The following is a 57,671-nucleotide window of genomic DNA, read 5'->3' as shown; positions in this document are numbered from 1 at the left end:
TCGACATCGAAAGGTGTGCCGAACCAGTCGCTGTAATAGGCCAGAGGCTCAGCTGCGCCATAGAACATGAAGCCGATACCGACGCCGGCGGCAAACAGCATGGCAATCCAGGAGGGGATGCTGAATTCGGGCCTCGCCTCAGCGCCGCCTAGCCGGATGCGGCCGAGGGGAGAGAGGGCAAGCCCGATGCAGAAAAGAAGGATAAGGGGCGGCGTGAGCGCGAACAGCCAGTCAAAGGTTTCCAGCGTCCAGGTCCGCGAGGACTCGAGGCCGAAACCGGTGGCTTGCGGGAAGATGAGCGATACGACGGCGAAGACGATGACAAGGCCGGCGCTGAGGAAGAAGACGGGATTGTGGATGTCGAGTCCCAGCATTTCGACATTGTCCTGGCCCACCTCGTAATCGGTCGTGTACTCGGCCGGCAACTCAGCATCTATGTCAGCCTCTACCTCGGGCTCGCTCATCTTCGAAATCTCCCATCCAGCGAATACCGCTGATTCTTTGCCGACCGAATGAATCGGCTGCCTCTGATCATAATATTCAGGGGAATGTTTCAACCCACCTTTAGATTCGCAGACATGTTGCAAACCTGCAACCACGATATGACACGCTGAAAAATAAAGATTTTTTTGTTATTGGCTTTTGTCATGTGGTCAGAACATGACAAAATGTTGGCGAATTTATTTTCTTTGAAGAACTATGACACTATGTCCGGTCAGCGCTCTGGCGCGGAGGGGTCCGAAGTGAGGGTCTGCCGCGCGGGGAGCCGATTGCAAAAATCACAGCGTTGAATCCAGACGCTTAATCTGATGGGGAATAATATGAAGAAGCTATTCGGTGGCGCGTCCTTGCTCGCCATTGGCGCCATTGTGTCTGCCAGCCCGGTTATGGCGCAGACACAGGAAACGACCGCCAAGAATAATCGCCGTCTGTCCACTGTAACGGTGACAGCAACCAAACGTTCCGAAAGCGCGCAGGACATTCCTGTGACTGTGAGCGCCATTGGTGAAACCGAGCTGCAACAGCTCGGCGTCAAGAATTTCAACGATTATCTGGTGCAGCTTCCGGGCGTGACGGCAGGCGGCTCCGGCCCCGGCCAGAACACGATCTATATCCGTGGCCTCGCCTCCACCACGCCGAACCTGACGGTTGCTGGTGTGGCCGGTCTGGCGCCCAACGTCGCCTTCTATCTCGACGAACAGCCGCTGGCACAGCCGGGCCGTAACCTCGATGTCTATGCCGCCGACCTTGAGCGGGTTGAGGTCCTCTCCGGCCCGCAGGGCACGCTGTTCGGCGCCAGCTCGCAGGCGGGTACGGTGCGTCTCATCACCAACAAGCCGTCGCTGGCCGGTTTCGATGCAGGCTTCGATGCGGAAACCTCGTTCACCGAGGGCGGTGAGATGAGCAACAGCGTCGAAGCGATGATCAACATTCCGGTCACCGACAAGTTCGCGCTGCGCGGCGTTGTCTATAATGACAGCCAGGGTGGCTATATCGACAATGTCGGCGGCACGCTGACGGTCGAGGAATCGGCCCGCTTCCGCCCGGCCGGCACGGTCCGCTCGAACGGTACCGTGGTCCAGCCGCGCCGCGCAGGCTTCCAGGCCGACGACGACCTGTCGAACGTCAACTTCATCGCCGCCAACAATGGCACGATCGCCGAAAACGACATCAACGACACCAATTATCAGGGCTTCCGCCTCAGCGGCCTCTACGAGTTCAACCAGAACTGGGAGCTGCTGATCCAGCACTCGCAGCAGAAGATCGACGCCGATGGCGTGTTCTCCGCTGACCCGGACCTGGACGACTATGACACGGTGCGTTTCACGCCGGAAAGCCTGGAAGACAAGTTCCACAACACCGCCTGGACGCTGGAAGGCCGTCTCGGCATGCTGGAAGCTGTCTATACCGGCGCCTATACCGAGCGGACCACAGACCAGACCATCGACTATTCGGACTATCTGTTCGTCGGCCAGTACCTGCCCTATTATATCTGCGACGCCTCGGTCTCCTATCCGGGCGCGGGCGGTCCTGAAGGCACCTGCTACGCTCCGAACCTGTCGGTCAATTCGCACACCGAAACCGAAGTCCAGACCCATGAGCTGCGCTTCAACACGCCGGACGAGTACCGCGTGCGGGCCACGGTTGGCGCGTTCTATAGCGATCTCGAACTGGCCGAGCGCAACGACTATATCTATCCGGGCACCGCTGTCGTTGAAGGCTTCAATGGACAGACCGGTTTTGCGCCGAACTATCCGCTGACCTACACGGACGTCACCGGCCAGATCAATTCGGCCTATCCCGGCTACTATAGCGAGGCTGGCCCCTTCCCGACCGGCGTCGGCTTCCGGAATGACGTGCTGCGGACCGATGAGAAACTCGGCCTCTTCGGTGAGACCACTTTCGACATTACCGATCAGTTCGCCCTTACGGTTGGCGCACGCTGGTATGATATCGAGGTCGACCTGGAAGGCAGTGCGAACTCCTCCTTCGGCAATATCGGTTCGGACACCGACTCCCAGCAGTTCGGCACGAACATCTCCTTCCTCTACGGCCCGAACGGCCCGGCGGCGGCCCCGCAAAAGGCGGCAACCGACGGCGTGATCTACAAGGCCACGGGTGAATGGACGCCGACCGATAACCTTCTCTTCTATGCCACCTATTCGGAAGGCTTCCGCGCAGGCCTGCTGAACCGTCCGGGCGGCACGCAAGGGCCGGGCGACTACACAGTTCCGTACGAAGTCGATACCGATGATGTGCAGAACTATGAGATCGGCTGGAAAACCGAGCTCTTCAATAATTCGCTGCGCTTCAACGGCTCGGCTTTCTTCGTCGAGGTCGATGGCCTGCAGACGACGATCTTCGATCCGTCGATTGTGAACCTGTTCTATTCGGACAATGCCGCGAATGCAGAGCTCAAGGGCGTCGAAGGCGACTTCCAGTGGGCCCCGAACAGCATTGACGGCCTGACCATTGCCGGTGCGTTCTCCTTCCTCGACACGGAGATCACCGAGGTTCTGGTGCCGACCGACGATGTGGTCGAAGGCTCCGACCTTGCTTTCGCACCTGACTATCAGGGCAATCTGCGTGTACGCTATGAGTGGGATCTCGATCAGCAGATCGGTGGTCAGCTCCTGCGTGCCCACGTCATGCCGCAGGTGGTCTTCTCCGGAAGTTCGTTCACAGATGTGATCGAGATCAACAAGATGGAGCTCGACAGCTATGCGACGCTTGGCGCAACGCTGGGTGTGTCGGCTGATAAATGGACGGCTGAACTGTTCGGCACGAACCTCACCAATGAGTATGCCGAACTCAGCGGCAGCTTCATCTTCGACCGCAAGCGTGTGCAGCCGATCCGTCCGCGCACGATCGGCCTGCGTGTGAGCTACGACTACTAGGCTCACAGCCGAAGACTTGAACCCAGACGCAGCGCCCCGTTTAATCGGGGCGCTGCATTTTTATGAGCCTTCCCATGACGACAGACGCCCCAGCTATCGAGACCCAGCTTGACGCCATCAAGGCCGCCATGAAGGCAGGCCGCTTCGATGAGGCAGAACACCTGGCAGACGCTGTCCTTGAGACCGCGCCCGACAATACCGACGCGCTCTATATGGCTGCGGCCACGGCGCGCTATCTGGACAGGACGGACAAGGCCTTCGCCCTGCTGGACCGGCTGAAGCGGGCCGCCCCGGACTATGGACGCGCCTTTCAGGAGGAAGGCCATCTCTATCGCAAGCTCGCCCGGCCCGAGGAGGCGATTGCGGCCTATATGCTGGCCGTGCGCTGGAACCCGGCCCTGGTCGCTAGCTGGAACGCGCTCAGCGACCTCAACACCCAGCTTGGCCGTACGATTGAGGCGCAGGAGGCGGCGGCGCAGGCCCAGCGGCTGCAGCAATTGCCGCGCGAGCTTCTGGCCGTCACCAATCATATCCATGAGGGCCGCGTGCTGCATGCCGAGCGGATCGCCCGCGCCTTCATGCAGAAGAATCCGCGCCATACCGAAGGCATGCGGCTGCTGGCCGATATCGGCACGCGGCTTGGCGTGCATGAGGATGCCGATTTCCTGCTGGAGACCGCCATCGAACTGGAGCCGGACAATCTGCAGCTGCGGATCGACCATATCCAGGTGCTGCGCAAACGCCAGAAATACGAAGCGGCGCTGGAGCAGGCGAAGGCGCTGCTCGCCCGCGGGCCGGACAATCCGATGTTCAAATCCCTCTATGCCATCGAGAGCATGCAAGCCGGCCAATATGACGAAGCCCTGAAAGTTTTCGATGAGGTCCTGGCGGCGTTGCCCGACGATCTGCCGACCCTCACCTCTCGCGGCCATGCCCTGAAGACGGCGGGCCGCACGCAGGATGCGATCTCCTCCTATAGCCGGGCCGTGGAGGTGGAGCCCCTGCATGGCGATGCCTGGTATGCGCTCGCTAACCTCAAGACCTACCGGTTCACCGATGCGCAGATCGAGGCCATGAAACAGGCCGCGCGCAATCCGAACCTGTCGCATATGGGCCGCGTCCACATCTCATTCGCGCTGGGCAAGGCGCTGGAAGACCGGAGCGAGTTTGATGAAGCCTTCGCCCATTACAGCGAAGGCAACCGTCTGAAGAAGATGCAGGTGCGCTACACGACCGAACACATGCATGAAGAGTTCGAGAGCCAGAAACGCCACTGCACGGCCGAACTGTTTGAGGCGCGCAGCAATACCGGATGTGAGGACCCTGCCCCGATCTTCATCGTCGGCCTGCCACGCGCCGGTTCAACACTGATCGAGCAGATCCTCGCCTCGCACAGCCAGGTCGACGGGACGCTGGAGCTGCCCAATATCCTGTCGCTGGCGCACCGCCTGCGCGGGCGCAAACAGGTGAGCGACCGCGAACGCTATCCGCGCATCCTGCACGACCTGCCGGATGACGAGCTGAAAGCGCTGGGCGAGGACTATATCACCAACACCGCCATCCACCGGCAGGGCGCGCCCTTTTTCACCGACAAGATGCCCAACAATTTCCGGCATATCGGCCTCATCAGCCTGATCCTGCCCAATGCGAAGATCATCGATGCGCGGCGCGAGCCGATGGCGTGCTGTTTTTCCGGCTACAAGCAGCTTTTCGCCGAGGGACAGGAGTTCAGCTACAGCCTGGACGATATCGGCCAGTATTATCGCGGCTATATCGACCTGATGGCGCACTGGGACGAGGTGCTGCCCGGCAAGGTATTGCGCGTCCAGCATGAGGATGTGATCGAGGATCTGGAAGGCCAGGTGCGGCGGATCCTGGACTATTGCGGCCTGCCGTTCGAACAGGCCTGTGTCGACTTTCACAAGACCGAACGGGCCGTGCGCACGGCGAGCTCTGAACAGGTGCGTCAGCCGATCAGCCGGTCAGGCGTCGATCAGTGGCGCAATTTCGAGCCCCATCTCGGGCCATTGAAAGACGCGCTCGGTCCGGCGCTCACGGATTATCGCTAGGCGGCCTGCCCTGCCCGGTCAGGCAAAGTGAAGGCGGCGATACTTGCCCTTGTAATAGAGCAGCGGGTCGCGGCGCGGCTCATATTTCGCGCGCTCCACCTTGCCGACCAGAATGACATGGTCGCCGCCATCATGCATGTCGAAACGCACGCATTCGAAATTGGCGAGAGCGCCGGAAATAAGCGGCGAGCCATGCTGGCCTTCCTGCCAGGGCGTTTCTGCGAAACGGTCCTCACCGGGCTTGGCGAAGAGATTGGAGACAGGCTGCTGGCCGATATGAAGGACGTTGACGGCGAAGCGGCCGGCGCTTTCCAGCGCCTTGAGGCTGCTTGAACTTTTGGCGATGCAGACGAGCAGAAGCGGCGGGTCCAGCGAGACAGAGGTGAAGGAATTTGCCGTGAGGCCGACGGGCTGACCATCCGGTCTCATGGTCGTGACCACGGTGACACCGGTGGCGAAACATCCCAGCGCATCGCGCAGGGTACGCGCGTCAGAGCCCTGCTTATAGTCTGGCAGGAAGCGGGGCACGCGGCGTTCAAGGAAGTCGAGAAGCACGGCGCTGAAGGCATCGGCCCGGTCGAAGACGGCGAGATGACCGGCATCCTCAATCTCTGCAAACTCTGCCGAGGCCACCTTCTTGACGAACCGGCTGGCTGCATCGCGGTCGCCAAGGCCGCTAAGGGCGCCGCGCACGAAAAGGACGGGGACTTTCAGCTCTGTGGCGGCGGCCGAAATGCGGTCGCTGGCGGTTTCAAGGTCAATGGCCGCAGGGAAAGCGGGGTCGAAATCCTCCGGCTTTTGCTGCGCAGCCTTCAGCGTCCCGGCAAGGGCGCGCGCGGTCTCTATGTCGATCTCGGGCGGGGCGTCCGCGAGGACAAGGCCGGCGGCGAGATGGGCCCCGTCCTCACCCACCGCGGCGACAGCGACCCAGCCGCCAAGACCTGCACCGATGACAACGGGGCGCGAGGCGAGCTGGGCGAGAACCGCTCTCAGATCCTCCACGCAAGCGGCGAATTCATAACGGGAATCTTCGGAGCGGTCGCTGCGGCCATGACCGCGCAGATCAAGATTGATGACATAGCGTCCGGCCTTGACCAGGGCATCGGCAATCTCGCTCCAGACAGAACGCGTCTGACCGCCGCCATGGACCAGAAGGACAGACGGGTCGTCCGGTGAGCCGCGCACATCAGCGCGCAGGGTGAGCCCCCCAAACCCCTTGAATTCGCGTTCCGCCATGCCTGGGTACCCGCCCTGTTCGTTCACCGGTTCAAGTGTTGCACTTAATACGCTTTGAAGCCTTGCGAAGGGGCGAACTGATCGCGGGCAGGACTTTGCGCGTGGAAGAATGCCCGGCTGGTCTCTCACTCTCCTGCAGCGGGAATCGACCTGCTTTCATAGTTTGGGTAAGGTAAACAAAGGCCGCGCTGTCTCCGCGCGCCACAGAAAAAGGACATGTCGATGAGCGATCAGTCAGCTTCCAGAGGGCGCAAGCCAATGGGTCTCTTCCGCCGGATCGAAACGATTACGCCGCTCCTTTTCATTCCTTTCATCATCTATGTGGTGATCGCGGTTCTGGCCGGCGGCAGCCATATGGACGAGACGCCCGCCATTGCGGGGAGCCTGAATTCGACGCTGTTTTCGGTGCCGATGGTCTCAGGCGTCAGCTGGCGGATGAGTGTGGGAGACTCCCTGCTCCTGCTCTCGCTGATCCTGCTGTCGGTGGAGATCATCAAGTCGACCAGTTCGCGCTCCAGCGCCATGATCAATCATATGGCGTCCATGGGCGTTCTGCTGGCGTGCATCATCCTGTTTATCCTGTTTGCCAATTTCGCGACGGCGACCTTCTTCCTGCTGACCGTGATGGCGCTGATGGATGTCATGGTCGGCGTGATCGTCAGCATCGTCTCAGCCCGCCGCGACTTTGGCGTGGGCGACGGGTTCGCCAGCAATTAGACGACCGGGGCGCGCGGCGGCTCAGCCGGATGCTGGCTGGGCCCCGCTTTCGCTCTCCTGCGCCTTCGTGGCGGTCGTGCCGAAGATCTTCAGATGGATCATCAGCAGCGCCGGCAGGATGAAGATCAGCATGATCGTACCGAAGAGGATGCCGAAGCCGAGAGAGATGGCGGTCGGGATGAGGAATTGCGCCTGAAGGCTCGTCTCCATGATGATCGGCGTCACACCGAGGAAGGTGGTGAGCGTGGTCAGGAGGATGGCGCGGAAGCGGTCCAGCATGGAATCGATCACGGCCTCGGTCGGGTCCTGCCCGTTTTCCAGGCGCTCATTCAGGAAGTCGGTCACCATCAGTGAGGTGTTGATGATGACGCCTGAGAGGCCGATGATCCCGAAGAAGGACAGAAGCGTGAGGTCCGCGCCCATGAGGCCATGGCCGATCAGCGCGCCGACATAGCCGAACGGGATGGCGCCCATGATGACGAGCGGCTGGCTGTAGGAGCGGAAATTGAGCGCCAGCAGGCTGTAGATCACGATCATGGCGAGCATGAAGTTACGGGCGAGGACGGGGGTCGCCTCGGCCTGTTCTTCCTGATCGCCGGAGACCTGCATGGTTAGGCCCTCATACTCCTGCTGCAGGCGCGGCAGGGCCTCCTCGAACATATGGTTCGAGACGAGGTCGGCGGTGGTGACATCCTCATCCACGAAGGCGTTCAGGGAATAGATGCGCCGACCGTTCACCCGGTTGATCGACGCTGGCGCCGGGGCGATGGAGAGGTCTGCGAGATTATGCATGGGCACGAAGCCCTCTCCCACCTTGACCCGCAGGCGTTTGAGCGTCTCGAGCGAGGCCCGCTCGCTTTCGGGCAGGCGCACGCGGACGGGAATTTCCTCGCGGTCGCGCTGGATACGGACCGCCTCGGCGCCGAAGAAGGCGGCACGGACTTCGCGGGCAAGGTCGTTCTGGGTGAGGCCGTAATTGCGGGCCAGCGGTTTGAGCTGGATGCGCACTTCTTCTGTGGTGCGGAAGCGGTCATCGCGCACATCATAGACACCTGGCTGGCTCTCAAGCTCCTGGCGCAGCTTCAGCACGGCTTCGCGGGTAAGCTCGTCGGTGCGCGCGGAGATCTGGAGCTGGATGGGGGCGCCGGGGCTGACAAGGTCGGAGGTGAAGGTGAGCTTTTCGGCCCCGGGTATCCGGCCGACCTCCTCGCGCCAGGCGCGCTGGAAGTCCTTGGCCTCAAAGTCCCGCGCGCTCGATTGCTTGAGCTGCGCCACGACATAGGCCCGGTTGGCCGAAGCCGCGCTGGTGGTGCTGCCTGTGGCGTTGGCTTCATTGCCGCCCAGGGGTTCGGCAAGCTGCCAGAGGACACCGGCAAGACCATCCTCTGCGTCGGTTACATCGCCGATCGCCCGGCCGGCGGCGGCCTCAAGGTCACGGGCGAAGCGGCGGGTCTGTTCTTCTGACGTGCCTTCAGCGAGCTCCAGTTCGGCGGTGACATAATCGCCTTCCACCGCCGGGAAGAAGATGAACTTCACATAGCCGCTGGCGGTCAGGGCCTGCGCCGCGAACAGGATCCCAAACGCGCAGAGAAGGACCATGATTGGCCGGACCACGACGAATTCCATGGCGCGCTTCAGCGGCCCGCCGGAAAAGCGGCGCAGGCTGGCGGCCACCCTGTCGCGGACGGGGTCGGCAAGGCGGCGCGGCGAGAACCGGCCAGGTTTACTGTCGCTGAGATGAGAGAGGTGGCGCGGCAGGACGAACATACTCTCAACCAGCGACAGGAAGAGAAGGATGATCACGACCGCCGAGACCTGACCGAGGAACTGACCGAAGAGGCCGGGCACAAGAAGGATCGGCACGAAGGCCGTCATGGTCGTGGACACGGAGAAGAGAACGGGCCGGGCCACACGGATCACGCCGAGACGCGCAGCCTCCATCGGCTCTGCGCCCTTTCGCCAGTTGGCATGGATATTCTCACCGACGACGATGGCGTCATCCACGATGATACCGATGGCAAGAATGAAGCCGAAGAGCGAAAGCTGGTTCAGTGTGATGCCGAAGATGAGCATCGGGAAGAAGGCGCCGATAAAGCTGACCCCGACCCCGAGCGCCACCCAGAAGGCGATCCTGATATCCAGGAAGAGAAGCAGAAGAAGCGTAACAAGAACAAGGCCGAGGATGGCATTTCGCACAAGCAGGTCGATGCGCGAGCGAAGGTTCACGGCCTCATCGCGCCAGAGCGTGTATTGCACAGAGCCCGGCAGGGCGTTCTGGATTTCGGTATCGAGATATTCGCGCACGATTTCCGCATTATCGAGCGTCTTTTCACGCCCCACCCGGAAGACCGAGACGTTGACGGCGGGCTTGCCTTCGAAGTTTGCCTCGACAGGAGCCTCCGACAGACCATCGCTGATCTCTGCAATGTCACCCAGGAAGATCGGCGACCCATTGCGCCCTGCCCCGATGACGATGTTCTCAAACTCCGCGCCTGAACGGCGTTCCCCAACGGCGCGGACACGCAGGAGCTGGCGGTCATTCTCGATCTCGCCGGCCGAAAGGTCGAGGCTCTGCTGGGAGATGATCTGCGCGACCTGCGACAGGCTGAGATCGCGGGCACGCAGCTCCTCTTCGGGGATGGCGATATCGATGAGATAGTCCGGCACGCCGCCGATTTCGACGAGGGAGAGGCCTTCCTTGGCCGCGAGTTCGCGCCGGACCCTTTCGGCCGCCTGTTTGAGAACGCGCCGGTCGACATCGCCATAGATGGCAATCTGCGCGACCAGCTCATCGGCTTCGACTTCCGAGATCTGCGGGGCTTCTGCGGCCTGGGGGAAGACAGTGATCCGGCCGATCTCGTTCTTCACCTCATCCAGCATTTCCGACATGGTCTCGCTTTCGGGAATGTCGACAATGACATTCCCGACGCCGGAAGCCGCGAGGCTGGTAATCTTCTCGACGCCTTCCAGGCCCTCAAGCCGCTCCTCGATAGGGCGGACGATAGAGGTTTCGACATCCTCGGGCGTGGCGCCGGGGTAAGGCACGGTGATGGAAATCTTGTAGGTCTCGATCGGCGGGAAGACGCGGACATTGAGCGCCGATAGCGAGGCGATCCCAGAGACGACGAGGAACACCATCAGCAGGTTGGCCGCCACGCGGTTGGCCAGGACCCCTTCGATCATCCGGTTCAAGGCGAAGGCTCCTGCACATGAACGCGCATGCCGTCGATTTCCTCGGCCAGGACGGTCAGCAGCAGCCTGTCGCTGGAAGACAGGTCTGCCGCGCGGATGAGCGCCCCTTCCTCACTGCGATCCACCGGATCGACATCGACCTGGTGGATCTGCTCATCGGGACCGACGACCCAGACATAGCCGTCCTGGCGCACAGCCCCTTCCGGCACGCGCCACATCGGCGTCTCGGACCGGCCCTCTATCAGCAAGTCCATATAATCCCCGGCAAAAACATTGCCCTGGTTCTCTGCCAGAAAGGCATCCGGAAAGACCGAGATGATCGTTGCTGTGCGAGACTGCGGATCGATTTCAGGGGAGAATTCGGAGAGATAGCCGTCCAGCTCCATGTCGCCGAGCGAGCTTGAATTGGGGATGGCCCGCACCGGCAGGCGCCCATCCTCCCGCGCGCGGATGGCGTTGCGGACGGCGTTCACATCCTCAGCCGGCAGACTGGCCTGAATTTCGCCCTCCCCGGCGCTGATCAGCTGGGCCAGCGGCTGGCCGGGCGAGACAAAGGTGCCGGGCGCGACCGATTCAGAGGTCACAATCGCATCGAAGGGCGCGGTGATGGAGGACTTCTCAAGATTACGGCGGGCGATTGTGACCTGGGACTGTGCCTGACGCACGCCAGCCTGCGCATCCTCAAAGGCGGCAATCGCCTGTTCGGCCGCCTTTTCGGGCGAGGCGCCGATGTCAGCGAGATTGATCTGACGGTCACGCTCGGCCTCAGCCTGGCTGAGGCGGGCTTCTGCCGTTGCGAGCTGCGCCCGCGCACGCTCCAGGTCGGCCAGCAGGTCACCGTCGTCGATCTGGAGGATCGTCTCCCCCCGGCCGATGCGCCCGCCAGGCTGGAGGCCCGGACTGACATTGGTCACCTTGCCGGAGACCTCGCCGACAAGCTCAAGGCGTTCACGTGGCTGTAAGCGGCCGGGCGCACGGACATCGAAACTGGAGCCGGCAGGCTCTGGCTGAACCGTCTCGACATAGGGAATGCTGTCTTCCTGCTGTTCGGCGTCCTCTTGCGGCCCACCGCCGGCGCCTGCCAGCGTCATGATCAGGAGGCCGATCCCCAGAACCACGACGCCGAGGATCAACCATAACCAGCTGGGGCGGCTCCCCCCATCGGAGTCGCGGTGTTGGGTTGAATTCTCGTCGGACATAGCGCAACCGATCTGCTAGACAGAAATGTCTTGTTCCCTCTGGTTATCGATCAACATGAGACAATCAAGTCGGGAAGCGAGCCGGACAGGTCAGTGATTATGAAATTTTGTTTTCAGTGTGCGTTCACAGCCTTAGCTGCCGGGCTATTCCTCACCGGCTGCATGACCGCTGGCCCGGACTATGAGGCACCGGAGACGGACATCTATCAGGACCGCTGGCTGGCCGCCGACCTGGATGTGATCGCGCCGGGACAATTGCCGCAATCGGACTGGTGGCAGGCCTTCAACGATCCGCTCCTCACTCAACTGATCGAGGATGCGAAGGCGCGCAATCCAAGCATTGAGGAAGCCGCCGCAAATGTGAAGAACGCCCAGGCAACGGTTCAGGCTGCCCGCGCGGCCGGTTTCCCGATGGGCGCGCTCAATGCATCCGTAAGGCGCCAGAAACAGTCGAGTGCCAGCCTGGGAGCGGATGTGCCCTTCGAGTTCGAGGCGCAGACGCAATATTCGGTGGGCGCTGAAGCAAGCTGGGAGGCAGACCTCTTCGGGCGCACGGCCAACAGCCTGTCCCAGGCGCAGGCCGCCCTTGGCGGGCGCGAAGCGGTAGAGGCCGATACCAAGCGTGCCATACTGGGCGAAACGGCCCGTACCTATCTGACCGTTCGCGAGCTCGACGCCCGTATCGCCGTCAATCAGGCCAATGTCGCGCGCCAGGAAGAGGTTCTGGACCTGACCCGCAAACTTCGCGAAGCCGGGGAAGTGGCCGATATCGATGTGGAGCGGCAGAAAAACCTTGTGCAGACGACCAAGGCCGCCATCAGCGCGCTGAAATCGGCGCGTAGCGAAGCGGCCTCCGGTCTTGCCCAGCTGACCGGCCATACGATGCCGGCCTTCTATGCCGCCTACCCCTCGCTCGAGCCTTTCGCCTCGGACGCACTTGAACCGGTCCGGGCGTTCGGGCCGGTCGAGGTTGGCTCTCCCAAAGAGCTGCTGCGGCGGCGCCCGGACATTCGCGCTGCCGAGCGCCAGCTGGCCGCAGCGACCTATGCCGTGGGTGTCGAGACCGCTGACCTTTATCCGACCCTGACCCTGACCGGACAGGGGTCATTCACCTCCAATGACCCGGATGACATCTTCAACATGGACTCGCTTGGCTATAATTTCGGCCCGCGCCTTAGCTGGGGGATTTTCAACCTGCCTCTCACACGCGCCGAGATCGACCAGGCGGAGGCGGATGTGGAGGCTGCGCGCGCCAACTTTGAAAGCACGGTGATCTCCGCGCTGACCGAGGCGGACGCGGCGCTGCTCTCCTATAATTACGCCGTTGAGGAAACAGCCTTTCGCGCGGCAGCCCTGGAGGCGGCTGACCGGTCGCTGGAGCTGATCGAGATCCGCTATCGCGAAGGCGCTGAAAGCCTGCTGAGCCTGATCGATGCCCAGCGCCAGACGCTCTCGGCCCAGGATGGCGAAATCCAGTCGCGCTACGAAGCGCTCCGCAGGCGGGTCGGCGTCTATAATGCGTTCGGCGGCTGACGCGGCGTCCACTGTTTTCTGAACCGGAAGTCGGTGTAAGAGTACCGCCCAAAGAAAAGACAGGGTGGAACAATGCATTACGCGGAACTTTCCAGGGCATATAATGAGCTGACGGGCCCTGGCGGCGAGTTTGAAATCGTCAAGCAGGAGGTGCTCGGCAACAGGATCCGGACCTGGAAGAATGCGCCGCCCACTGTGCGTGATGTCTGGCTGGCGACCCGTGAGTTCGCTGATCGCGATTACCTCATCTACCATGATGAGAAGCTCACCTATGAAGAGACCCATGAGCTGACCAGCGCGGTTGCGAACTGGCTTTTCGCGCAGGGCGTGAAAACAGGCGACCGGATTGCGATCTCCATGCGCAACTATCCCGAATGGATGATCATCTACTGGGCCTGCTGCTCGGTCGGCATCACGGTGGTGGGCATGAATGCCTGGTGGACCGCCGAGGAAATGGACTACGCGCTGAAGGATTCCGAGCCGGCTGTCCTGTTCCTTGATTCCGAACGCCTTGAGCGCGTGCGCCAGAAGCCGGAAATGCTGAATGGGGCCAAACTCGTCGGGGTCCGGCTTGAGGACTATCCAGACGATGTGACGCCGTGGAGCGAGGTGATTGCGGCGGGCGGCGACCTGCCTGACGTGTCCGTCGACCCGGACAGTGATGCGTGCATTTTCTACACATCAGGCACGACCGGCTTTCCCAAGGGCGCGCAGCTGACCCATCGCGGCTGTGTGTCGAATTTGATGAACATGCTCTATGCCCGCGCCTCGACGGCGCTGGCGGTGATGTATGCGACGGGCGAGGTGCCACCTGATCCGCCCCCGGTGCCTGTTACGCTGATCAATACGCCGCTCTTCCATGTGACGGCGAACAATTGCGCCGCATATGCCGTCACCGCGGCAGGCGGCGCGATGGTGCTGATGTACAAGTGGGAGGCCGGCGAGGCACTCCGCCTGATCGAGAAACACCGTATCATGACGATGAGCGGCGTGCCGGTCATGGCACGTGAGCTGATCAATCATCCCGACTTCGAGAAGACCGACACGTCCAGCCTTCTGGCGCTTGGCGGGGGCGGCGCGCAGGTTCCACCGGATCTGGTTCTGAAGATCGAGGAGAAAGTGGCAACCGCCCGGCCGACCACCGGCTATGGCATGACCGAAACTTGCGGCATCATCACCTCGCTCAGCGCCGACTTCTATGTCGACAGGCCAGACAGCGCTGGCCCCGCCATGCCGAGCTATGAAGCCAAATGCGTGGATCCGGATGGCAATGAAGTGCCGTTAGGCGAGCGCGGAGAGCTTTGGGTGCGGGGCGCTTCGGTCATCAAGGGCTATATCAACCGGCCCGAAGCGACCGCCGAGACGATTACCGATGGCGGCTGGCTGCATACAGGCGACATCGCCCGCATGGATGAAGACGGCTTCATCTATATCGTCGACCGCAAGAAGGACATGGTTCTGCGCGGCGGCGAAAACATCTATTGCGCCGAAGTCGAAGCGGCCCTCTATCGCCATGACAGTGTCGCCGAGTGTTCGGTGTTCGGCATTCCCGATGAGCGCCTTGGCGAAGAGGTCGGCGCGGCGGTTGTCGCAAAGCCCGGCCATACGCTGACGGAAGAGGCGATCCGCGAGCATTGCGCAGCGATCATGGCGAAGCACAAGGTGCCGCGTTATGTCTGGATCCTTGAAGATGCCCTGCCCCGCAATGCCAGCGGAAAGTTCCTGAAACGCGAGCTGCGCGACAAGCTTGCCGCCGGGTTGTGAGCGTTCGCGCCTAGTCGTGGCCGATATAGCCGAGCGTGGAGGCGCGCTGGATGGCCCGCGCCTTGCCAGCCACGCCGAGCTTTGTCGCGCTATTGGTAATGTGAAAGCGTACCGTTGGCACTGAAATGTGCATGATCGTGGCGATCTCCGCATCGGTCTTGCCGGCCGATGCCCATTTCAGACACTGGATCTCGCGGCGGGTGAGATAGACGGCTGGCCCCTGCGGCCCCAGTGAGCGCGCGTCGTGATAGGTCGCGATGAATTTCAGGGCCAGCGCATGCAAGGATTCGGCATGGCGCTCGAATATGGCGCGCGTCTCCTGCGGCTGGTCGGAGGCCCAGGCCACCGCGCCGATTGCGCCGCCCGGCAGGTAGGCAGGGGCGACGATGGCCGCCTGGATGTGCGCCTTCAGATACTCCTCAGGATCGTTTGAGGCCGCCACGGCCGCATTGGGGCGCCAGCTTCCGACCTCGCCTTCGGCATAATAGAAGGGCTCTGCGCAGGTGCGGGTGGCATGAACGAGCGTGGAGCGCAGGGCAAACATGCGATCCTTCCAGTATTCCAGTGAGGGATCGAGCCATTTGAAGACCGTCTCGGCAAAAGGTTCCCCCTCGCGATCCCGCATCGGGTCCGTGCTGCTGATGTCGGCGCTGACGGCGATGTATGGCAGGCCGATTTCCTCGCCCTTCTCCGCGACCTGACGGGCCAGGATATCCAGCCGGTCTTCGATGGACAAAGATACACCGTGTCCCGGCATGCAAAGCGCCTCCTCACCTATTATTACTGGCAGCTTGTCTACTGTCGCCACGATCTGGCACCTTCACGCGAAGGCACCGCAATAGCTGCTGTGTAGATAAAAGGGGGGTAAAGGCATGAAGCTCGCATTGGAACAGCGCCACGAGGAATTTCGCGAGGAGGTGCGGGCGTTTCTTCAGGAAAACCTGCCCGCAGACCTCGCCGAAGCCGGACGTCTGACAACCAGCGTTTTCGTTGAGCCTGAATTCTCACTGCCCTGGCAGCGCATCCTTTACGAAAAGGGATGGGTCGCGCCGCACTGGCCAGAGCAGTATGGCGGCCCGGGCTGGGACGAGATGCAGAAATATATCTTTGCATCCGAATGCGCGCGGGCCGGCGCCCCGTCGCTTTCGCCCATGGGACTGCAGATGGTCGGCCCCTGCATCATGGGGTTCGGGACGCAGGCGCAGAAGGATTATTACCTCCCGCGCATCCTGGCGGGTGAGGATTACTGGTGTCAGGGCTATTCGGAGCCGGGCGCCGGCTCCGACCTTGCCAGCCTCAAGCTTCAGGCCGTGAGCGATGGCGAGGACTACGTTCTCAACGGGTCAAAGATCTGGACCACGCACGCCCATCATGCCAACCGCATGTTCTGCCTGGTGCGCACAAATAGCGATGGCAAACCCCAGCGGGGCATCACTTTCCTGCTGCTGGATATGACCTTGCCGGGCATCAAGGTGGACCCGATCATCACGCTGGCGGGCGAACATGAGGTCAACCAGGTCTTCTTTGATGAGGTACGCGTGCCGAAATCCGGGCGTCTTGGCGAGGAAGACGATGGCTGGACCGTCGCGAAATACCTGCTTGAGTTCGAGCGGGGCGGCGGCTCATCGGCTGGGCTCGAAGTTGCGCTGGAGCGCGTGGCCGCTATTGCCGTCGCCGAAAGCGATAATGGGGCGACTGTTGCCCGTGATAGTGGTTTTGCCCGGCGCTATGCCGATGCCTGTATCGCCCTGGAGGCGGTGAAGATCACGGAGCAGCGCGTCGCAGCCGCGCTTGCCGGTGGACAGAATCCGGGGGCCGCTTCCTCCATGCTGAAGACCGCACGCACCGAGACAATGCAGAGGATAGACGAGTTGGCCGTAGAAGCGGCAGGCCCCTATGGGAATGTGGAGCAGATCACCGCCCGCCAGCCTGGCGCGAACATGGAGATGATCGGGCCGCGTCACAGTGTGACGGCAATGCCACGCTATCTGAATAATCGGGCCGGATCTATCTATGGCGGCTCCAATGAAGTTCAGCGAAACGTAATGGCCAAGCTGCTTCTGGGGCTGTGACCGGGGCAGACGCATAGGTACCTGTCATTTCCGATAGCTTGTGCCGGGCGGCGGCTTTCACGACCCTCTCGAGGCATAATGAAGCCGGACTAAATCCGGTCCTTAGGGAGGAAAATTTGATCAATAGAGTCACACTACGCCACACCCTCGTCTCAAGCACAGCCATCGCGCTGGCCGCCGGGGCAAGTCCGGCCTTTGCGCAGGACGCGCCTGCGGAGGAGCCTGTCGCCACCACGCAGGCGCCAGAAGCCGCCGAGGATGGCCAGCGCCGTCTCACCTCGATCCAGGTGACCGCACAGCGCCGTTCAGAGTCGGTGCTCGACGTACCGATGTCGATCCAGGCCTTCGGTGAGGACCAGCTTGCCGACCTGCGGGTCAACAGTGTCGACGATCTTCAATCGGTCATCCCCAGCTTCTCTGTGTCGCAATCCTATCAGGGTGTGCCGACCTATACGCTGCGCGGTATCGGCTTCAACACGATCAACCTTTCCTCGACATCCACCGTCGGCACCTATGTCGACGAAGTCGCCTATCCCTATCCGATCATGAATTCCGGCCCGGTCTTCGACGTCGAACGGGTCGAAGTGCTGAAAGGCCCGCAGGGCACGCTGTTCGGCCGCAATACCACCGCTGGCCTGATCAACGTCGTGACCAACAAGCCGTCTGACGAGTTCGAGGCGTTCGCCGCGCTCGACGTCGGCAATTACGAAACGCTGAACTATGAGGGCATGGTCAATGTGCCGCTGGGCGACAAGGTCCAGGCGCGCGTCGCGGCCCGCTATGAGACCAGCGACAAGGGCTGGCAGGAATCGATCTCCCGCGGCGAGGACCGCGGCAAGGTCGACAAGCTCGGCTATCGCGCCGCGCTGGCCTTCCAGCCGACGGCGAACTTCGATGTCGACCTTTCCATCAATGGCTGGATCAACAAGTCCGACACGATCGGTGGTCAGGGCATCGCCTTCACCCCTGCGACGGACCCGGCCAATGGCAACACCAACAACACGCCCGGCGTGGCCGAATTCCTGGCCAACAACTTCCCGACGGATGCCACGCAGGCTGACTGGGCGCCGCGCTCTGCGCGTGAACAGGACATCGGCATCGGCCCGGGCGTCAAAGGGCCGCTGGAGGAAGACTCCACCTTCAATGCCTACAAGCTCGGCCTCAATTACTCCTTCGACAACGGCATGCGTCTGGTCTCGCTGACCGGCTATAATGAGCTTGAACGCGAAGCCGTTCTCGACTGGTCGGGTGTGCCTTACCAGATCCTGATCCAGGACATCGATGGCGAGATTACCTCCTTCAGCGAGGAACTGCGCCTTGAGGGCGAAACGGGCATCGCGAACTGGCTGGTCGGTGTCTATTACGGCAAGGACGAGATTACCGACGGCAACCGTACGCTGCTGCGCGACAACTCCAACAGCAACTCGGTCAGCCGCGCGGCTGCCGGCCTTGCAACGAACCCCGTTGCTGTGGTCGAAGCCCTGCTTGGTGTCCCGCCCGGCTCCCTTCCACCGGCCCAGGTCGCGCAGATTCAGGGCCTGGCTGCCTTCGTCAACCGTGATCCGGAAACAGGCCAGCCCTATCCGATCACGCAGATCCTGAACTCGTTCCAGACCTATTATGATATCGGTGAGTTCGAGACAGAGACCGCAAGTATCTTCGCCAATGCCGACTGGGAATTCTCACCACAATTCTCGCTGACCACGGGCATCCGCTACACCGAAGATACCCAGGACTATTATGGCTGCTCTGGCGACGTGGATGGCTCGATGCAGCCGAACGTCAATATCTTCAACCGGGTCTTCTATACGCTGACCTACGGCCTGCCGAACCCGCCATCGCCGCTTCTGGAAAATGGCTGTAACACCTTCAACCAGGCCGAAAACAGCTTCGGCCCGGTGACATCCGACCTGACCGAGGACAATATCTCGTGGCGGGTCGTGGGTAATTATACCCCTTCAGACGATCTGCTTCTCTACGCCTCTGTCTCGCGCGGCTTTAAATCGGCATCGACACCGGTCAACGCCGCCTCCAAGTCAGAACAGAACCAGCCCGCCACGCAGGAAAAGCTGACAGCCTATGAAGTCGGTGTGAAAGCCGGCCTGCTGGACCAGCTGGTGCAGGCAAATGCGTCGCTCTTCTATTACGACTATACCGACAAGCAGGTCTCATCCTATTTCGCAGATGACATCTACACCGCACTTGCGCGCCTGCAGAATGCGCCTGAGGGCGAAGCCTATGGTCTCGATGCGGAAGTCACCGCACTTCTGACCGATGAGCTGACGGCCATTGCCGGTGTCACCCTGCTCCACACCGAGTATGGCGACTTCCCGACGACGGACGCAGCCGGTCAGCCGACCAATAATCAGGGCGACCCCTTCCTCTACAGCCCGGAGCAAAGCTTCAGCCTGAGCCTTCTCTATGATGATCAGGTGACCGATACGATGGGCCTTCGCGGCGCACTATCGGCCCGCTGGCAGAGCGAATCCTATGCCGGTGCGCCGGACGAAGAGGACTTCCATATCGACTCCTATGGCGTCGTGAACGGGTCGATTTCTCTCTACGGCCTCGATAGCGGCTGGGAGTTCGGCATCTGGGGCAAGAACCTGCTGGACGAGTATTACTGGCCGCAGGTGTCCTCAAACGCGAACGTCGTGCTTCGCTTTGCAGGCCGTCCGCGCACCTATGGCGCCTCGATCTCCTATCGCTACTAGGCGGTAGACAACATCCAAATGTTGGACTTGCGGTGCCGGTTTCGACCGGCACCGCTTTTTTTATGTCCTTGACCGGCCCGTGCGTCACCCCGCTAGCGCTGGTGGCACAAGACGCCGCAAGAGCGTCTCAAATAAAAGGGAGATCCGCATGTCAGAGTCCAATACCGAGGCCAGCGTCCTCTATGAGGTCAGCGATCATATCGCGACGATTACGCTGAACCGTCCGGAGCGGCGCAACGCGCTCAATTTCGATGCCTATGACCGGCTGGAGAAGGCCTTGCGGCGCGCCGTGACCGACGCCGAGGCGCGCTGTGTCATTATCACCGGCGCCGACCCGGCGTTCTGCTCTGGCGATGATGTGCGCGAAATCATGGCCGCGCCCAAGCCGAAAGAAACCGCCCCCAAATCACCCACTGTGCGCCACCAGCCCACCCCGGCCGCCATGGCAGCCCTGGAGTGCGACAAACCGGTCATCGCGGCCATAAATGGCGCCGCCATCGGCTGGGGCATGGAGCTTGCGCTCTATGCCGATATCCGCATCGCTTCTGACAGGGCGAAATTCTCCGAGATGTTCATCAAGCGCGGCCTTGTCTGCGATGTCGGCGGCTTCTACCGCCTGCCCTCGATTGTCGGGCCCGCCAAGGCCGCAGAGCTGTTGTTTACCGGCGACGTGATCGATGCGGGGGAAGCTGAACGTATCGGCCTTGTGTCCCGCACCGTGCCGCATGCAAAGCTGATGGACGAAGCGCGTGCCCTTGCTGGGCGGATTGCCGAGAACCCGCCGCTGGCGCTGCGCTATATGAAGGAAGGCATCCGCAAGGGCAGTTATGGCGACCCGCGCGAGCTTGGCTCATGGGCGATCGAGACGATCCGGGCCCTTATGGAAACCGAGGATCACAAGGAAGGCGTGGCGAGCTTTCTTGAGAAACGCCCGCCGGTCTTCAAGGGCCGTTAGGCGCGCCTGGCAGCGCGCCTGTCGAACAGTTCGAAAGCCAGCATGCCCGCTGCCATGGCAGCAAGGAAGCCAAGGGCCTCGGCGCCGCCAATGGTAATGGCGGCTATGGCGGGGCCCGGACAGAGACCGACCAACCCCCATCCGAGGCCGAACAGGAGTGCGCCGATGGCAAGCCTTGCATCGAGCTTGCGGTTGCCGGGGACCTGAAACCTCTCTGCAAGTACAGGGCGCGGGCGGCGCCAGACCAGCCTGTAGCCGATTGCCGTCACGATGAGCGCCGCACCCATGACAAAGGCGAGCGAGGGGTCCCAGTTTCCGAACAGGTCTAGGAAGGCGATGACCTTTGCCGGATTGACCATTTGCGAGATGACCAGCCCCAGTCCGAAGACGAGACCGGCCAGGAGAGCGACAAGGTGACGTGCCATGGGCTTCAGGCTCCAATGAGGGGTTTGATCAGGGCAACGGTCGCCATCCCTGCAGCCATGAAGAGAGCCACCGAGACCATGGACCGCGGCGAGAGGCGCGCGAGGCCGCAGACGCCGTGTCCGCTGGTGCAGCCAGAGCCAAGACGCGTGCCGAATCCGACCAGCAGACCGCCGGCCAGGATGAGCGGCCAGCCAGCCTGCAGGTCAAAGGGCGCCCGCTCGCCTGCCACCAGCCAGTAGACCAGCGGGGCCGCGATCAGGCCAAGCACGAAGAAGAGGCGCCAGAGACGGTCGCCTGCCTCTGAAAAGACCATGCCCGAAAAGAGGCCGCTAATCCCGGCAATCCGGCCATGAAAGGCCATCAGCAGGACAGCCGAGAGGCCGATCAGGGCCCCGCCAATGCTGGCGCTTACAGGTGTGAAATTTTCCATCTCAGGGGTTCCATTGTTTTCACTTTACACTTATGTAAATCGTAAAGTGAATAACTGCAAGGCACAACGGACACTGAAATGATCAAGGATGCACGAAACATGGAGCCGCTCGCCCGCGAAGCGACGGCCCTTCTCAAATCGCTGTCTCACCCAGATCGTCTCATGGTCTGTTGCCAGCTTCGAGGCGGAGAGATGAGCGTGGGCCAGCTTGAAGCCCAGCTTGAAATCCCCCAGCCGCGGCTTTCCCGTGAACTCGCCAAATTGCGTGAGGAGGACATCCTTGCAGCGCGCCGGGAGGGAAAGGTCGTTCACTACTCGCTGGTCGACGCACGCGTCCACGCGCTCGTGGACGCAATCTGTAAAGTCATGCTCGGCCCAGATGCAGATCCGGAAATGCGCGTTGGAGCAGAACGCGCGGGAGAAAAACAATGACAAAACCAGACGTAAAAGGCTTTTTCGATGAAGCCACGAACACGATCAGCTATGTCGTATGGGACAGGACAACGAAGCAGGCCGCCATTATCGACTCCCTGCTCGATTTCGACCAGGCGTCGGGCCGGACGGCAACGCATTCGGCGGACAGGATGATCGCTTTCGTGAAGGACACCGGCCTCACCGTCGAGTGGATCATCGACACGCATGTCCATGCCGATCACCTGACGGCCGCGCCCTATATCAAGAGCCAGCTTGGCGGGCGAACCGGGATCGGCGAGCATATTTCGACGGTGCAGAAAGTCTTTGGCGAGATTTTCAATGCGGGTCAGGAATTTCATACCGATGGCAGCCAGTTCGACCATCTTTTCACCGATGGCGAGACCTACAAGATCGGCACCATCGAGGCCCGCGCCATTCACACGCCGGGCCACACACCGGCCTGTATGAGCCACCTTATCGGCGGCGCGGTCTTTGTGGGCGATACGATCTTCATGCCGGACTATGGCACGGCGCGCTGCGACTTTCCGGGCGGCGATGCGGCAACGCTTTACGACTCGATCCAGAAGCTGTTTGCCCTGCCCGGCGACACGCGGGTCTTCCTCTGCCATGACTACAAGGCCCCGGGGCGGGAGCACCATGTCTGGGAAACCACGATTGGTGAGGAAAAGGCGCACAACACGCATATCCATGAGGGCGTGACGAAAGCGCAATTCGTGAAGATGCGCACAGAGCGCGACGCCACCCTCGACATGCCGAAACTCATCCTGCCATCGGTCCAGGTCAATATGCGGGCCGGAGAGATGCCGCCTGCAGAATCGAACGGAATGCGCTACATGAAAATCCCGATCAACGCGCTCTAGCTTTCAAGGACGCCTGATATGGCCTTCCGGCCTGCACGATACTTTCCCATCCTCGAATGGGGGCGCGAATACCGCCGCGAGACGCTGGTCAATGACCTGATTGCGGCGGTGATCGTGACCATCATGCTGATCCCGCAATCGCTGGCCTATGCGATGCTGGCGGGCCTGCCGCCCCAGGTGGGGCTCTATGCCTCCATCCTGCCCCTGATCGCCTATGCCATTTTCGGCACCAGCCGGACGCTTGCCGTCGGGCCGGTGGCCATCCTGTCGCTGATGACGGCAGCCGCCGCCGGGAAGATCGCGCCACAGGGCAGCGACGCCTATATACAGGCCGCACTCATCCTGGCCTTCCTGTCCGGCGCGATCCTTCTGGTCCTCGGGCTGTTGCGGGCCGGCTTTCTCGCCAACTTCCTCAGCCACCCGGTCGTGTCCGGCTTCATCACCGCTTCCGGCATCATCATCGCAGCCTCGCAGCTCAAACACATCCTCGGGGTCGATGCGGGCGGGCACAATCTTTTTGAGATCCTGGTCTCGCTTGTGCGCCATATCGGTGAGACGAATGCGGCCACGTTCGCCATTGGGGCCGCGTCGCTCATCTTTCTGTTCGGGTCCCGAAAATATCTGAAGCCTGCGCTGATCAAGGCGGGCCTGCCGGAGAAAGCCGCCGCCATCATCACGCGGACCGGCCCCGTCTTCGCGGTGATCGCCAGCATCCTGGCCGTTGCCCTGCTGCAGCTCGATCAGGCAGGTGTGCGCATCCTCGGCGATGTGCCGCGAAACCTGCCAGAGATTGGCCTGCCCGCCTTTGACCGGGAGGTGTGGACGCAGCTTCTGGGGTCGGCTGCCCTCATCAGCCTGATCGGCTTTGTCGAGTCGGTTTCTGTGGCACAGACACTGGCGGCCAAGAAGCGCCAGCGGGTCGATCCGGATCAGGAGCTTGTCGGCCTCGGTTTTGCGAGCCTGTCGGCCGGCATATCCAGCGGCTATCCCGTCACGGGCGGCCTCGCCCGGTCTGCCGTCAATTTCGATGCGGGCGCGGAAACACCGGCAGCTGGCGCTTTCACGGCTGTGGGCATCGCGCTCGCCACCCTGTTTCTGACGCCATATCTCTATTTCCTGCCGCAGGCCGTGCTGGCCGCCACCATCATCGTTGCGGTGCTGTCGCTGGTTGATCTCAAGGCGATCCGGCAGGTGTGGTCCTATTCACGCGCGGACTTCAGTGCGATGTCGGCCACCATCCTCGTCACCCTGTTTGCCGGGGTCGAGCTTGGTGTGACGACGGGCGTCGCCCTCTCGCTCTTCCTGCATCTCTACAATACCAGCCGGCCGCACTTTGCGCTGGTCGGGCAGGTGCCGGGCACGCACCATTTCCGCAATGTGAACCGTCACCGCGTCGTGATCTCTGACACGGTCCTGACCATACGGATCGACGAAAGTCTCTATTTCGCCAATGCGCGCTTTCTGGAAGACACGGTCTATTGCGTTGTCAGCAACAGGCCGGACCTCAAACACCTCGTCCTGATGTGTTCGGCGGTGAACCGGATCGATGCGAGCGCCCTTGAGAGCCTTGAAGCGATCAATCACCGGCTCAGCGATGCCGGGATCAAGCTGCATCTCTCCGAAGTGAAAGGGCCGGTGATGGACCGGCTGAAACGCTCACACTTCCTCGAGGAGCTGAGTGGAAACGTCTATCTCAACACCTATGACGCGATGGAGGATCTCGACCTCGACTGCGTCCAGGCCGCCTTCAGCAAGGACGCCGCGACCACATCGCCCGACGCCATCCCCTGCCCCTCCCTCACCCTTGCTGGCCTGGAACGGGTGTGATGCGGAAATGAGACCGCTTGCGCTTTGCAGCAGGGTCCCGATCAGGCAACCCGGCTGTTGGAATGGCGCCGGATAACGACGGCCACGCCCGACCCTGTTGGTACACCGTGACCAATTTGGCTCATAATGCTGCGCCGCACTTTACGTGAATTTTACGTGTCAACGATATCGAGGCCCAAGAATTTATCTTGGATAATCAGTCTTCAGGAGAAGAATTTGAGACCATTTCCTCAGACTTTCCGGCTGTCTGCTCTTCTTCTACTTGTGGCTGTCGCAACGCCGGCATCGGTCGCACAGGCCGCTGGCGAAAGCGAATTACTGGCTGTACGCGGCCTGCTGGACTCTGTCTGGGTGATCGTCGCCGCCGCCCTGGTCATGGTCATGCAGATCGGCTTCCTGCTTATCGAAGCGGGCATGGTGAGGTCCAAGAACTCAATCAATGTCGCCATGAAGAATGTGATGGATTTCTGCGCCTCCATCCTCTTCTTCGCCCTCATCGGCTTCATGTTCGCCTTCGGCACCTCAAGTATATTGCCGGTCGGGATCGACCTTGATTTTGCAGGCCTTGCCAACCTCTCCTCCTCTGAGCAGATCTTTTTTGTCTTCCAGGCCATGTTCTGCGGGACCGCCGTCACCATCGTGTCCGGCGCGGTGGCGGAACGCATGCGTCTCTCCTCCTATGTCCTTGGCTCGGTCCTGATTGGTGCGGTGATCTATCCGGTCTTCGTTCACTGGACATGGGGCGGCGCGCTTCATGAGAATGCTGGCGCCTTTCTCGGTAATCTTGGCTATATCGACTTTGCCGGTTCCACCGTGGTTCACGCGCTTGGCGGCTGGCTGGCGCTGGCGGCCTGTGTTTCGCTCGGCGCTCGCCACGGCCGGTTCACCCCCGACGGACAGCCGGTCCGGTTTTCAGGGCACAGCCCGGTCCTCGCGGCCGGCGGGACCTTGATGCTCTATGTCGGCTGGATCGGGTTTAATGGCGGTTCGGTCGGCATTGCCTCGCTGGAGATCGGCCCGATCATTCTCAATACGCTTCTGGCCGGCGCGGCCGGCTGTATTGCCGGCTATCTCTGGACGATGCTCCGGGACCGGACAGTCTATCCGGAAAAGGTCATTTGCGGCCTCCTCGGCAGTCTCGTCGCCGTGACTGCAGCCTGCCACATCATCGCCCCCTGGGCCGCCATTCTCATTGGTGCCGCGGGCGCCATCTCTGCGGTCTGGTTCAATGAATGGCTTGAGCGGCGGTTTCACATTGATGACGCGGTCGGGGCCATTGGCGTACACGGCTTTGCCGGTGTCGTCGGGGTGCTGCTGCCGGTGCTTCTAGCGCCGGTGGACGCCCTGCCGGCCGGCAGCCGCCTGGACCAGCTGGGCGTGCAGCTTCTTGGCGCTGGCATCAACTTCGCCTGGGCCTTCGGTCTCGGCTTCGGCTTCTTCCAGCTCCTCAAGGCACTGGGCGGTATCCGCGTGTCGCCAGAGGCTGAGGAACGCGGCCTTAACGAGGTTGAGCACTCCACCCGGATCGGGATCGGACATATCGAGGATGCGTTCAGCGATCTTGTGAGCGGAACGGCCGACCTGAGCATGCGCCTGCGGATCGAGGGCGGCGACGAGGCTGAACGGCTGACCCGCATGTTCAATGCCCTGATGGAAAATCTGGAAACCCAGGAACAGCAGCGGTCTCTTGACGAGGGCCAAAGACGGTCGGCGGCAGAGGCCGAACGGCTCTCCGCCCTCGCCAATGCGACCTTTGAAGCGCTCTGTATTATAGTGGACGGCAAGATCGTGGATGGAAACGCGGCGCTTGCGCGGCTTCTGGGTCTTCAGCTCAGCGATATCCGCTCCCGTCCGCTGATACGCTTCATGCCGGTCGAGGATATCGAGAAGCTTGAGCAATGCGCCCAGACAAAGGACGCGCCGGCTGTCGAACTCTCTATCGTCAACTCGACCGGCCACGCCATTCCAGTGGAAGTGCGCGGACGGGACATGGAGTTCCGGGGCGTCGGCACGCGGGTTCTGGCCATTGTCGACCTGCGCGAACGCAAGAAGGCCGAGGCCCGTATCCGCCACCTCGCCCTCCATGACCCGCTGACGGGTCTGCCCAATCGCGCCCTTTTCAATGAGCGCCTCAGGGTGATGATCGACCGGACTGTGGCTGAAGAGAGCTTGTCTGCCGTGGTCCTGATCGACCTCGACCGGTTCAAGGATGTCAACGATCTGCACGGCCATGCGGCCGGCGACCAAGTGCTCAAGGTGACGGCAGAGCGCATCCAGGGGCTGGTGCGCCATCGCGATACGGTCGCCCGGCTCGGCGGCGATGAGTTCGCGGTGCTTCAGCTTGGCCTCGATTTCGCCAACCAGACTGAAGAACTGGCCTTCAGACTTGTCGAGGAGCTCAATCGCCCGATCACCCTGTCAGGGGGTCAGAAGGTCCGGATCGGTGCATCGGTCGGTGTCGCCTTCTGTCCGCGAGACGGTATTCAGAGCGTTGGCCTGGTCACGCGGGCCGACACAGCGCTCTATCACGCCAAGAATAGCGGGCGGAACTGCTATGCCCTGTTCGAGCATGGCATGGACGAACACATCCGTCTCCGCCAGATCCTGGAACTCGATCTGTCGGCGGCGCTTGAGGGCAATCAGCTGGAGCTTCACTATCAGCCAAGGGTCAATGTACGCACAGGCGAGTTCGCCAGTTACGAGGCGCTGGTGAGGTGGAACCACCCCGAGCGTGGCCAGATACCGCCGAACGATTTCATTCCTGTCGCCGAAGGCTGCGGCCAGATTGTCGCCATCGGTGAGTGGGTTCTTCGCACAGCTTGCCGCGCGGCGGCAGAGGACCTCGGCGCTGCTTGCGTCAGCGTGAATGCAAGCCCGCTTCAGTTCCGCGACCAGAACTTCGTGGCCGCCGTGCGCGGCGCCCTTGAGGAAAGTGGTCTTGACCCCTCCCGGCTGGAAATCGAGATTACCGAAAGTGTCCTGATCGCCGATGACCAGAGAGCGCTGGCGGTGTTCCGGGCCCTGAAGGCCATTGGCGTGAAGATCGCGCTCGACGACTTCGGCACGGGATATTCATCCCTTGGCTATCTCAGCCGTTTCCCGTTCGACACGATCAAGATCGACCGGTCCTTTGTAAGGAATCTCAGCAAGGACCCGAACAGTCTGTCCATTGTGGAGACAATCATTCGCCTTGGCCGGTCTCTGCACATGACCGTCGTGGCCGAAGGCGTCGAGACGGAGGTTGAACTCATCGCCCTTGCCCGCACAGGATGCGACGAGATTCAGGGCTTCCTGGTTGGGGCGCCCCAGCCGGTGGACATCACATTGAGGACACCGCCGGAAGAGGTGCAGGAGATCCTGCTATCCGAGAGGCGTCTTGAAGACCTGCGTGCCGTTGGCAAGGGCAGGCGCATGGCGGGTTAGCCGGGCTTGCGCAGCGAACCGAAGCGGAAGCTCATTGCGTGCAGGTCGTTGGTGGAATTCAGAATTGCCATTGTCTCTTCGCGGCTGAGCCGGCTGAGGAATTCCTGTACCGATGAGGCCCTCTCACTGCGGGCACGGGCCGTCGCAAGCGGGGTATGAACCTCCTGCTGCTGCAGTGGCCAGAACGGGTCGACCAGATCAGCGCGGGCCTGCTGGCGCTCACGATCCACCAGAAGGGCGGAGAGACGGTCGGGCTGCAGCCCCGCAAAAGTGGAGCGCGCCTTCACCGCCTGTTCAAAGCAGGCCGGCGCGGTGAGCTCGACCGGGGTCACGATCCCGCCATATCGCCGCGCCGCCCCGCCAGCCGACGGCAGTGAGGTGAGCCAGATAAGCGGGGCGCTTAGAACGAGGCCGACCGTGGCGGGCGCCAGCCAGGCGGCATAGATCGGCGAGATGATGACCGCCGCCACCGTCAGGACGATGCCAAGCAAGGTCGGAAACAGGCTCTGGCGCATGATCGTGGCGAAGGTGTAGTGACCATCGCCGCGCGCCTGGGGCGACCAGCCGCTGTCGCGGCCGAGGACAACACTGATCACCGCCGCCGTCTGCGTCGCCATAAGGATGGGCGCCATAAGCACCGAAATGAGAAGCTCGCTGAACACGCCCAGCGTCGTGCGCCCAAGCCCGACCTTCTGACGCCAGTCCCGGTTCAGCCAGCCATAGACGAGGCTCAGGAGCTTCGGCGCAAACAGGATCGCCATTGTAACGACAAAGAGGCGGAGCGCGCGTTCGGAGTCGATCACAGGCCAGGTCGGAAAGAGCGAAGCCCCTTCGCCGAAATATTCCGGCACGAGAAAGCTGTTCTGAAGGGAGAGGAACAGACCGACCGTGATGAAGAGGAGCCAGAATGGCGAGGCGAGATAGGAGAATATCCCGTTGATCAGGTGAAACCTGTTGGTGAAGGAGAGCCCCTTTACGCGCGCCAGCACGGCCATGTGCTGCATATTGCCCTGGCACCACCGCCGGTCCCTGACCGTGTGGTCGATGAGCGTTGGCGGGCCTTCCTCGTAGGAGCCTTCAATGTCCGCGCGGATTTCCACATTCCATCCGGCCCGACGCAAAAGCGCGGCCTCGACAAAGTCATGGCTGAGGATCGAGCCGCCAAGCGGCGCGCGGCCGGGGATGACCGGCAGACCTGCGGCTTCTGCCAGCGCCGAGACCCTTATGATGGCGTTATGGCCCCAGAAATTGCCTTCCTTCTGCGCCCACCAGGCGATGCCATGACCAAGCACAGGTCCGTAGAGAGCGGACGCAAATTGCTGCACACGGGCAAATAGCGTGCGCGCGCCGACAAGTTGCGGGATCGTCTGTATGAGACCGGCGCGCGGTGACGCCTCCATCGCCTCTACCAGCTCCAGTATGGCCGCACGCGACATATAACTGTCGGCATCATAGACCAGCATATAGTCGTAGCGCCCGCCCCAGCGGGTGACGAAATCGCGGATGTTTCCGGCCTTGCGGTGAGCATTTATAACCCGCCTGCGATAGCGGATCGCCACGTCCGGCGGGGCTTTTGCCTGTAGTTTGCGGAAGCCTGCTTCTTCGCAAAGCGCGGTCTCCGGATCGGTGGTGTCGCTAAGGATGAAGCACTCGAACTGGCTTGGCGCACCCGAGAGGAGCTCTGCCGTCGCCAGAACTGTGGCGAAGACATGCTCGACTTCTTCATTGTATATGGGAAACACAATGGCGGTCCGCGCCCCAGATATGTCGGGCGTTTCAGCACAGTCTTTCGCGCGCAGGGCCGCGAGCGCAGCGCAGAAACCAACCACCGCGTTGACGAAGGCAAAGCAGACCCAGCAGATATTCAGCGCGAATATGAAAAGCAGAGCCCACTCCAGCAGGGTCAGGCTCGATATGCCGAGCACGCCATACATCTCCCAGGTCGTCCACGCCGTCAGCGCCGCCGATGTGCCAAAGACGAAAATCTTGCGCCAGAGCACGGAGACCGGCCGGTGGCGTATGCGGGCTTCTGAGGCGCCAAAGGCCTGATCCGGCATCTGCAGAGGAAACTCGATCGGCCTTGGGTGATGGCAGGTCACGAGGCTCTCCACCGATAGATCCAGGTCTCTGTGACAGGCTTGCCGGCGCGTGTCAGGAGGGCGCGAAGCTCTGCGGTATCAGCCTGCTCGGGATCAAGTTCAAAGCTGAGCCGCATCAGTCCTGTGTCCGGGTGCTGCTTCAGCGTCACATTGGACACCGCGCCTGCCGAGGACGAGACATCGGCGTCCGCGCCCGCAAGAAGACGGCTGTCGCTGCTGTCAAAATCGATGACGAAGAGACGCCGCTCACTGTCCGGAACGCGCCCGGCGCGGGTTTCCGCGACGCGCACCACGCCGGGAAGGACGGGGGACATCATGCCCCAGTTGAGCGTATAGGAGAACGGATAGGCTTTACCCTTCTCCCACGCCTGACCGGGCTTCCAGAAGACCACGATATTGTCATTGTATTCGTTGACCGTCGGGATCTCGACCAGGGTCAGCTCCCCCTTCTGCCAGCCCTCGCCCGGGCGCACCCAGACGCTGGGGCGCAGATGATAGCCGGCCTCGATATCGGAATAGTCGTCAAAGTCGCGCTGGCGCTGCATGAGACCAAAGCCGAGCGGCACATCCTGCGCGAGAATGGAGACCTGAAGGGCGTTCGGATTGGTCAATGGGCGCCACACCCATTCCCCATTGGCAAGCTGGAAGGAGAGACCTTCGGAATCATGCACGGCGGGGCGAAAATCATTGGGCTGCTTGGCGAGATCGTGCGGGGAGAAGAAATACATGCTGGTGAGCGGCACGACGCCGAAATTGGAAAGATTGCGGCGCGGGTGAATGACCGCACGCACCTTCACCTCCGTGTCCGGCCCTGGTTCAACCGTGAACTCATAAGCCCCGGTTACGCTTTCCCCGTCGAGCAGCGCAAAGATCCGGAATGTGGTGTCGCCCGGCTTTGGCTTGACCAGCCAGAACTCTCGAAAGCGCGGAAACTCCTCGCCCTCGGATGAGGCCGTGCCGACTGAGAGCCCGCGGGCCGATGCGCCATAGACCGCCCCGGCCCCGAGCGCGCGAAAGAAACTGGCCCCCCGGAAACTGATCACCTCATCGTATTTTCCAGCCTCCGCGAACGGCGCCAGCAGCCGGAAGCCGGAATAGCCAAGCGTCTCGACCGTTTCCTCTGACAGGGGGAGATCGAGGAAGTCGAACTGGCCGGGTTCATAGCTTTTTCGCACCGGCTTACCCTCTTCGATGATGTTGACTTTGACCTGCTGTCTGAAGAGATAGCCACGCGGGTCAAGGCTGACCCGGAAGGCGGAACCGTCATCGCTCCAGAGCTCTGAGCCCGGCAGATTCTGTATGCGGCGGAACTGGTCGTAATTGAGGCCGGCGGCATCCTCCGGCGCGCTGGCAGGCGGCTTGTAGTCGTTGAGCGCAAGCTGCCGGGCGAGCGCGTTGACGGTCTGAAAGCCGAACCTTGCCGGTGCCTGAACGGTATCGCCCGTGGGTGGGGCAGCTTCAGGGCTTTCTGCCGACGCTTCATCGGTGTCCGGGGATTCACCGGGCCCTGCGGTATCCTCATCAGCCTGGTCTGAGGGATCCGCTGCTTGCGCCTGGCTGCCTTCGTCCATCTTTGCGGACTCGCTCGAAGCCGCACCGCTCGCCGCTTCTTCAGCCTCTTGGCCCTCTTCCATAGCCATGCGGTATATATCGGCGTCGATCTCATTATCGGCGCTGCTTTCAACCGCAACTTCGTTTGAGCCATCGGAGCATGCCTGCACTGCAAAGAGCAGGGCAAGCGTGCCTGCAACATACCACGGAAACCTGATCATCCACCTCGTCTCCAGTTTCGATACGTGCTGCACCTTATGTTGCGTCGCAACAGAAACCGTAGCGAAAAAGTGATTTAGGAACAAAAAGGTTGCGTGCTGGGCGGCGTATTAAAAGTTAAATTACGGCCATCCCAGAAACAGGCGGATCGGATCGGCCGACCCTTACGAATCACGGCCCATCCCTCATGAAAAGGAATGGGCCGTGATCACTTCTAGTACGGGCCTGTTAGAACCGCACCCCCACGCGAGCCGTAATGGCTTGCTGGGTGTTGTCCTCGTTGAAGCTGCCCTCATAGGCGACAGCGAGACGTGCATTTTGCGACAGGGCCAGGTCGAGACCGGCGCCAACCACACCGCTGTCGCGGGCCAGATGGACGCCCTGGACGCGGTAGGTCGCACTTCCGGCCAGCGTATTGGCCGCGTTGGGCATGAGGTCGCCGAAGCCATGCTGCCAGCCGATCTTGCCGGTCAGGCTGCCCGCGACATTGCCAAGCTCCACCGGGAAGCGCGCGCGTGTGCCAAGCGTGGAGAAGGTGGCGTCCGTCGTGTCGCCAGCGACGTGAAGGGCGGCCATGTCGCCGCTCTCGGTCAGCCCATCGGTTTCAAGCTCGATATAGGAGAGCTCGGCAAAGGGCTGCACATCGACGCCTGCCAGCTCTGCGTCATAGCTGACTTCGCCAAAGGCCTGCCGCGTCTGCGCATCCATCTGTCCGCGCACACGCTCATCGACATTGGCGAAGAGAACAGCGCGGCGGGTCTCGATGTCGTGCCAGGCATAGATGGCGCCGGCATTGACCGACACCCTGCCCCACTGGCCGCCGCCATAGGCACCGAGATGGGCGCCTTCACCATTGGCAGCCGAGAAGCGCGCATCCACATCCTGATCGGAATAGCTGACGCCTGCGAGCACGCCAGCGCGCCAGCCGGAGCTGAGGTTCGCATCAGCCCCAACCAGCAGACCTTCTGTGTCATGGCTCATGCTGGCCGTGTTGCCATCGCCATTCATACGGCCCCATGCATTATAGGCATCGCCCCAGATGGTGACGCCTTCAACGACTTTCGAAGCCTGCGGGGCAGCATTGTCGATATCCGTATGAAGACGGCCAAGGGCAGCCTGACGTGGATATTGGCTATCTGCGATCAGCGCGCTCTTCAGAGAGGCGTGAAGCTCCCCGGACACCTGATCATAGGCGTAGCGCGCAGTCGGCCCATCCTGCGTCAGGATCACACCGTAAAGGGCATTACCAAAGCCGAGGCCTTCTACACCCGCCGCTGCCGCGCGCTGGTTCCGCGTGGCCGCTACGTCCGCAAGCGCGATATCGTTGCGCGACAGGGTGAGCGTGACCGCATTCGTGTCATAGCCCAGCGTCGCATCGAGGAAGGCATAGTCGCTTTCCACCGACCCGAATGTCCCGGTTATGCCATTGCCCGCGGTAACGATCGTATAGTCGCTCACAGCCGCATAGATGCCATCAAAGCCGATATGACGCACGGCGGCGCCGTTCTCGATGGTGACGCTGCCCGAAACATCGATCAGGTCCGAAGCCGTGCCGGAGGGATCGACTTCCACCTCGTAGACAGAACCTGATGTGAAACGCGCATCGCCTGCAATCGTGATCGTGCCGATGGAATTGCCTGGCTGGACAGTACCTTCGACCACCGTGGTGCCCACCGATCCGCTGCCTGACAGATATGCGCCCGACCCGATGGTGACACCGCCCACCAGGCGCGCGCCGGAACCTGCACTGTCGCCGACAATCAGGTGACCTTCCTTGACGTCTGTCATACCCTCAAAAGCGCTATCCCCATCAAGAACTAGCGTCCCGCTGCCTGTCTTGGTGACTGTGCCGGTCCCAGTGAGGTCCCCCAGCAGTCTGAGACGGGTGCCGGTAACGGTGTCGATGACGCCCTCGCCACTGACAAGGGCCGAGCGGCTGGCATCGAAGCTGGCTGTGGTGCGCAGCGTGCCGCCGGCAAATTCAAGCCTACCGGATGAAGCACCGAGATTGGCGTCAGAGGAGACCGACAGTGTCCCTGCCGCGATTTCTGTGCCGCCGGTATGGGTGTTCGCGCCGGTCAGCGTGAGCGTGCCATTACCCTGCTTGGTGAGGCGGCCGCTGCCACTGATCGTTTTGGCGAAGGTGCCCGCCGTGGCCTGGTCGAAGACCAGCTGTGCATTGTTGGTCACGTCACCGGCAATCGAGGCCGAAGAGCCGACCAGCGTGCCGTCAAAAATCAGCGTGCCACCTGTATAGGTGTTCGCCCCCATCAGCGTGAGCGTACCTGCCCCCTGTTTGGTGAGGCGACCGCTGCCACTGATCGTGTTGGCGAAGGTGCCCGTCGTGGCCTGGTCGAAGACCAGCTGTGCATTGTTGGTCACGTCACCGGCAATCGAGGCCGAGGAGCCGACCAGCGTGCCGTCTGAGACCAGGGTGCCACCTGTATAGGTGTTGGCGCCTGTCAGGGTGAGCGTGCCATTGCCCTGTTTGGTGAGGCGGCCTGCGCCCGAGAGGGTGCCGGTCATCTCAAGCGAGGTCGCGGACGCCGTCTCAATTGTTGCGCCGGCGTTAAGGGCGATGCCCCTTGAAGTCGTGATGTTCCCGGTCGTGGCAAGCGTTCCGTCAGAAAAGCTCAGCGCGCCGGATGAAGCGCCAAGATTGGCGTCAGAGGAGACCGACAGGGTCCCCAGCGCGATTTCTGTGCCGCCGGAATAGGTGTTCGCGCCGGTCAGCGTGAGCGTGCCATTACCCTGCTTGGTGAGGCGACCGCTGCCGCTGATCGTGTTGGCGAAGGTGCCGGTCGTGGCCTGATCAAACACCAGCTGTGCATTATTGATCACGTCACCTGCAATCGAGCTGGAGGAGCCGACCAGCGTGCCGTCTGAGACCAGCGTGCCACCTGTATAGGTGTTGGCGCCGGTGAGGATGAGAGTGCCGAGATCGGTCTTGACCAGCTGGCTGTCACCCGACAGCGCCGAGGCGACCGTCGCGGTCATGCCTGCGCCGGACTGCGTGCCGTCACCGACACGGATTGTGGTCTGGCCGTCCGCCCCGATGAGGCCCATCCCGTCGCCATCAACCACGAACCCGTCATCAGCGAACTGAAGACCGATGGTGTTGATTGCACCACTGGCTGCGTCCACGGTAACCGTGCCTGAAGCGCCCTGGAACACCGCGAAATTGCTGTTCCAGGTGTCGTTTACGTCGCCATTGGACCGGGTCCAGTTGCTTGAGGCGAGATCCCAGGTGCCCGCGCCGCCATTGATCGCACCGTCAGCTGTCGTGTTCGCGCCGTCCCAGAACTGGATGGCGGGGGCCGGGCCCGGTCCTGGTGGCACGGGCGTGCCGGTGTCTGCCGGATTGACGACGAGGTTCACCTCATTGGCGATCCCGGTCTGCACGTCCAGCCGCCCAAAGCCGGCCGGGCTTGTGCCGGTCTCCAGGCCATTGTCGGTCAGGGCGCCGCCATAGGTCATGATGCGGTAGATGCCTGCTCCATAGCCGCCTGCATCGACAGCGTTCAGCGTGCCGTCGAGCGTCAGGTCACCTGTGATATCGAACAGGGCGGTCGTGGTCGGCGCGCCAAGGGCCGCCCGCACAATCGATCCCCCGGAAAGGTCAAGCGAGGCCATGTTGAGCGTGCGCCCCGCTGCGCCAGCGAGGGTGCCGCCGTCGGCGATGCTTACCGCAGGGATGATCGAGCCAGATCCGCTGAGGAGGCCACCAGACTGGACAAGCACATCGCCCGCCTGAATCTGGCCGTTCACGAAGAGGCGGCCATCCGAAACCACCAGACCGCCAGCCTGTGAGGTGTTGCCAGAAAGGGTCAGCGTGCCTGCGCCCTGCTTGGTCAGCGTGCCAGAGCCGCTGATATCTCCATCAAGATCAAGCTGGTCACTGAAATCGAAGACAAGACCGGCATTGTTGACCACGTCACCTGAAATCGCCGCGCCCGTCCCGCCATCGCCGATCTGCAGGGTGCCTTCCGAAATCTCTGTGCCGCCTGTATAGGTGTTGGCGCCGGTGAGGATGAGAGTGCCGAGATCGGTCTTGACCAGCTGGCTGTCACCCGACAGCGCCGAGGCGACCGTCGCGGTCATGCCTGCGCCGGACTGCGTGCCGTCACCGACACGGATTGTGGTCTGGCCGTCCGCCCCGATGAGGCCCATCCCGTCGCCATCAACCACGAACCCGTCATCAGCGAACTGAAGACCGATGGTGTTGATTGCACCACTGGCTGCGTCCACGGTAACCGTGCCTGAAGCGCCCTGGAACACCGCGAAATTGCTGTTCCAGGTGTCGTTTACGTCGCCATTGGACCGGGTCCAGTTGCTTGAGGCGAGATCCCAGGTGCCCGCGCCGCCATTGATCGCACCGTCAGCTGTCGTGTTCGCGCCGTCCCAGAACTGGATGGCGGGGGCCGGGCCCGGTCCTGGTGGCACGGGCGTGCCGGTGTCTGCCGGATTGACGACGAGGTTCACCTCATTGGCGATCCCGGTCTGCACGTCCAGCCGCCCAAAGCCGGCCGGGCTTGTGCCGGTCTCCAGGCCATTGTCGGTCAGGGCGCCGCCATAGGTCATGATGCGGTAGATGCCTGCTCCATAGCCGCCTGCATCGACAGCGTTCAGCGTGCCGTCGAGCGTCAGGTCACCTGTGATATCGAACAGGGCGGTCGTGGTCGGCGCGCCAAGGGCCGCCCGCACAATCGATCCCCCGGAAAGGTCAAGCGAGGCCATGTTGAGCGTGCGCCCCGCTGCGCCAGCGAGGGTGCCGCCGTCGGCGATGCTTACCGCAGGGATGATCGAGCCAGATCCGCTGAGGAGGCCACCAGACTGGACAAGCACATCGCCCGCCTGAATCTGGCCGTTCACGAAGAGGCGGCCATCCGAAACCACCAGACCGCCAGCCTGTGAGGTGTTGCCAGAAAGGGTCAGCGTGCCGGACCCACGCTTGGTCAGCGTGCCAGAGCCGCTGATATCTCCATCAAGATCAAGCTGGTCGCCGAAATCGAAGACAAGTCCGGCATTGTTGACGATGTCGCCTGCAATCGATGCGCCCGTTCCGCCATCGCCAACCTGCAGCGTTCCGCCGGAAATCTGCGTTCCGCCGGTATAGGTGTTTGGGCCCGTCAGAATGCTCGTACCGCTGAGCTGGCGAAGAGTGCCATTGCCGGTCACATTCGAGGAGAGCACGTAATCGGTATCTGTGTGGTTGAGGACGAGTTCGCCGCCATTGGCCAGAAACTCGATCGTCCCGACATTAAACGCCCCGGCCCTCTCTGCGGCCGCGCCGTCTGCCGCGCCAACATTCAGCGTACTGAACGTCCCTTGGCCGACATTCATCCTACCGGTTCCGTCACCGGCCTGGACCACACCTCCATCGCTTAGGGTAAGCGTTCCCGCCCCACCGGCACCGATGGAATAGCCCGTGTTGGCGCGAAGTATGGAGCCGGCCCCCGAGACATTTGCCGTTCCTGCGCTGCCGAGGGCGATGAAGACAGTATCCGACTCTACAGATGCGCCGCCAAGGACATCCAGCTGTCCATCGGCGGAGGCGCCAACAATGAGCGTGTCGGCACTAAAAGAAGACCCCGCACCGCGAACCAGGACAGCGCCCGAAGCGCCTGCCCCATCGCCAGCCACAAGCCGACTGGCCGTCAGCCGGCCGCCATCCAGCACCTGTAGTCTGCTGGACGTGGTCAGCCCGCCAGCATTGACGCCGATAGACATGTCGTTTGCGTTATAGGTCGCATTCGGTCCGGTGACGGTGAGAACCCCGGATCCGCCTGAAGTCCCGATCAGGTCGCGGCCCGCCGTCCGGGTCATCGTACCGTCCCGAAGGACAATCTCGCCATCGATGATCCCCACGCCGGCATTCACCGTGCTGGTGCCCGAAAGCGTCAGCGTGCCAGATCCGCGTGTCTCAAGAATGCTGATGTCGGAGACACCACCGATTGTCGTGTCGCCGCTTCCGATAATTGTCAGGTTCTGTTGCACGCCATTGCCCGAAACACCGCCTGACAATGTCAGAGAGCCCGCCTCGGCACCGATATTTGTCGTGCCGCCGAGATTGACCACGCCGGTAAATGTGTTGTCACCAGACACGTTCCTGATCGGGCCCGCGCCCGTCCGGGCGCCGCTGATGTTCAGGGCGTGCTTGTCGACGCTGACTCCGCCTTCAAGCTCCAGAACACCGCTGCTCTCAATATCGATGCTGCCCGACGCCGCGCCAAGTGCCGTGTCGCTCTGGACGTTCAGAACCGCGCCAGAAACCGGAGAGGGGCCGGAGATCGTCGTATTGCCGGTATAGGTGTTGTTGCCGGTGAGAGTGGTCTTTCCGGAGAGGAAAGATAGGTCGCCATTACCGCTGATGCTTGGCGCGAAATCGTAGTCTGTGCCTGTATGGTTGAAGACAATCTCGCCATCGCCGGCGCCGAACTGGACAGAAGCAGCCGAAACTGTGCCCACGCCAGCCGCAGTGTTGCCCCGCGCGGCACCGATATTGAGTGTGCCGACCGATCCGGCCTCTCGCGCCACGACCAACTGACCTGTGCCGCCAGAGACGGAAGCAGTGCCGCCCTCTGCGAGCGTGAGGGAGCCTTGGCCGCCATAGCCGAGAGTGAAGTCACCCGTAGCGGACAATTGCGACCCGGCGCCGGTGACGAGGGTGGTCGCCTCAGCGCCGCGATTGAGCGCGATGTGGAAGGTATTTGCCGAAACCTCCCCACCATCGGCAACGGTCAAATCCGCAACCGTCGAAAGGCCGTGGAAGAAAGTGTCAGTTGCGGTCCAGCTTGACCCACTGCCACTTACAAGGGCGCTTCCGCTTGAAGGCCCGCCATTGCCTATATTGGAAGTGTCCGTGGACAGCGTGCCGCCGCCCAGGATTTCAAGGCGGCCTTGTCCACCAGCGGCACCAACGGAAAAGTCTCTCGCGCCTGTCCAGCTCGCATTCGGCCCATTGATTGTGAGGGTGGAAACTGTGGTGCCCAATCCGACAATGGTTTGGAAGCCATTCTGTGTCACGGACGCATTGTCGACGATAAGTTCGCCTCCAAATAACCTGAAGCTGCTAACCGTCTTGTCAGCGCCGGAAAAAGTCCACGTGCCTGCGCCATACTTTCCGAGCAAAGCGGTCGTGTCCAATGCGCCGGAGATTGTCCCGTCGCCCGCGCCACCCAAGAAAATAACGCCAGTCGCGTCAATAGCGCCAGCCAAGGTCAGCCGGTCGGCGTCTGAATGGATGCGCGCTTCGGTGGCGACGCTGATATCACCGCCATACGTGTTGTTGCCTGAGATATTCCGCAGCGCGCCGCCGTTTGACACGCCGGTACCGTTAAGGGCGAGCGTTTCGTTTGCAATGTTGATCCCGCCAGCCAGCTCCAGAGCGCCACCGTTCTGCACGAGTGTGCCTTGCGCTGCGCTACCGAGTGCAGCGCCACTTTCAGCACGCAACGCGCCTGCCCGTATGGTCGTCTGTCCGGTATGAAGATTATTGCCGCTGAGCGTCCAGGTGCCGGCGCCATCCTTCAGAAGCTCAATGATCTGTGAGCCAAAAGTCCCACTTACGACCCCATTTCCTGCACCACCGAGTGCGAGATCGGCGTTCAGCGGGCTGCCACCCCCCGTTTCACCATTGATTTCACCGGCGAGGGTCAAGGTTCCAGCTTCAGAGTTGACGCGAGAATCCGCATTCAGCACGAGATCGCCTGAGATTGTATTCGCCCCCGAAGCATTACGGATCGCCCCGTCGCTGGAAACGCCATCTCCGAAAAGCACCACTGTTTCGCCGGTCGTGATATTGCCTTCAAGCTCAAGTGCTGCGCCGTCTCTCACCGCGGTTTCAAATGCCCCGCCCAGAGCCTGATCGCTGCGAATGTTCACGACGCCCTCGCGGATATTCAGATAACCGAGGAAGGTATTATCGCCGCTGAGGACAAGTGTGCCGTCCCCCGTCTTTGCGAAGCCGAAGCCACCTGAAATGTCGCCCGAAAGCGCGAACTCCGTTGAGGCGGCGACATTGATATCGTTGCCACCGGTGCCGAACAGGAGTGATACGTCGCGTGCAGAAGCGAAGCTCGCTGTTGTTGCCAGCGTGCCACCCTCCAGCACTATGATGCCCGATGATGCGCCGAGAGTGTTGTCGGCAGAAACTGAGAGCGTGCCGCCTGCGATCGTGGTGCCGCCCGAATAGGTGTTGGCGCCGGTCAGTATCAGCGTGCCGCTGTCTGATTTGGAAATCGAGCCTGTGCCGGAAATGATGTTCGACAGCGTGTAGGTTGCGTCGTCATGGGCGATGTCCAGAGCGCCATCTGTGCGGATGCCACCTGTGATTATGCCGGTCGAGGCGATTGAAAGCGTGTTTGTGCCGCCGGTGAAGTTGAAGGCGTTGGCAAGCGCGCCATCGCTGCCCGCACCGCCCGCCACGGTGCCAGCAAGCGTCACGTTGAGGTTGGCGCCCTCCAGACCTGTGCCGCCGGAGCTGGGCGCCACACTGAGAGATGAGTCCGCCGCACCCGTCTGCCCGCCTTGGCCGCCACTGACCGATACGCCGTTTGAGATGGTAAAAGTTGAACCTGCAGAACTAGAAACCACCAGGCCCTTACCCCCGTCTCCCCCTTGTGCGCCGCCATTGAACGGATTGAAACTATCACCTCCGTCTCCGCCAGCGCCGCCTGCAATATTTGCTGACAGGGTACCGAGCGCTCCGTCGCCTGTCACGACATAGCCATAACCGCCAGCACCGCCACCGCCGCCTGATGAGCCGGCGCCGCCTGTCGTTCCGTTCCCGCCATTGCCGCCCGTGCCTCCGGTTGTGTCAGCTACCGGGAAGGCCACACCAACGCCACCATGGGCGCCACCACCTCCGCCATTGCCTCCTATGAGTCTAGAGCTTGCGCCATCCTCACCATCCGCACCTGCAGACTGTCCGCCTAGAGCTGCGCTACCGCTTTGCGCGCCTCCACTGCCGCCCGTTTCGCCAGCGCCACCGCCGCCGCCTCCCGTCGTGAAAACACTGCCGGTCCCACCATCCTCACCTTGACCGGTTGTCTGGCTTTCACCGCCCTCTCCGCCGGGAAATGTGGTACTACTGCGCAGGCCGCCGTCGCCGCCTGACTCCGCAAAAGCAATGCTGACTGGAGCGAGTGCCGCCAACGCGATAAGGGCCGTCGAGATCATCAGGCGGTCTCTGACAGCCTTCGTCGTGGATCTTTTCATCGTCTTTGTCCTTGATCTGTTCAGCGCCTCGAGCCGGGCGGGCGGCAGTTTCAGTTGAGTTCGGGGTTGAGGACCGGGTGAGACAAAGGCGTGGCCAGACCCGCACGCGGACCTCGCGCGGGCTGTCGATCATCGCCGGAAACTCGCTGAAACACGCCTCTACCAATCCCTTTAGGCCACGCACCTGCACAGGCTTGCGCGGGCAAGCTGCTGGCGTCCGCCAACGGCCTTGAAGCCCGTCTTGAGGGAAAGTGGCAATGGCTATTATTTGAATAGGAAATATTTCAATGGTAAATATTTGGCATTTACCGAAGGTGGAAAATCATATATTCTGCTGATCTACTTGCAGAAATGAAGGTTGACGCTAAAACGCCCCCCTTTCGCCTGCGATATTCGTGCAGGGAATAGGGGGTTAAAAATGGCTGATGACGATCTAAGCGGGCCACATGTGCGCGACCTGCGGCGGATAGACCTTAATCTGCTTCTGGTCTTCGAAGCGATCTTCAAGGCCGAAAGCGTCAGCCATGCCGCCAGGACACTGGGCATGGCACAGCCGACAGTCAGCAACGCGCTGAACCGGCTGCGCGAGCAGTTTTCCGACAAATTGTTTGTCCGCTCGGACCGCGGCGTGCGGCCGACGCCCCTGGCGCTCAGCCTCGCGGTACCGATTTCCGACGCCCTCAACCTGCTGCGCAGCGGCCTTCAGGCCGAAGCCGACTTCGACGTTACGACCGCCAACCGGCACTTCAAGCTGATCCTGCACGATTACAGCGTGCCCTGGCTCCTGCCGCCGCTGCTGAAGCTGCTCGATCACAGGGAGTCCAGCTGCAAGATCGAGGTCATCACGCCAGACTGGACACGCCCCCAGGAAGGCCTCACCAATGGCGAGGCCGACCTGATGCTGGACGTCTTTCCGACCAAGAATCCCGCAGTGTCCTACGACCCCCTCGGGACGGTGGAAGCCGCCTACATCGTTCGCGAAGGGCACCCCACGATCAGCCATGAGCTGACGCGGGAGCTGTTTGAAACGACAGGCCATGCGGTGCTGCAAAAGCCGATCCAGCAACGCCTGCAGATACCGCACATGATCCTTGCGGAGGGACTGAACCGGCGGGAAGTCTGCATTCTGCCCAACGCGTCCGACCTTGCGATCACCGTGGCAACAAGCGACCTTATCGCAGCGGTGCCGAAGCTCTATGCGACAAAGGTGGCGCCGATCTATCGGCTCCGCGTCCTGCCGGCGCCATTCGATTACCCGAATTTCAAGATGTTCCTGTCCTGGCCGACCGAGAAGAATGACGATCCCGGCCTTCGCTGGATCCGCAATGTGATCCGGAACATCTTTGAAGACTAGTCTGGCTAGAAACTGGGGCCGGTGACGAAGGAGCGGTTGATCTTGGAGACCGCGTCCTGAAGCTTCGGAACAAGCTGGCCGCGCATTTCCTCGACCGAAAAACGTACCGATGGGCAGCAAGCATTCAGCGCGGCAATGACGCGATTATTCACATCGCGGATCGGCACGGATATCGAGCGCACGCCGGGCTCCAGCTCCTCATCCACGAGCGAATAGCCAAGCTGGCGCGTCTCCATCAGGATTTCCCGAAGCCGGACCTTTGAGACAACGGTATTGGACTGAAACTGTTTGAGGTTGACCCTGGCAAGGTACTGCTCCTGGGCTTCCTCGCTTTCATAGGCCAGCAGGACCCGGCCGGTCGAGACCGCATAGGCCGGTAGCCGCTTGCCGACATTATAGCTGACGGCCATGACCTGATCGGGCGTCGAGCGCGCGAGATAGGTGACGTCGTCGCCCGTCAGAACGGCGGTAAATATGGATTCCTGTGTGGTCTGGCTGAGCTCATTCATGATGGGCTGAACCACATCGAGCATGCCGACAGAGGAAAGCGCGGAATAGCCGAGCTGAAGCACTTTCGGACGAAGAGAGAAGACCCTGTCGGTCTTCTCCGCGTAACCCTCACGCACGAGGGTGAGCAGGATCCGGCGCGCCGAGGCGCTCGTCATGCCGGTTGCCTTGGCAACCTCACTCAAAGTCATGCGAGGTGTGTAGCGCGTGAACGCGCAGATGACGTCGAGCCCGCGGGCCAGCGTCGCAACATAGTCGCGATCACTGTCTTCAATTTGATCGTTTACATTATCGGGCACGTATCTCTCTCTCACCGGAGAAGCTAGCTAGCTGGCCACGCTGCCGCTTCAAATCAATGAATTTTCGTCTGAATGGTCAGCACCCAAACCGGGCCTCTATTCTACAATAAATTCAGCACTTTTTAAGCCAGCTTCCTATCTGGGTTCAATTTACTTGCACCCAGAGTTAGGGGGCGCAAGTGCTGCGCCCCCAATCTGGCAAGGTTAATCCTGCACTGGTCTAGAATTCGACATTCACACCAGCGAAGACGAAGCGGCCAAGAGCATCATAGGCCTGTGGGAAGGTATTCCCGTTGCCGAATGAGCCACCGGCAGAGCCGACATTGGTGCTGACAGGCGGGTTCTTGTCGAACACGTTGTTCACACCGAAGCGGAAGCCGATATTTTCCCGCAGAGAGGCACGCAGGAAGAGGTCGAGATAGTTGCGCTCTTCAAGCGTGGTGTTGATGTTGCTCTGCGTTGCGCCGACCAGGTCGACAGACCCGATATGACGCCAGGTGGCGGTGAGCGATGCATCGCCCCATGGCATGTTCCAGGTCACCGGCAGGTTGTGACGGTATTCCGGCTTGGACGTACCGCACGATGCGTTGGTCGAGGCGAAGTAGCCTGCGCACTCAATCACATCGAGACCCGGAAGCGGCTCCTTGTCGAGCTTGCTGAGGAAGGTTGCCAGATAGCTGACATCGATCGAGCCATACTGGCCGATTTCGAAGCCGTAGCTTGCTGCAACGTCGACACCGGAGGTTTCCAGCGAGCCGGTATTGAGGTTGGTGGCGATGACGAAGGCGTCCTCGCTGGCCCAAAGTTCCCCATTGGAGCCGCGATTGATCAGGCCACAGAAGAACTCGTCACCGGTGGTCAGACACTGGTTGATCGACTGTTCTTCCGGAACGCTGCCGATGAAGTCCTCAACCGTGATGTCGAAATAGTCGACAGACACAGTCAGGCCTGGGACGAAGGCTGGCGTGGCAACGACACCGACCGTGAACGTATCGGAGGTCTCGACTTCCAGGTCAGGGTTACCGCCGCTGATATTGCGGAACTGGCCTGCCGGGTTGTCAGGAATTCTGCCATACTGGGCAGCTGTGACACCTGTGCGCGCACACTGCTCGAGCGTTGCGGCCGGATTGGCGCCCGCACACGGGTCATAGAGACCATTCGCGCCCGTCGGGAGCGTGAACTCGAACGGCGATTGCGGGGCGTAGAGTTCCAGCGGGTTCGGCGACCGGGTTGCGCGCTGATACTGGGCGCGGAACCGGTAATCCGGCACCGGCGCATAGGCGAGGCCGGCTGCATAGGTGCTCTGGTCGCCGGTCGTGTCGTAATAGTCCGAGAAACGGTACGCGCCGGTGACAAGCAGCTCATCAATGCCTGGACGGTTCTCAACGAGCGGCACCTGCACCTCGGTGAAGAACTCATACACAGCGACACCGCCCGCAACATCGGCACGTGCCGTGCCAAGCTTGCCGTTACGGGTCAGGGCATCATTGCTCTGGGTGAGGTATTCGTCACGGTACTCTGCACCGAACACCGTCTGCACACCGGTCTCCGCCCACGGCATCACCATGCCATAGTCGGTGAGGTCACCGGTCATGACAGCGCTGAAGATTTCCTGGGTAACTTCACCTTCGCGGAAGCCCGGCGCCTGAATGTAATCAAGCGCGCCTTGCGTCACACCGTCGAGCGAGAAGACGTCATAAGGCACACAGTTCGGATCCGTCCCGTCGATTGCGACCTGACAGGCCGGCTCTCCGGTTTCTGGATCGATACGGACCTCAAGCGCGTTCGCCACCAGGTCGAGATTGAAGAAGTTCTCGGCCTTGTCGCTATACTGAACCTGAGAATACTGGCCGTACACGTCGTAGGACCAGACATTGTTCAGATCACCGCGGAAACCGCCCAGCACCCGGAAGGAGGTGTGCTCGGTCTCGTTCTGGCGTCCACCGCCCTCAACGTTGCGGCGCCCGATCTGGAGCGGCGCATCTCGGTCTTCGAGGTCCGGAGCCGTCGGGCTATAGCCATTGTTGAGACAGATCACCTGAACCTGCTCTGGCGACAGGAGCGGGTTGTCACAGTTGATCGTCGTCGTCTGGAAGAAGTTACCAGCCGGAGCAATCTGCGCAGTGGTTATGTCATTCATGAAGGAAAGCGAGCCATAGGCTTCGACCTTCTCATGAATCTGATAGTGCCCCATCGCACCGAAGGAATAACGTTCGTTCGGCCGGATGAAGTGGTTCAGCGGCGCATAGTTATAGGTGTCCGTGGCCGGATTGTAGTCGCGGATACCGCCATCTTCATCAAGGGTGAAGGAAAACGGCACGGCGCCGCCACCAAAACTGGTGAACTGGCCCGGGAAAGTCGTACCGGACCCGGAACAGGTGAAGTCACCATTGCTGAAGCCAAGCGCACAAGCACTGCTGATGCGGTCGCCCTGCAGCACTTCATTCTGCTTCTTGTAGTTGAAGTAACCGGTAAGGTTGCCCCGGCCATTGTCGCCATTCAGACCAAAGATCAGATTCACGTCGACCGATTCGCCGTCCCAGGTGGAATCCGGCACAGGCTGGTCGAACTCGCGCAGGGTGCGCTCAAGAAGGTCGCTGCTGTTGGCGGTCTGATAGCCGCCGACCTGCACGTCCATCATCAGGCCTTCATAGTCATCCTTCATGATGAAGTTGACCACACCGGCGACAGCGTCAGCACCGTAAACAGCCGAAGCACCGCCGGTCAGCACCTCGACACGCTCCACGAGCATGGAAGGAATCTGGTTGAGGTCGGCAGGTGCGGAAACTGGCGAGCCGTATGGAAGGCGGCGTCCATCGACGAGAACGAGCGTGCGTTCCGCGCCGAGACCACGGAGGTCAACATTCGCCGTACCGGCCGCTTCGTTTGCGCGTCCGGCACCCTCTGACGGGTTGATCTGGGGCAGCGTGTTCAGCATGTCCTCGACGCGGACCGTGCCACGCGTCTGGATCTGGTCCGCGCCCACCGTCGTTACGGGGCTCGGCGAGGTCAGGTTGGCATTGCTGATGCGCGAACCGGTCACAACGATGGTCTGCTCGACGCGGCTTTCCTCGTCTGCTGGCTCAATGCGTTCAGCATCCTGAGCGGCCGCCGCAAGCGGCACCGCCGCCAGCAGCGCAATAAGCGGCGCTCTGGACGCCCCCCTCAACAGTGACCGCGCGCCTCTCGCGCTCCGTTCACTTGCGCAAACACTCGATTTAGACATGAAAACCCCCTTCTGGCTCATGAGTTTGTGCGTTATCCGCATTTTCTTCGTATATCGAACTATGAAGATGGAGCTTTTTCACATCACCGCTCGAGCCAAAGTCAACAGCGGGAGGGTCAAAAAAGTGTCAAATCGCAAATTTTATGGGCCTAGTGGCCTTAATGTGACGCCATATCGTTCAAAACTGATGCAATCTTGTGCGGCGCACAAGTTTTAATCGGACTGCGAACTTTCTCGAACTAATTTTCGGATATCGCATTTTTTTATTGACATGCGTGCGCTAGGCTTTTGTACAGTCCGCAGGGATGGAAGGGGCATTAATTGCTTCTTCGGAGTCGTCGCAAGCCGAAAGAGGAGAGGCAATTGATCTACAGGAAACTGGCAGGCGCGGTCAGCGCAGGCGCAATCTTGGGGGCGCTTTCAGGCACCGCATTCGCAGATACCTTCAATATCGAGTTATCCGGTCAGGCCGTGCAGGAAGCCCATGATGGCCGGGTCATCCTGATCATCACGCCGGACGGCGACTCGGAACCCCGCTTCCAGGTGAAGCAGTCCTATGACGCACCTCAGATATTCGGCGTGAATGTCGACGGGATGGAACCGGGAAGCAGCGTCGAGATTGCCCCCGGCGTCCTTGGTTTCCCGGCACGGGACATGAAGCAAGTGCCGGCTGGCGAGTATTATGTTCAGGCCGTCCTGCACAAATACGACACCTTTGACCTTTCAAACGGCAAGACCGTAAAGCTGCCCGCCGCACGCGGCGCGGGCCAGAACTGGCGCCTTGAGCCGGGCAATGTGATCAGCGCACCGAAAAAGGTCAGCTTCGACCCGCAGGGAGACCAGCAGATCGACGTCACCCTCGACACGGTCCTGCCCGAGATTGAAGAGCCCGAGGACACCAAATACATCCGGCACATCAAGGTCCGCAGCGACATGCTGTCGGAGTTCTGGGGCACCGACGTCTATATTCGCGGCCACGTCCTCGTTCCCGAAGGCTTTGACGAGCACCCGGAAGCTGAATACCCGCTGGCGATCTTCCACGGCCACTTCCCGGCCAATTTCGGCGGCTTCAGGACCACCCCGCCCGATCCGGATCTGGAATGCGAATATAGCGAACGCTTCGACGAGCCTTGCTACAACCGCATTGAGCAGCAGGAAGCCTATGACTTCTACAAGCAGTGGACGTCAGATGACTTTCCACGAATGCTGATCGTCGAGATCGACCATTCCAATCCGTATTATGACGACAGCTATGCGGTGAACTCCGCCAATATCGGGCCCTATGGTGACGCGATCACCTATGAATTCGTCCCGGCGCTGGAGAAAGAGTTCCGCGGTCTCGGTGAGGGCTGGTCGCGTTTCGTCTATGGCGGCTCGACCGGTGGCTGGGAAGCGCTGGCCGTGCAGGTCAAATATCCCGACGAATATAATGGCGCGTTCGCCGCCTGCCCTGACCCCATCGATTTTCGCCAATTCATGCTGACGGACATCTATGAAGAAGAAAACGCCTATTATTACGAAGGCCCGTTCACCCGCGTCGAGAAGCCCGGCAAGCGCAATTATCTCGGCCAGGTCCCCTATACGGTTGAAATGGAAAACCGCTGGGAGCTGGTGCTTGGCGACAAGACCCGGTCCGGCGCGCAGTGGGACATCTGGGAAGCGGTCTTCTCACCCAATGGCGAAGATGGCTATCCGCAGCGCATCTGGAACAAGCTGACCGGTGAGATCGACCACACGGTCGCCGAGTACTGGCGCGAAAATTACGATCTTCGCCACATCCTCGAGCGTGACTGGGACGAGCTTGGTCCCAAGCTTCAGGGCAAGATCCATATCTATGCAGGCGACATGGACAATTTCTACCTGAACAATGCCGTCTATCTCATGGAAGATTTCCTTGAGCAGACCGACCCGCCGTATCAGGGCGAAGTCACCTATGGGGACCGCGATGAGCATTGCTGGAATGGTGATCCGGACCTGCCTAATGCGATCTCGCGCCTGCGCTACAACACGATGTACGTACCCAAGATCCTAGAGCGGATTGAGGCCGCTGCGCCCGAGGGTGCAGACCTCACCAGCTGGCGGTACTAAACATCGTTCGGCCCCGGGTAGTCCTCCAGCTGCCCGGGGCCGTTCAACTTCTACGAAGCCAAGACCGGAAGGATCGCATCATGCCTCGCACACCCCTCATACGCGCAGCCTGTACCTCTGCCGTCGCCATCGGCCTCTCCCTTGCAACGCCGGGCAATGCCTCGCCGGCAGCAGATGTGGATCAGGCCGACCGCCAGGCCGCCCGCGAGCTTCTGGAAGACATCCTCAAGATCCGCACAGCCAAAGGCTATGGGCAGACCAGGGCGCAGGCCGAATTGCTTGCCGACCGGCTGCGGGCCGCAGGCTTTACCGAAGACCAGATCGATATTCCCACCATGACGATTGAAGGCGAAGAGGTCGCCAGTCTCGTCGTTCGCTATCCCGGCGAGGAAGGCAGCACCGAGGCTCCAATCGCGCTTATCGCGCATATGGACGTCGTCGACGCCTCCACCGAGACATGGGCCAGCGATCCCTACCAGCCCATCGAGAAAGACGGATACCTCTATGCCCGCGGCTCTGTGGACAACAAGGCGGGCGTGGCGCTGCTGACCAGCACCTTTATCCGCCTGAAGGAAGACGGATATACGCCCGACCGCGACCTGATCATCGCCTTCTCGGCCGATGAGGAAACGGGGATGCAGACCACCCGTATGCTGACCCAGCATCCCTGGGTGAAGGAGGCTGAATTTGCGCTCAATTCCGACGCGGGTGTCGGCTCGGTGGACAGCGAAGGACTGAACCCGTCCTATTCGATCCAGTCAGCCGAAAAGACCTATGCGACCTTCCATGTGACGGCGACAAATGAGGGCGGCCACAGCTCGGCCCCGAGCGCCGACAACGCCCTTTTCGACATTGCCGACGCCATCGAAGGCATCCGCTCGCTGAGCTTCCCGGTAGGGTTCAATGACATCACCCGGCAGATGGCCGAAGATCTTGCCGACGCAGAAGGCGGCGACTTCGCTTCGGCCATGAGGACACTGCTCGAGAATCCTCAGGACGAAGATGCGCGCGCCATCGTCGAAGCAAACGATGCCGGCACGCACTTCCTGTACACCACCTGTGTACCCACCATGCTCTCGGCCGGTTCGGCAGAGAATGCGTTGCCACAGAAGGCTGAGCTCACCGTCAATTGCCGGATCCTGCCAGGCACGTCGGTTCAGAGCGTGCAGGATGCGCTGACCGAAGCCGTCGACAATCCGGAGATTTCGGTCGAGCTTGTCGGTGAGCCGCTGGAAAGCCCGGTATCGCCCATCAATGAAGAGCTTTTTGCCTCGATACGGGGCGCCGTCCACGCGATCTATCCGGACGCGCCTGTAAAGCCTTCCATGTCTTCTGGCGGTACGGATGGAAAGGAATACCGGGCAGCCGGTATCCCGACCTATGGCGCCGGCGCGATCACTCTGGTGCGCCCCGATGATTTCCGCGCGCACGGCATTGATGAGCGTCTGCCCCTCGAGAGCTATTATGAGCAGCTCACCTTCTGGGATGTCCTTCTGAAGGACCTCGCCGGTGAGGACGACCAATGAGCCGGGGTCTCGCAAGCGGGGTGAGCCGTCGCGGGTTCATGAGGACAGCGGCCGCCACGACCTTGTCTGCCCCGCTCATCGCGAACGCGGCGGGGGCGCAGGGCGCCGGCCCGCAGATCCGGCGGGCAAAGCCGATCACGCCGGAGGAGCGCCAGGCGCGCCTCTCCAAGGTGCAGGAGCTCATGCGCCAGCAGGGGATTGGCGCCACAATTGTCGAGGCGGGCTCATCGCTCTTCTATTTCACCGGCATCAACTGGTGGCGCAGCGAACGTCTCACGGCAGCGCTCATTCCGGCCGAAGGTGAGGTTTGCATCGTCACGCCAGAGTTCGAAGAGCCGTCCATTGAGGAAATGCTCGTCGTGGCCGGCGAGGTCCGTATCTGGAACGAGCATCAGAACCCGCACAAGCTGGTGGCGGACTGGGTCGAGGAACAGGGCCTAAATGACCGTCCGGTTGCCATCGAGGACACCGTCCGGTTCTTCGCCGTCAACGGATTGCGGAAAGAGAACCCTTCCCTTGAGCTGGTCTCCGCTGAGCCCATCGTCACAGCCTGCCGGATGATCAAGACCGCTTCGGAACTGGCCCTGCTTCAGGAAGCTGCCGACATTGTCGATGCCGCCTATCGCAGCCTCGACGGCAAGATCGAGGCGGGCATGGACGGCGATGACGTTTTTGCATTGATGGCCGCCGCGATTGCAGGCTTCGGCGGTAATTCCCCGTCTGGCGGAGTCCAGATCAATGAAGGTTCTGCCCTGCCACATGGGTCGAAGTTTCGCGAAACCGTCTCGGATGGGTCGGTTATCCTGATGGACTGCGGCTGTACCGTGGACGGCTACTATGCCGACATATCCCGCACGGCCGTCTTCGGGACGCCCACCAAGCGCCAGAAAGAGGTCTACCGTCAGGTCCGGCTCGGCCAGGAAGCAGCCATGGAGGCGGCCCAGCCTGGCACCATGGCTGGCACCGTCGATGATGCCGTCCGCGCGCTCTATGAAAGCATGGGGTACGGGCCGGGTTACGATTTACCGGGCCTGTCCCATCGTACCGGACATGGCATCGGCCTCGACATTCATGAACCGGTGAACCTGGTCCACGGCGAGACGACCATCCTCAAACCGGGGATGTGCTTCTCCAATGAGCCCGGCATTTATATTCCCGGCTCTTTCGGCGTGCGGATCGAGGACTGCTTCTACATCTCCGAAGACGGACCGGTCTATTTCACCCAACCTCCGAACTCTCTCGATGCCCCATTTGGCTAAACAATCCCAGGAGTGCTTCATGCGCAAATTTATCTATGGCCTTTCAGCCGCTGCGATCCTCGCAGCCAGCCCTGCCCTGGCCCAGGACGCCGAGCCTGCACAGGGCGAAGCCAGCCTGTCACCAGAAACGCCGGAAATCCTGACGCTGCGCGAGCGCGCCGAAGTGGAGGATGCCTGGCTGGCCGAGCGTCTCGACACGATCGTGCCAGAGCTGATGCGTGAAAACGAGATCGACATGTGGGTCCTCGTCGCGCGGGAATATCTGGAAGACCCGGTCGTGGCGACCATGCTCAATGCGACGAGCCTGCGGGCCCGCCGCCGCACCATCCTGGTCTTCAGTGATCCGGGCAATGGCGAGCCGGTCGAGCGACTCACGGTCAGCCGCTATGATCTTGGCGACTTTTTCAAATCCGCCTGGACGCCGGAAGAGGACGGTCACGATCAGTGGGCGCGCCTTGCAGACATCGTTGCCGAGCGTGACCCTCAGAAAATCGCTCTCAATATCTCTCCGGTCTCCGCCTTCGCCGACGGGCTGACCGCCAGCCAGTACAGCGACCTGACCGAGGCGCTCGACCCTGAATACCGCGACCGGATCGTGTCAGGTTTCGATCTTGCCATTGGCTGGCTGGAGACACGGATTCCGGCCGAGATGGACTATTATGATGACATCGTGCGCGTCGCGCACAGCATCATCGGCGAAGCCTTCTCGACCAAGGTTATCACACCGGGCGAAACCACGACCGATGATGTTGTCTGGTGGACGCGTCAGAAAATCTCCGACCTCGGCCTTGATGCCTGGTTCCACAATTCGGTTCACATCTTCCGCGAAGGCGAGGAAGAAGAACTCATGGGCGATGCGGTCATTGAGAAGGGCGACCTTCTCTGGATCGATTTCGGGATCGTCTATATGGGCCTCAACACCGACACCCAGCATCTCGCTTATGTCCTGAAGGACGGCGAAACGGATGCGCCTGAAGGCCTGAAAGCCGGTCTGCGTGCCAGCAATGGCGTTCAGGACGCCCTGACCTCATCCTTCAAGACGGGCCGCTCGGGCAATGAGATCCTAGCAATCGCACGCGAAAAGGCCATCGAAGCTGGTCTGGAGCCGAGCATCTACAGCCACCCGATTGGCTTCCACGGGCATGGTGCAGGCCCATCCATCGGCTTCTGGGACAACCAGGGCCCGACCGACAAGGGCGAATACCGCCTGCGGCCGAACACAGCTTTCTCAATCGAACTCTATGCCAAGAAGGCTGTGCCTGAATGGGATGGGCAGGAAATCACGTTCCGCACCGAGGAAGACGCGTTCTTTGACGGGGAGAAGGTGACCTATATCGACGGACGCCAGACACGCCTTCACCTGATCGGCGATCCAGCCGAGTGAGGTACTGATATTTATCCAGCTCCTGGATAAAGTTTGCCGGTCGGAAGTGAGCCTACCCTGAACAGGTGATCATCCGGCCGGCCTTTTTATCCCGAGGGTGCGGCCCTGTAATTTCTACGTTAGTTTTGGGCTCCCTATGCCTGATCGCGAGTGACAATTTGTCATTTGCTGTATGAAACTACTTGGATCACCCGCTCGCGCCGTGCCAAGCAAGTCCTCGATCGCCAGCGATTGAGGGAATTGCCCGCCACGGCCCACACTCGTCCCGCATCCAGACCCCTGCCAAGGTCCTTGCCGCTTCGTGCGGGGCGCTGACGATGCGCGCCAGACCTTCGCGCGTCTCAAGGAAAACTGGCGCCCGCAGCAGCGACGCTTCAGCGGTGCGCACGAAAGATGACAAGGCCAAGAGCGGCTTTCGGGCATGTGCCTGGTGGACCGTTGCACTGCTTTGTACTTTCTATGTAATTTCCTATATCGACCGGATAATCCCCAGCCTTCTCGTGACGCCGCTGAAGGAAGGCTTCGGGATAAGCGATGTCGAGTTCGGCCTCCTGTTCGGAGGTGCTTTCGCCGTCTTTTACGGGCTACTCGGCCTTCCCATTGCCCGCGCCGTCGACCGGGGCAATCGCAAGCACCTGATCTTCGCGGGTGTGATGATCTGGAGTGCCTGCACGTTCGCCTCCGGGCTGGCCACGGCCTTCTGGATGCTCGTCATATTGCGGATGGGGCTCGCCATCGGGGAAGCCGTCCTGTCGCCGGCGGCCTATTCGATGATCGGCGACTTTTTCCCGCCTGAACGCCGTGCCCTGCCCGCCGCGATCTATGCAGCTGCCGGTAATATCGGCACCTATGGCGCCTATATCGCGGGCGCGGGCATCTTCGCAGCCATTTCCACACCGCCGGCGGCCTCCTTCTTTGACCTCAATGGCCTCGACACCTGGCAGATGGTCTTCTTCATCGTCGGTTTGCCTGGCATTCTGGTGGCCCTGATCTTCTTATGCACAACCTACGAGCCCTCCCGGCGCCGCGAGTCGTCCGATGGTCATGACGACATGAAAGCGGCCATCGGCTTTTTCGCCGCCCGCATCCGGCTCTTCGGCGGGCTGTTCATCGGCGCGAGCTTCATCACCGTCATCATCTTCGCCTATGGTGCCTGGGCCCCTGAATTCCTTCACAGAACATTTGGATGGTCGGTCGAGACGGCCGGGCTGACCTATGGTGCGACAGGCGTAGTGGCGAGCGCGCTGGGCACGCTCTTCTTCACGCAGCTGTCCGAATTCCTCATCCGCAAGGGGCACAGGGACGGGCTGGTCATTGCTGCGCTTGCCGCTTCAGCCCTGGGATGCGTGTCGGCCTGTCTCGCCGCCCTCATGCCGACCGCGGAACTTTCGGTCGCCGCGTTGGGAGTCATGATCTTTTCCCTGTCGGGCTGCAGCAATGTGATCGTCATTTCCAACCAGTTCACCGTCCCCTCTCATTTCAGGGCGACGGCCATCGCGATCATGTTCATGTGCACAATCTTGATTGGCCTCGGGATTGGTCCACCGCTTGTCGCCTGGCTAGCCGAGGCCTTCTTTACGGGCGAAGCAGCCCTCGGCCCTGCCCTTGCCCTGGTATCGATCAGCATGCTGCCACCGTCCGCAGCCTGCCTCCTGATGGCCAGAAAGGTCTATATCCGGGAAGCCGAGGTCGGGTAGCGGCGCGAACTCAGAGTAAAACTCTTCACTCCGCTTCAAGCTCCACCTCATCGCCGGTTTCACTGAGCCGGGCGCCGGTCAGGATGACGACGCTCTGCAGGAAGGCCTCCATATCGGTCAGTCTGAAGACGCCGCTTACCTCATAGGTTTGAAGGTCCCCGCCAATCAGCGTCACATGTTTGTCGCTGTAGCTTTCAAAAGCCTGTACCGCGTCAGCGAGCATCGTGGCATCGAAGACGACACGTCCGCTCGTCCAGTTTGGCTGACCGGGCTCCAGTGTTTGTGGCAGATCAAAGCTCGTCAGGCCGGCAGGCTTGAAGCTGGCACCTGTGCCCGCACCGTAGACCCCAGACTCCCTGAGTGATTTGAGCCGGACGGTGCCTTCATATACTTCCAGCCGCCAATTGTCGCTTTCACGCTCCACAGCGTAGGACGTGCCAAGCGCAGTGAATGAAACCTCGCCCTCGCCGACACTGAACGGGCGGTCCGCATCTGGTTTCACATCGACGAAGACCCGCCCTCTCTCCAGCGAAACCTCACGGCCCGTTCTGGTCAGAGACACACGGGCCGAGGAGTTGGTATCGAGCACGAGACTCGATCCGTCGGCGAGGTCGAACCGCGAAATCTCCCCTATATCGGTCGTGTAAAGAATGGCCTCGCCTGCGGGGGCCGACATTGGAACATATAGGAAAACAAGCGCGACTGCAGCCGCTGCTAGTGCACCCAGGCCGCCAGCCAGCCAGGGCGCGCGCAGCTTCCCGGCCCATCTGCGCAGCCCCCCAGCATGGGACTGGGACCGAACGTACGGTTTCTGCGTGGGAGTTTCGACCACGAGAGCTGCAGCCGCGCCCCATTCATTGGCCATCCGGGTGAAGGCGTTTACGTGACGCGGGTCCGCATACAACCAGTGTTCGAAGGGCGCACTGGTGAGCGTTTCCGGCGCCTCCTCGATCCGTATCAGCCAGCCGGCAGCTTCTTCGAGGATAACCTCATCAAGTGTGGGGGATCTCTTATCCATCTTCACGCTGGCCACGCTGTTTAACGAGGAAAATCATGGCATCCCGCAGGCGCCTGCGGATAACCGCGACTGTCAGTCCACAATCGCGAGCAATCTGCTCATAGGTTTCCCCCTTCAGTCGATAGCGAACAAATACCTCTTTCGTCAGGGCCGGAAGGGCATCAAGGTCTTCCAGCGCAAGTTGCAGATCCTGCTTCGTTCCATAGGCAGATTCGGGGCCCGGAGCGCCGCTTGGTGGATCATGATCCATCTCGTCATAATCTATATGGGGCGGGCAAGCCGCACGGGAGCGAAACCTGTCCCGTATAAGGTTGACGATAATCGTGCGCAAAAATGCGATGTCATTGTGTATTTTTTCGCGCGCGCCATAACGCGCCAGACGCGCGAAGGCATCCTGGACAATCTCTTCAGCTTCCTCCGGTCTCGCGCCTTTAGAGCGAGCAAACCCCACCAGCTTTGCCGACTGCGTGCGATATAGAAGCTCGACCGGATCGTGCAGTGTCATCAAGAGCGGTGTTGTCCGGACCCGATCAGCCAAGGAAATGGGTCCGGGCATCGAGAATAGCGTCTGCCGCCCGGGACATGTCTTCGGCTGAGTTGTAATAGCTAGGCGTGACACGCACGCAGGCGCCCGCAGTGACACCGTTGCGGTGCACGGTGAAGACTCCGTGCCGGTCGAGCAGATAAGCCGCTATCGCCTTGTTATCTTCCTCCGAGATCATCCCCCGAAAGCGGAAAGAGGTAATCCCGGCATGCATACGCTCATCGTCGGGCGTCAGGATATCAATCCCGTCAACTGCCCGGCACGGCGCAACCCAGAGGTTTCGCAGATAGCTCAGGCGCGCTGCCTTTTGCGGCCATCCCATCCTGTCCTGAAAAGCAAACGCGTCGGGCACACTCATATAGGCGGCGAAATTGCTTGTCCCTGTATGGACGCGGCCGTGAATGGAGCTGGCTTCGTCTGGACCGGCTGACATGTTGGGGTCGATAGCACCGAGACGATCGGGACGGATATACATCGCACCGACACCAATCGGCGCGCCGATCCATTTGTGCAGATTGAAGCCGATGAAATCGGCGCCCAGGTCCGGCGCCTCGAAATCCATCTGGCCCCATGAATGGGCGGCGTCCACCACGACATCGACACCCCGCTCGTGAGCGATCTCGGCGATTTCGCGCACCGGCACGACCAGGCCCGTGCGGTGGCTGATATGGGTGAGCAGCAAGAGACGTGTATTGGGATGCTGCTTTAGGGCGGCGCGATAGGTCTCGATTACGACGTCATGCGTCGCCGGCTCCGGGATGGAAATCTCAACGGTCTCAGCACCCACCTGCCTGGCCTTCCAGCGCATCGTGCTCATGATCGAGCCGTAATCGAGATCGGCGATCATGACTGCATCGCCCTGTTTCAGCTTGTTGTAGCCGGAGATGATATTCTGCAGGGCCTCTGTCGCCCCGCGGGTGAAGGCGATTTCTTCAGGTGTAACACCAAGCCGCGACGCTGTCTCTTCGAGTACACCCATATAGATCGGCCAGTAGGCACGGCGGGCGAAATAGGAATTCTCCCTGTTCACGCGCTCGGTATGGGTCTTGTAGGCATCGAGGACTGGTCGCGCCATAAGCCCCCAATTTCCATTTTCCACATTGGTGATGTCATCTGTGACATCATAATTTGCAGCAATCGCGGCCCAGAACCTCTCATCGTCGGGTCCGGCGGGGTAGCTCTTTCCACCGGCAGACTGAGCCGCCGCGAAACCTGTGAGCTGGGTGGCCAAAGGGGCTGCAAGCGTTGCAGTGAGCAGATTGCGGCGTGACATCTGGAACATGGCGTCATTCCTCTAAGAACCGGATCGGTTTGAGCGCTTTAAATCCGGGAGACTCGACAGTTTTGTGAAAAAGGGCCGGGGGACGTCCGAAAACGTCCCCCGTAAGCAGCTGGGACCAACCCGTCAGAGGGGGGAAGGAGAGGTCAGGC

The 57,671-nt window shown here is 61.2% G+C and carries 33 protein-coding genes (1 of these 33 running past the window's edge); 18 read left to right on the top strand and 15 right to left on the bottom strand.

The window, feature by feature from the left end; genetic code table 11:
* On the bottom strand, positions 1-464 hold the beginning of the coding sequence (locus ABNU55_RS10935) for a BCCT family transporter (RefSeq protein ID WP_290748848.1). It extends 1,171 nt beyond the left edge of the window; the window shows 464 of its 1,635 coding nt (coding positions 1-464); its start codon is at positions 462-464; its stop codon lies off the left edge, out of view.
* A gap of 357 nt (positions 465-821) precedes the next feature.
* On the opposite strand from ABNU55_RS10935, the gene ABNU55_RS10930 reads away from it, so the two are divergent.
* Positions 822-3,398 carry a TonB-dependent receptor gene (locus ABNU55_RS10930; RefSeq protein WP_290748846.1) on the top strand — a complete coding sequence of 859 codons (2,577 nt, stop codon included), beginning with the start codon at positions 822-824 and terminating at the stop codon, positions 3,396-3,398.
* Positions 3,399-3,472: 74 nt separating this feature from the next.
* A complete protein-coding gene (locus tag ABNU55_RS10925; RefSeq protein ID WP_290748845.1) occupies positions 3,473-5,467 on the top strand; it encodes a tetratricopeptide repeat-containing sulfotransferase family protein in 1,995 nt (664 codons plus the stop codon).
* Positions 5,468-5,485: 18 nt separating this feature from the next.
* On the opposite strand, the gene ABNU55_RS10920 is transcribed toward ABNU55_RS10925, so the two are convergent.
* A complete protein-coding gene (locus ABNU55_RS10920; RefSeq protein WP_290748843.1) occupies positions 5,486-6,703 on the bottom strand; it encodes an alpha/beta fold hydrolase in 1,218 nt (405 codons plus the stop codon).
* A gap of 222 nt (positions 6,704-6,925) precedes the next feature.
* Here ABNU55_RS10920 and ABNU55_RS10915 point away from each other — a divergent pair, with 222 nt between their 5' ends.
* The gene (locus ABNU55_RS10915; RefSeq protein ID WP_290748841.1) at positions 6,926-7,420 is read left to right on the top strand and encodes a hypothetical protein; all 495 of its coding nucleotides are present in this window, start codon (positions 6,926-6,928) and stop codon (positions 7,418-7,420) included.
* Between the two features lie 21 nt (positions 7,421-7,441).
* Here ABNU55_RS10915 and ABNU55_RS10910 read toward each other — a convergent pair whose 3' ends face one another.
* Together ABNU55_RS10910 and ABNU55_RS10905 are read right to left on the bottom strand one after the other, a co-directional pair.
* Positions 7,442-10,603 (bottom strand): efflux RND transporter permease subunit, encoded by a 3,162-nt coding sequence (locus ABNU55_RS10910; RefSeq protein ID WP_290748855.1) that lies wholly within the window; start codon positions 10,601-10,603, stop codon positions 7,442-7,444.
* A gap of 5 nt (positions 10,604-10,608) precedes the next feature.
* Entirely contained in the window at positions 10,609-11,811 is a 1,203-nt protein-coding gene (locus tag ABNU55_RS10905) for an efflux RND transporter periplasmic adaptor subunit (protein ID WP_348764358.1), read from the bottom strand.
* Between the two features lie 99 nt (positions 11,812-11,910).
* Between ABNU55_RS10905 and ABNU55_RS10900 the strand changes: the two genes are divergently transcribed.
* Positions 11,911-13,344 carry an efflux transporter outer membrane subunit gene (locus ABNU55_RS10900; protein WP_290748836.1) on the top strand — a complete coding sequence of 478 codons (1,434 nt, stop codon included), beginning with the start codon at positions 11,911-11,913 and terminating at the stop codon, positions 13,342-13,344.
* A gap of 72 nt (positions 13,345-13,416) precedes the next feature.
* Positions 13,417-15,108 (top strand): class I adenylate-forming enzyme family protein, encoded by a 1,692-nt coding sequence (locus ABNU55_RS10895; protein ID WP_290748833.1) that lies wholly within the window; start codon positions 13,417-13,419, stop codon positions 15,106-15,108.
* Between the two features lie 10 nt (positions 15,109-15,118).
* Here ABNU55_RS10895 and ABNU55_RS10890 read toward each other — a convergent pair whose 3' ends face one another.
* Entirely contained in the window at positions 15,119-15,865 is a 747-nt protein-coding gene (locus ABNU55_RS10890; RefSeq protein ID WP_290748830.1) for a LuxR C-terminal-related transcriptional regulator, read from the bottom strand.
* Between the two features lie 115 nt (positions 15,866-15,980).
* Between ABNU55_RS10890 and ABNU55_RS10885 the strand changes: the two genes are divergently transcribed.
* The 3 genes from ABNU55_RS10885 (at position 15,981) to ABNU55_RS10875 (ending at position 20,849) form a co-directional block, all read left to right on the top strand.
* The gene (locus ABNU55_RS10885) at positions 15,981-17,180 is read left to right on the top strand and encodes an acyl-CoA dehydrogenase family protein (protein ID WP_290748828.1); all 1,200 of its coding nucleotides are present in this window, start codon (positions 15,981-15,983) and stop codon (positions 17,178-17,180) included.
* A 116-nt stretch (positions 17,181-17,296) separates the two neighbouring features.
* Positions 17,297-19,894, top strand: coding sequence for a TonB-dependent receptor (locus ABNU55_RS10880; protein ID WP_290748826.1), 2,598 nt, complete (start codon positions 17,297-17,299; stop codon positions 19,892-19,894).
* A 148-nt stretch (positions 19,895-20,042) separates the two neighbouring features.
* Positions 20,043-20,849 carry an enoyl-CoA hydratase-related protein gene (locus tag ABNU55_RS10875; protein ID WP_290748824.1) on the top strand — a complete coding sequence of 269 codons (807 nt, stop codon included), beginning with the start codon at positions 20,043-20,045 and terminating at the stop codon, positions 20,847-20,849.
* On the opposite strand, the gene ABNU55_RS10870 is transcribed toward ABNU55_RS10875, so the two are convergent.
* Positions 20,846-21,274: a DUF6691 family protein gene (locus ABNU55_RS10870; protein WP_290748821.1), complete on the bottom strand. Its 429-nt coding sequence runs from the start codon at positions 21,272-21,274 to the stop codon at positions 20,846-20,848. The genes ABNU55_RS10875 and ABNU55_RS10870 overlap by 4 nt on opposite strands.
* A gap of 5 nt (positions 21,275-21,279) precedes the next feature.
* A complete protein-coding gene (locus ABNU55_RS10865) occupies positions 21,280-21,705 on the bottom strand; it encodes a YeeE/YedE family protein (RefSeq protein WP_290748819.1) in 426 nt (141 codons plus the stop codon).
* Positions 21,706-21,783: 78 nt separating this feature from the next.
* Here ABNU55_RS10865 and ABNU55_RS10860 point away from each other — a divergent pair, with 78 nt between their 5' ends.
* The 4 genes from ABNU55_RS10860 (at position 21,784) to amt (ending at position 28,250) form a co-directional block, all read left to right on the top strand.
* A complete protein-coding gene (locus ABNU55_RS10860; protein WP_290748816.1) occupies positions 21,784-22,137 on the top strand; it encodes a metalloregulator ArsR/SmtB family transcription factor in 354 nt (117 codons plus the stop codon).
* Complete coding sequence (locus tag ABNU55_RS10855) at positions 22,134-23,000, top strand: MBL fold metallo-hydrolase (protein ID WP_290748814.1); 867 nt, start codon at positions 22,134-22,136, stop codon at positions 22,998-23,000. The genes ABNU55_RS10860 and ABNU55_RS10855 overlap by 4 nt, the downstream gene beginning before the upstream one ends.
* A gap of 18 nt (positions 23,001-23,018) precedes the next feature.
* A complete protein-coding gene (gene sulP / locus ABNU55_RS10850) occupies positions 23,019-24,827 on the top strand; it encodes a sulfate permease (RefSeq protein ID WP_290748813.1) in 1,809 nt (602 codons plus the stop codon).
* Between the two features lie 216 nt (positions 24,828-25,043).
* The gene (gene amt, locus ABNU55_RS10845) at positions 25,044-28,250 is read left to right on the top strand and encodes an ammonium transporter (protein WP_290748811.1); all 3,207 of its coding nucleotides are present in this window, start codon (positions 25,044-25,046) and stop codon (positions 28,248-28,250) included.
* Here amt and mdoH read toward each other — a convergent pair.
* From mdoH to ABNU55_RS10830, 3 genes are all read right to left on the bottom strand, one after another.
* Positions 28,247-30,349, bottom strand: a complete 2,103-nt coding sequence (gene mdoH, locus ABNU55_RS10840; protein WP_290748809.1) for a glucans biosynthesis glucosyltransferase MdoH — start codon at positions 30,347-30,349, stop codon at positions 28,247-28,249. The two genes, amt and mdoH, sit on opposite strands and share 4 nt — an antisense overlap.
* On the bottom strand, positions 30,346-32,121 hold the full coding sequence (locus ABNU55_RS10835) for a glucan biosynthesis protein G (RefSeq protein WP_290748806.1): 1,776 nt from the start codon (positions 32,119-32,121) through the stop codon (positions 30,346-30,348). The genes mdoH and ABNU55_RS10835 overlap by 4 nt, the downstream gene beginning before the upstream one ends.
* A 226-nt stretch (positions 32,122-32,347) precedes the next feature.
* Positions 32,348-41,338 carry an autotransporter-associated beta strand repeat-containing protein gene (locus tag ABNU55_RS10830; RefSeq protein WP_348764357.1) on the bottom strand — a complete coding sequence of 2,997 codons (8,991 nt, stop codon included), beginning with the start codon at positions 41,336-41,338 and terminating at the stop codon, positions 32,348-32,350.
* Between the two features lie 418 nt (positions 41,339-41,756).
* On the opposite strand from ABNU55_RS10830, the gene ABNU55_RS10825 reads away from it, so the two are divergent.
* Positions 41,757-42,692: a LysR family transcriptional regulator gene (locus tag ABNU55_RS10825; protein ID WP_290752686.1), complete on the top strand. Its 936-nt coding sequence runs from the start codon at positions 41,757-41,759 to the stop codon at positions 42,690-42,692.
* Between the two features lie 5 nt (positions 42,693-42,697).
* Here ABNU55_RS10825 and ABNU55_RS10820 read toward each other — a convergent pair whose 3' ends face one another.
* Together ABNU55_RS10820 and ABNU55_RS10815 are read right to left on the bottom strand one after the other, a co-directional pair.
* Positions 42,698-43,498 carry an IclR family transcriptional regulator C-terminal domain-containing protein gene (locus ABNU55_RS10820; protein ID WP_290752689.1) on the bottom strand — a complete coding sequence of 267 codons (801 nt, stop codon included), beginning with the start codon at positions 43,496-43,498 and terminating at the stop codon, positions 42,698-42,700.
* 220 nt (positions 43,499-43,718) lie between these two features.
* Complete coding sequence (locus ABNU55_RS10815) at positions 43,719-46,667, bottom strand: TonB-dependent receptor (protein WP_290752692.1); 2,949 nt, start codon at positions 46,665-46,667, stop codon at positions 43,719-43,721.
* A 420-nt stretch (positions 46,668-47,087) separates the two neighbouring features.
* On the opposite strand from ABNU55_RS10815, the gene ABNU55_RS10810 reads away from it, so the two are divergent.
* From ABNU55_RS10810 to ABNU55_RS10790, 5 genes are all read left to right on the top strand, one after another.
* A complete protein-coding gene (locus ABNU55_RS10810) occupies positions 47,088-48,812 on the top strand; it encodes an alpha/beta hydrolase-fold protein (RefSeq protein ID WP_290752695.1) in 1,725 nt (574 codons plus the stop codon).
* An 80-nt stretch (positions 48,813-48,892) separates the two neighbouring features.
* Complete coding sequence (locus ABNU55_RS10805; protein WP_290752697.1) at positions 48,893-50,338, top strand: M20/M25/M40 family metallo-hydrolase; 1,446 nt, start codon at positions 48,893-48,895, stop codon at positions 50,336-50,338.
* A 38-nt stretch (positions 50,339-50,376) separates the two neighbouring features.
* Positions 50,377-51,597, top strand: a complete 1,221-nt coding sequence (locus tag ABNU55_RS10800; RefSeq protein WP_290759748.1) for a Xaa-Pro peptidase family protein — start codon at positions 50,377-50,379, stop codon at positions 51,595-51,597.
* 19 nt (positions 51,598-51,616) lie between these two features.
* On the top strand, positions 51,617-52,981 hold the full coding sequence (locus ABNU55_RS10795) for a M24 family metallopeptidase (protein ID WP_290752703.1): 1,365 nt from the start codon (positions 51,617-51,619) through the stop codon (positions 52,979-52,981).
* Between the two features lie 317 nt (positions 52,982-53,298).
* Complete coding sequence (locus ABNU55_RS10790) at positions 53,299-54,678, top strand: MFS transporter (protein WP_290752706.1); 1,380 nt, start codon at positions 53,299-53,301, stop codon at positions 54,676-54,678.
* 25 nt (positions 54,679-54,703) lie between these two features.
* On the opposite strand, the gene ABNU55_RS10785 is transcribed toward ABNU55_RS10790, so the two are convergent.
* Genes ABNU55_RS10785 through ABNU55_RS10775 form a run of 3 tightly spaced genes read right to left on the bottom strand, consistent with a single transcriptional unit; the run spans position 54,704 to position 57,522 of the window.
* Positions 54,704-55,696 carry a FecR domain-containing protein gene (locus ABNU55_RS10785; protein ID WP_290752708.1) on the bottom strand — a complete coding sequence of 331 codons (993 nt, stop codon included), beginning with the start codon at positions 55,694-55,696 and terminating at the stop codon, positions 54,704-54,706.
* Complete coding sequence (locus ABNU55_RS10780) at positions 55,689-56,234, bottom strand: sigma-70 family RNA polymerase sigma factor (RefSeq protein WP_348764356.1); 546 nt, start codon at positions 56,232-56,234, stop codon at positions 55,689-55,691. The genes ABNU55_RS10785 and ABNU55_RS10780 overlap by 8 nt, the downstream gene beginning before the upstream one ends.
* Positions 56,227-57,522 (bottom strand): aminotransferase class V-fold PLP-dependent enzyme, encoded by a 1,296-nt coding sequence (locus ABNU55_RS10775; protein WP_290752714.1) that lies wholly within the window; start codon positions 57,520-57,522, stop codon positions 56,227-56,229. The genes ABNU55_RS10780 and ABNU55_RS10775 overlap by 8 nt, the downstream gene beginning before the upstream one ends.
* Positions 57,523-57,671: the final 149 nt, after the last annotated feature.

Origin of the sequence: uncultured Henriciella sp. (assembly GCF_964005855.1) — a bacterium.
In the GTDB taxonomy this organism is placed as follows: Bacteria; Pseudomonadota; Alphaproteobacteria; order Caulobacterales; family Hyphomonadaceae; genus Henriciella.
Note: the sequence above shows the minus strand (reverse complement) of the source record. Positions and strands in the feature narration are given on the sequence as shown.

Bases quoted from the DNA above. Each gene is read 5' to 3' on its own strand.
- ABNU55_RS10785 (WP_290752708.1), bottom strand. From the start codon at position 55,696: ATGGATAAGAGATCCCCCACACTTGATGAGGTTATCCTCGAAGAAGCT.
- ABNU55_RS10895 (WP_290748833.1), top strand. From the start codon at position 13,417: ATGCATTACGCGGAACTTTCCAGGGCATATAATGAGCTGACGGGCCCT.
- ABNU55_RS10915 (WP_290748841.1), top strand. From the start codon at position 6,926: ATGAGCGATCAGTCAGCTTCCAGAGGGCGCAAGCCAATGGGTCTCTTC.
- ABNU55_RS10930 (WP_290748846.1), top strand. From the start codon at position 822: ATGAAGAAGCTATTCGGTGGCGCGTCCTTGCTCGCCATTGGCGCCATT.
- ABNU55_RS10870 (WP_290748821.1), bottom strand. From the start codon at position 21,274: ATGGCACGTCACCTTGTCGCTCTCCTGGCCGGTCTCGTCTTCGGACTG.
- ABNU55_RS10825 (WP_290752686.1), top strand. From the start codon at position 41,757: ATGGCTGATGACGATCTAAGCGGGCCACATGTGCGCGACCTGCGGCGG.
- ABNU55_RS10905 (WP_348764358.1), bottom strand. From the start codon at position 11,811: ATGTCCGACGAGAATTCAACCCAACACCGCGACTCCGATGGGGGGAGC.
- ABNU55_RS10925 (WP_290748845.1), top strand. From the start codon at position 3,473: ATGACGACAGACGCCCCAGCTATCGAGACCCAGCTTGACGCCATCAAG.
- ABNU55_RS10835 (WP_290748806.1), bottom strand. From the start codon at position 32,121: ATGATCAGGTTTCCGTGGTATGTTGCAGGCACGCTTGCCCTGCTCTTT.
- ABNU55_RS10855 (WP_290748814.1), top strand. From the start codon at position 22,134: ATGACAAAACCAGACGTAAAAGGCTTTTTCGATGAAGCCACGAACACG.
- ABNU55_RS10900 (WP_290748836.1), top strand. From the start codon at position 11,911: ATGAAATTTTGTTTTCAGTGTGCGTTCACAGCCTTAGCTGCCGGGCTA.
- ABNU55_RS10795 (WP_290752703.1), top strand. From the start codon at position 51,617: ATGCGCAAATTTATCTATGGCCTTTCAGCCGCTGCGATCCTCGCAGCC.
- ABNU55_RS10890 (WP_290748830.1), bottom strand. From the start codon at position 15,865: ATGCCGGGACACGGTGTATCTTTGTCCATCGAAGACCGGCTGGATATC.
- ABNU55_RS10885 (WP_290748828.1), top strand. From the start codon at position 15,981: ATGAAGCTCGCATTGGAACAGCGCCACGAGGAATTTCGCGAGGAGGTG.
- ABNU55_RS10790 (WP_290752706.1), top strand. From the start codon at position 53,299: ATGCGCGCCAGACCTTCGCGCGTCTCAAGGAAAACTGGCGCCCGCAGC.
- ABNU55_RS10865 (WP_290748819.1), bottom strand. From the start codon at position 21,705: ATGGAAAATTTCACACCTGTAAGCGCCAGCATTGGCGGGGCCCTGATC.
- ABNU55_RS10860 (WP_290748816.1), top strand. From the start codon at position 21,784: ATGATCAAGGATGCACGAAACATGGAGCCGCTCGCCCGCGAAGCGACG.
- ABNU55_RS10830 (WP_348764357.1), bottom strand. From the start codon at position 41,338: ATGAAAAGATCCACGACGAAGGCTGTCAGAGACCGCCTGATGATCTCG.
- ABNU55_RS10920 (WP_290748843.1), bottom strand. From the start codon at position 6,703: ATGGCGGAACGCGAATTCAAGGGGTTTGGGGGGCTCACCCTGCGCGCT.
- ABNU55_RS10775 (WP_290752714.1), bottom strand. From the start codon at position 57,522: ATGTTCCAGATGTCACGCCGCAATCTGCTCACTGCAACGCTTGCAGCC.
- ABNU55_RS10875 (WP_290748824.1), top strand. From the start codon at position 20,043: ATGTCAGAGTCCAATACCGAGGCCAGCGTCCTCTATGAGGTCAGCGAT.
- ABNU55_RS10800 (WP_290759748.1), top strand. From the start codon at position 50,377: ATGAGGACAGCGGCCGCCACGACCTTGTCTGCCCCGCTCATCGCGAAC.
- ABNU55_RS10805 (WP_290752697.1), top strand. From the start codon at position 48,893: ATGCCTCGCACACCCCTCATACGCGCAGCCTGTACCTCTGCCGTCGCC.
- sulP (WP_290748813.1), top strand. From the start codon at position 23,019: ATGGCCTTCCGGCCTGCACGATACTTTCCCATCCTCGAATGGGGGCGC.
- ABNU55_RS10910 (WP_290748855.1), bottom strand. From the start codon at position 10,603: ATGATCGAAGGGGTCCTGGCCAACCGCGTGGCGGCCAACCTGCTGATG.